Below are 57,671 nucleotides of genomic sequence, written 5' to 3'. Positions count from 1 at the left end.
CCTTGATGGTAAAATTATTCAGCCCTATATAGATTTTGAATATGAGCTTTCTTTTTATTTCATTAATAATGAATTTCAGTATGCTTTGTATGCTCCTGACAAACATAAAAGATGGGAATTAATGCCTTATGAACCTCAATCTTTAGAGTTGGATTTTGCTAGCAAGTTTATTGAATGGAATAATATGAAATGCGGCATTCAAAGAGTAGATGCGTGTAAATTAAAGGATGGAAGTTTATTATTGGTCGAATTGGAGGATTTGAACCCGTACTTATCCATTGATTTACTATCAGAAGACAAAAAGCATTTCTTTATTGATAATTTCGTTAAAGCATTAACTGCTTTAAAAGCATAATTTAATGAATTAAAAATGTCAGAAATAGATTCTTTTTCAGTTAAAATAAATCCTAATACTAAATTTATTTTCTCTACTTCAGGAAGTGCTAATTCCATCCAAAAACATAATTCTGCTTTGCAGAAATTAGGTTTAGATTTGATGTATTTCAATTTTTCTGACCCAATCACTCCAATGCAATATGCTGAATTATTAAAATCACCCATTTCAAGAGGAGGTGCAGTAACTGGAAAGGATGGTCTTAAATCTACAATTATTCCTTTTTTGGATGAAGTAGAACCCATTGCTAAAAAAACATTAGCAGTCAATACTGTAATCAATCAAGGGGGTAAATTATTGGGCTATAATACAGATGCCGAGGGTTTAAAAGCAGCTCTATCTGAAGGAATAAATAATTCTAATCACACCATAAAAACTGCCGTGATTTATGGAAATGGAGGAGTATCTGGAGTGGCTTATCATGTTTTGAAAGAATTAGGGATAAAAGCTGTAATCACAGGAAGAAATCGGGAAAAAGTAAATAGTAAAAAGAGAGATTTGGAAATAGAAGATGATGACTTTAATGGGCCGTATGATCTTTTAGTGGATGCTACACCTATATCATCTCAAGCTGATTTTTTGAAAGCAGAGGGTTTTAAAGAATTAATCACGCATTGCAAAATGGTATTTAGTCACAATATGCCGGAGAAGGATAATAAACAAAATCATCTTCAAAAGTATTGCCTCGAGCATAATTTGGAGTTTATCCCTGGTAGTGAGATGTATAAAGCTCAGTTAATAAGACAATATAAATTGTTCATAGGAGACATTTCTACCGAGCAAATACTAGAAAATTGGAATCTGGAAGCTATTTGACTTATTGAAGCATTATTATTTCACAACGCGGAGTAAATTAGAATTACTATTTTTGTGAGCCATCAAAAAACTGAAAATGGATTTACTATCGAAAAACATTGAGTCATACCTAGCTAAAGAAGGGAAAACAATTGAGGATTTCCTGAAAGCATACAATATATACAGAGTTGACGAAATAAAACTGAGTGATTTGAAGCTGTTTTGTGTTGAAAACAGCCTTGATTTCACCAATATGTTGACTCGCCCCATGTTTGTAGATAAATCTAAATTGAAAAATATAAAGCTGTTGATTTTAGATGTGGATGGAGTGATGACGGATACGGGGATGTATTTTTCAGAAAACGGAGATCAATTTAAAAAATACAATGCAAAGGATGGTATGGCCATAAAAGCACTACCCAAATTTGGAATTCAAACTGGAATTATTTCATCGGCTGTAAAAGTCAAAATGGTTAAAGCCAGAGCCGATATGCTGAATATAAAGAATGTTTATGTTGGTGGCGATCCTAAAATTGAGGTGCTATCGGCTTGGTGTGAAAAAATGGATATTGACTTTTCAGAAGTGGCTATAATCGGAGATGATATAAATGACTTAGCCGTTATGAATGCGGTTGGTTTTTCATCTTGTCCTGCAGATGCCGTATTGAAAGTGAAAGAAACCGTTGATTTAGTTTTAAATACTAAGGGGGGAAGAGGTTGTGTAAGAGAGTTTATTGATTTTTATTTATTAGATAAACCAGTTGAGTAGAAAAGGTGTGATATTTAATCACACCCAAGTATTTTATTATTTAAAACTTGCCTCTAGTGAAATTGGTACTGCACTTAGTGCTTTAGAAATTGGACATCCTTTTTTAGCATCTTCAGCCATTTTTAGGAAGTCATCTTCTGACATTCCACTAACGGATCCTTTAACCGTTAATTTTATTTCTTTTATAGCAAAACCTTCACCTTCTTTGTCTAAAACAACTTCTGCATTTGCATCAATTTCATCTGGTGTATGGCCTGCTTGTGATATGGCTACACTTAAAGCCATAGCATAGCATCCAGAGTGCGCTGCGGCAATAAGTTCTTCCGGATTTGTTCCCAACTTTCCATCTTCATTTTCAAACCTACTCTTGAATGAATAAGGAGTGTTATCAAAGAATTTGTTTGAACTATTTAAATGACCTTCACCTTCAGTTCCAGTACCTTTCCAATTTGCATTTACTTTTCTTTTAATAGCCATAGTCTTTTTTTTGGTTTCTATATAGTCAACTGCTGCAAGGATGAGATGTTACGATTTAATTGAATTCAACTTTTTCTATATTCTTTCCATTCTATCTTAAATCCACTAATTTTGCATTTTAATTTCAAAAAAGGTGAATATGAATCGGCAGCAGAGAGTTAATGCATTTAAAGTATTAGGTGAAAAACTAAGAAGTTTAAGTGAAGCGGAATTAGACGAATGGTATTTTAGAGCAACGGCTCATAACAATTGGTTTACTCGCGAAAATGTAAAGCATGCTGTAGAAGCAATTGCTGAAATGTTAAAGGCTGAAAGTCTGGAAAAGTGGACAAAAGATTATCAATTAGAAGATTCTAATGATAAAACCGTAGCAATTATAATGGCTGGAAATATCCCTTTAGTAGGCTTCCATGACTTTCTATCTGTATTAATTGCAGGTCATAAGGTAATTGCAAAAATTAGTTCACAAGATCCATATCTCATAAGAGAAATCACCTCACTTCTTATTGATATAGAACCTGATTTTGAATCGAAAATTGAATTAACTCAGGATACTGTAGGAGGCTTTGATGCAGTAATTGCTACTGGTAGTAATAATTCTGCTCGTTACTTTGAGCAGTATTTTGGTAAATATCCTAACATAATCAGAAAGAATAGATCATCCGTAGCTGTTTTGACGGGTAATGAAACTAAAGAGGAAATTAAGTCTTTAGGGAAAGATATCTTTCAATATTATGGCTTAGGATGTAGAAATGTCAGCAAAATATTTGCACCGGAAGGATATGATTTTTCACCCTTCATTGAAGCACTTGATGAATTTAAATGGGTTTCTGATCATCATAAATGGGTGAATAATTATGATTATAATAAATCAATTTATTTAGTAAATGAAGAACCACATTTAGATTCAGGTTTTTTTCTCATGAAGGAAGATGAATCTCTTGTTTCGCCTATTTCAGTTATATTTTATGAGTTTTATAAAGATCAAGATGAACTTCAGAATAAAATAAAATCAAACCAAGAGAGAATTCAATGTGTGGTTGAAAAAGAAGGAGAGATTCCTCCAGGAAGAGCTCAATTGCCAGAGCTGTGGGATTATGCTGATGGAGTTGATACACTTAAGTTTTTAACTGAGTTATAATTTTCTCTGACTTTAGCATAAAACTAGTCCAAATTATTTACTGGATTTGTTCCTTATATTCTAGAAATGTATTTTCGAGAAAAACTCGAAATGTCATTTTCAAAGCAATATATTAAGCTAGTTGATCGCTTCTTACCATCACCTTTTGTCATAGCTCTTTTATTAAGCGCTATTACTTTTTTCCTTGCTTTGTTTTTCACAGGAGGAGAGGGTGAAAACGTATTTCAGCAATCACAAAACATATTAGGTTTCTGGCAAAAAGGCTTTTGGGAATTACTTGCCTTTACCATGCAAATGGTTTTGATTTTATTGCTGGGACATACGCTTGCTTTAACTCCTTTCTTTTCTAATATCATAAAAAAAATAGCATCCGTACCTTCTAATACTTCTCAAGCAGCTTTTTTAATAAGTTTTTTTACCATAGTCATGAGTTTTTTGAATTGGGGTCTATGCTTAATTTTTGGTGCAATTTTAAGCCGAAAAATTGGAGAGAACTTTAATGCAGAAAATAAAAATTTCAATTATGGAATCTTAGGTGCTGCAGGTTATTCTGGCATGATGGTCTGGCATGGTGGATTATCGGCTTCTGCTCCATTAAAAGTGGCAGAGATAGGGCATTTTTTAGTCGATAAAATTGGAGTTATAAGTATATCTGAGACTCTGTTTTCTAGCATGAATATTGTAATTAGTATTGTGCTATTGATTTTCATACCAGGTCTTTTTTATTTCTTAGGCCGAATTTTTAGTTCAAATACTGATTATAGTAAGCTGCTAAAACCTTCCAATAAGGAAGAAGCTGAAATAGATAATTCAGCTAGTGAAAATAAGGCATGGATTGCCTATTTATTATCGGGTATAATGGTATTAAGTGCCTCTTTCTATGCTTTTGATAAATGGAATACAAATGAATCAATAGTGGATTTAAATTTCATCAATTTTCTATTATTAAGTTTTGGTATCTTATTACATGGAAGCTTAGCAAAGTTTATGAGAGCAGTTAATTCTGGAATCATGGGCGTAAGTGGAATTGTTATTCAATTTCCTATATACTCCGGAATTATGGGAATTATGAAATACTCAGGTTTAGTGATTCTAATTTCTGATTTCTTCGTCTCCATCTCAACAGCGACAAGTTTCCCTATTTTAACTTTCTTTAGTGCTGGCTTAGTTAACTTTTTTGTCCCATCTGGAGGAGGGCAATGGGCGGTGCAAGGGCCTATTGTGGTAGAAGCAGCAAATGCATTAAATATTCCTATCTACAAAATTATCATGGCTTTAGCTTATGGTGATCAAATAACCAATATGTTGCAACCCTTTTGGGCCTTACCCTTATTAGGAATTACGCAATTGAAAGCTAAAGACATATTACCTTACAGCTTTTTCGCTTTAATATTTGGGGCTGTAATATTTATAATAGGCTTATTAATCTTTTAATGATTTAAATACGATTTATCATTGTATTTAATCAATTGGAACATACTAGCAGTATGCCTAATATGATAAAGAGCAAGATTTGAGTGTTCAAAAATATCCATGTTTGACAAAGGGTAATTGAATAATTGAGCCAATAATATTCTCATAGCTCGACCGTGCATGCAAATCAAAACCTTCTTTTCATCCTGTTTTTGCATGATGTAATTTATGGCCTCTAACTGCCTCATAGCTACTTGATCAGGCGATTCTCCACCTTCAACAGGTAGTGAAGTTTCACCTTGACTCCATTTTTCTAAAATGCTGTGGTAATATTTATTTTCCTCTGGCGTAAAAGGTTGGCCCTCTCGGGTTCCCCAACTGATTTCATTTAGTCCTTCAAGTTTCTCAAATTCTAATCCTTTCTCAATAAATTTTCGAGTTGATTCTTCTGTTCTTTTTAGCTGTGAAATGTATAATTTATCAAACGGGAAATCACCGTAGGCTTTAAAGAATTCCTCAGCTTGTCTTCTTCCATTTTCATTTAAAGAAGCATTAACACCGCTACCTTGCACTATGCCTTTTAAGTTATAATCTGTCTGACCGTGGCGAACTATATATAAATCTTTAACCATATCTTATTAAGAAAGAGAAATCAATTTTAAGTTTTATTGTTTAAAATTGAATATGTATCCGTAATTTTCGGCTCGAAATTACAAAATCAAAGAAGCGAAATTGCTATGGATAGAAAATTTCTTCATAAACCTTCTGTTGAGGAGTTAAATAAATTAGGTAAAAATACAATTTCAGAAGTATTAGGCATGAGTTTTACTGAGGTAGGGGATAACTATCTGATTGCTAAAATGCCAGTTGATCACCGTACCCATCAGCCTTATGGTTTACTTCATGGTGGGGCTTCGGTTGTTTTGGCTGAAACCCTCGGAAGTGTAGCTGCTATGCTTATGGTAGATCAAGAAAAGTATTATTGCGTAGGTTTAGATATTAACGCAAATCACATAAGAGGGATTAAAGAGGGATGGGTATATGGCAAGACAACTCCTGTTCATGTGGGTAAAACAACTCAGGTTTGGCAGATAGAAATCACCAATGAGCGTGAACAAATGATATGCATAAGTCGTATTACAATGGCAGTAGTTAAAAAGTAGCGTTGGATAATTTTACTAAAGAAATAGAAAATATAAAAATTAATACTGAAACTGCTATTGATCAGTTTCTAGCTTTTGCCCAAAAGAATAATGCAGCTGTTGCGATTTACAGACTGCCTAATGATTCTAGATTGCAAATAATATGTGATTTGGAAGGTGGTTCTATAGTAGAAGACTTTAATTTAGATGATTTATCCACTGGATTTTTGCTACATCCTTTTCAGGAAGGTGAAAAAAGTATAGTTCATTTTAATGCTGAAATTTTAGCAGAAATTAACATTCAGTCAAATCATAAAAATCATTCAAAATCCGAAATTAAATGGAATAATACTCCTGATGAGAGTTTAGTAAAGGAGATATTTGAAAATTCTGAGAAGTTTAATTTTTCATTGCTCCAACATAATGGTATTTCAGATTCTATTTCTTCTGAAGGCTACATATCAATGGTCGAAAATGCTATTAAAGAAATAAAGAACAATACATTCTATAAAGTTGTCCCAGCAAAGACTAAGAATATAGAATATAATAATTCTATTGATTTAGGTAAGGCATTTTTGAAGGCAGCTCACAAATATCCTAATGCATTCGTTAGTTTGACCTTTTCAGAAAATACTGGTTTATGGTTTGGCGCTAGCCCTGAAACCTTAATAGAGGAAAAGAAAGGCGATTATTTTAAAACAATGGCTTTAGCGGGAACCCAAGCTATTGAAGATAAAAGTATAGCAGAAACTACCTGGACCCAAAAAGAAATTGAAGAGCAAGCTTATGTTTCGCGTTACATAATCAACTGCTTTAAGAAAATCAGGTTGAGAGATTTTGATGAATTGGGACCGAAGACCGTTCAGGCCGGTAATCTTTTACATTTAAAAACCACATTTAAGGTAGATACCAAATCAGTTCATTTTCCAGAGCTGGGATCTGTTATGTTAAAGCTGTTGCACCCAACTTCAGCAGTTTGTGGAATGCCTAAAGATACTTCGTTGAAATTTATATTGGAAAAGGAAAAGCATGACAGAGCGTATTTTAGTGGGTTTCTTGGACCAATTCATTTAAATGAAATGAGTCATCTTTTTGTGAATTTAAGATGCTGCCAGATCGATAATGAAAAAGTAACTTTTTATGCTGGTGCTGGGATTACTGAAGACTCAAAGCCAGAGAAAGAGTGGCATGAAACCGAAATGAAATGTAAAGTATTATCTGCAGTAGTATTCGGTAAATAAAATTTATTGAACTTATTTTTATTAAATCCGTAACTTATCCTTATTTTTAATGCATTAATCGAGTATTAATTTAAGTTAATCGAACCAAAGAATAATGAGTGGGAAAGCAAGCGGAAAAATCAATCCATTAATTAGCCAAACATTTTCAACCTTATTAAGCTGCCAACAAAAGATGTCATATGAAATTTCCAGGGAAATGAAATCCTATGGAATTACTCGTCAGCAATATGAGGTTTTAAAAATACTAGATGAGAATTCTGATGATTCAATGAATTTGAATAAAGTAAAAAGTCATCTGAGAGAAAATGTTCCTGATATTTCAAGAATTGTCCAAAGACTTGTTGAAAAGAAACTAATAAATAGGGAAAGATTATCTTCTGATAAGAGAAATTCTTCTATATCAATAAATGCTGAAGGAATTAAAGCCTTAAAGGAAATTGAGCCTGTAATTAAAGACAAAATGGATCAATTTTTTGGTGTTTTAACTTCTGATGAACTAAATGAATTAGCACGAATCATTTCAAAAGTTAACCAAACAAAGAGTTAAGGATTAAAGTTGAATTCAAATGAATTCGTTACTTGATTTCACTTCGAAAGGCATATATTGTCCTAGGGGAGACTTTTATATAGATCCTTGGTATCCAGTTAAAAATGCAGTGATTACCCACGCGCATGCTGATCATTCTAGATTTGGTCATCAATATTATTTAGCTCATCATGATTCTGAATATGTTATGCGTCAAAGGCTTGGTAATGATATTAGAATTGAAACTATAGATTATAGTCAGGTCATAAATTTTAATGGAGTTAAGCTAAGCTTTCATCCTGCTGGTCATATTCCAGGTTCAGCACAAATCAGATTGGAATATAGGGGTAAAGTAGCTGTAGTATCTGGCGATTATAAATTGGAAGACGATGGTTTATCAACACCATTTGAACCAGTAAAATGTCATGAGTTTGTAACTGAAACCACTTTTGGATTGCCTATTTATCAATGGAGGGATCAGAAAGATATTTTTAATGATATCAACAACTGGTGGAAAGTAAATCAAGAAAAGGGGAAAACCTCAGTAATATTTGCTTATGCATTAGGTAAAGCTCAAAGAATCATGAAAAATGTTGATGCTTCATTGGGTAAAATTTATACCCACGGAGCCGTTGAGAATGCCACCGAAGCTTTGAGGAAAACAGGTTTAGATTTGCCCGAAACCATTAAAATTACCAATGAAATTAATAAGAAAAATTACCAAGGGAATTTGATAATTGCAACACCTGCTTCAATTGGTACTCCATGGATGAAAAAATTGGCTCCTTATAGTACAGGGATAGCTTCTGGTTGGATGATGCTAAGAGGCACAAGAAGAAGGAAAGCAGCCGACAGAGGATTTGTACTTTCTGATCATGCTGACTGGAAAGGTTTATTGCAAGCAGTTAAATTGTCAGAAGCAGAAACAATTTATTCTACCCATGGCTATGCAAATGTTTTTACAAAATATCTCCAAGATCGAGGCTTAAATGCGATCAGTTTAGATTCTCAATTTGAAGGAGAGAGCTTGGATAGTGAGTTGTAATATTTGATTTATAAAAAAAAGGAAGCTAAGTGATTGGCTTCCTTTTCTAAATCTTTTTGCAAGACTTATCTTAATATTGTTTGTGTTCTATCCGGACCTACTGAAACTAAATTAATTGGTACACCCATCTTCTCCTCAATATATTTGATATAATCTTTTAATGCTTTTGGCATATCATCAAAAGAAGAAATATCATCTAAGCTACAATTCCAGCCTTCTAATTCCTCATAAATAGGTTTTACTTCAGAATCAACTATATCATATGGAAATTCTTCAGTAATAGTGCCATCTTCTAATTCATATTGAGTGCAGACTTTTATTTTCTCGAAACCAGACAAAACATCAGCTTTCATCATAAATAATTCGGTTACCCCATTAATCATTACCACATACTTTAATGCAGGGATATCTAACCAACCACATCTTCTTGGTCTTCCAGTGGTAGCACCAAATTCATTACCTACTTTTTGCAGTTCTTTACCATCTTCATCAAAAAGCTCAGTAGGGAAGGGGCCACCGCCTACTCTAGTACAATACGCTTTAAAAATACCATATACTTTTTGAATGCTGTTTGGCGCAACGCCTAAACCTGTACATACTCCAGCGGTCATCGTATTTGAGCTAGTAACGTATGGATAGCTACCAAAATCAACATCTAATAACGATCCTTGAGCACCCTCAGCTAAAACTGATTTCCCAGCTTTTAATTCGTTATTGATTAAATATTCGGTTGAGCTTACGTTAAATGTTTTTAAATACTCAATAGCGTCAAAAAATATTTTCTCAGCTTCCTCTAATTCGTAATCAAATTTATAAAACTCTAAGATGGTTTTGTGTGAATCAACAAGCTTCTGATATTTCTCTTTGAAATTATCATAAAAAATATCACCCACTCTTAACCCAAGACGAGCGATTTTATCCTGATAGGTTGGGCCAATACCCTTTAAAGTAGATCCTATTTTTTCGTTGCCTTTAGATTTTTCGTAGGCCGCATCTAATAATCGATGAGTAGGGAGTATTAATTGAGTTTTATTAGAAATGTAAAGATTCTCTTTAAAATTAATATTGAATGGATCTAGTTTATCAATTTCATTTTTAAAAATCACTGGATCTAATACAACACCGTTCCCGATTACATTTTTGATGGTTTCTCGAAAAATCCCACTTGGAATTTGATGCAAAACATGTTTAATACCATCAAATTCTAAAGTGTGGCCAGCATTCGGTCCTCCTTGAAATCGAGCTACCGTATCGTAGTTGGGTGCTAATACATCTACTACTTTTCCTTTTCCTTCATCTCCCCATTGCAAACCCAGCAAAACATCCATTTTCATTTTCTAATTTTTTAAAATTATGCGGCTTTAGTCTAAAGCCTTGATTAATATGATTTGATATTTATTTAAGAATTGTTCTATTAGTCAATTAAGCTCTTCAAAGCCTCTTCCTTAGAGTCATAAATGGTAAAGATATTATTGAGTTTAGTGATCAATAATAGTTTTTTCACCTGCTCTGATGGATTTAACAACACAACTTCACCTTCTTTATTTCTTAACTTAGTTAAAATAGTAATCAGTACACCAATTCCACTACTATTCATGTATCTGACATTTGAGATATCAATGATACATTTTTTAATCCCTTTATTTATGTTGTCATTGATTAATTCAACCAAACCCGGCCCATTATTTTCTCCGATCAAGTCACCAGATATTTCAAGATTAAGAATATTATCAATTACTTCCTGTTTGAAATCCATTTTATATTATTTTTATAATTATTTTTGATCTTCAGCATTTAATTTCGCCTGACAATCACCACAAATACCGTAGAGGTTTAGAGAGTGGTGCATGATTTTAAAATTCAAAAGATCACCCACCATAGTTTTAATATTTTGAATTCTTGGATCACAAAATTCAACTACTTTATGACATTCAGCACAAATAACATGATCATGTTGTTTATAGCCGTAAGACTTTTCGTATTGTGCCAAATTTCTTCCGAATTGGTGCTTGCTGACAAGATCACATTCCACTAATAAATCTAGTGTATTATAAACCGTAGCACGACTTACTCTATAGTTCTTATTTTTCATACTGATGTAAAGTGATTCTACATCAAAATGACCAGTACGGGTATATATTTCCTCTAGTATAGCATATCTTTCTGGAGTTTTTCTCAAACCTTTGTTTTCTAAATATGCCGTAAATATTTGCTTTACTTCTTTGTAAACCTTCTCGTTCAATGCCATAATTTATTCATCTCCCTTCATGATTGGCAAATATAGGAAATCTACAATTAATCATAGCGGTTCACCTTCACTATCCCACGTACAGCCTTCATTTTTTCAATCAATTGATCTAAATGCTTGGTGCTCTGCACAAATAAATGAATTTTACCTTCAAAAATTCCATCTTTTGTATCAACTGAAATGGATTGCATATTTACTTCTAATTCACTGGAGATAATTTGAGTTACATCACTAATTAATCCCACTCTATCGGTTCCAATGATTTGTAATCCAGCTAAAAATGCAATTTCTTGTTGAGAAGTCCATCGTGCTTTAACCACTCTGTTACCATGATTAGATAACAATTCAGGTGCATTTGGGCAGGATGTTCTATGGATTTTAATACCTTCATTCACCGTTACAAAGCCAAATACTTCGTCTCCAGGAATAGGATTGCAGCATTTGGCGATCACATAATCCACTACATCCATATCTTCTCCAATGAGAAGCATGTCTTCTCCTTTAGCTTTCTTTAATGCCTGCTCAAAAGATTTAGCGTCAGCGGATGAGCGAATCCTTTTATTGTTTTTTCTAGCCCTTTCTTGTTCCTCATCCTGGAACTTCTTGATGTTTTTAGGGTCATGCTTGCCTGTAGCAATTCCATAATAGAGGTCTAATGGTGTTTTTTCATCAAAATAAGCTCTGATTTTATTAATCACTTCATCCGAAGGAGCTATTTTCATCTGCTTTAGCTTTCGGTAAACAATTTCTTTACCTTCTATAGCAGCGGATTTTTTATCTTCCTTTAGAACGTCCTTAATTTTTGCTTTTGCTTTTGAACTTACTGCAAATCTGAGCCAATCTTCACTTGGTTTTTGTTTGTTAGAAGTGAGAATTTCTACTTGATCTCCATTTTTAAGTTCATAGTTTAAAGGAACTAATCTGTTATTCACTTTAGCGCCTAAGCATTTAGCTCCAATTTCTGTATGGATATCAAAAGCAAAATCTAAAGCTGTAGCTCCATTAGGTAAAGTTTTTAATTCCCCTTTGGGTGTAAAAACAAATACTTCATCAGAGAATAGGTTAGACCTGAAATCGTCCAAGAACTCTATTGCATTTGTGTCATTAGATTCTAACATCTCTCTCACTCGGGCAATCCATTGTTCCAATCTTGTTTCTTCAGGTTTAGAATAATAATCTTTATACTTCCAATGGGCAGCGTAGCCTTTTTCTGCAATTTCATCCATTCGGCTAGTACGAATTTGCACTTCTACCCACTGGCCATTATCACTCATCACTGTAGTGTGTAAAGATTCGTAACCATTAGCTTTTGGAGTGGATATCCAATCTCGTAGGCGATCAGGATTCGGTTTGTAAAAATCGGTTACGATTGAATAAACTTCCCAGCAAGCTGCTTTTTCATGTTCCACAGATGCATCAATAATAATTCTAATCGCAAATAAATCATATACCTGTTCAAAGGGGATATTTTGTTTTTTCATTTTATTCCAAATGGAATAAATGGATTTAGGCCTCCCTTTTATGTAATAATCCCATTTAAGTTTACTGAGCTCTCCTTCAATTGGTGCTATAAAATGCTTAATAAATCTTTTTCTGGCAGATTTAGTATTGTTGATTTTGTTTGCTATATCTCTATATACCTCTGATTCAGTATATTTTAGATGAAGATCTTCTAATTCTGATTTAATAGCATATAAACCCAGTCTATGGGCTAAAGGAGCATATAAAAAGATGGTTTCGGAAGCAATTTTGAGCTGTTTGTTTCTTGGCATGCTATCCAAGGTTCTCATATTATGTAACCTATCGGCTAATTTTATCAGGATTACCCTAACATCTTCGGAAAGGGTAAGCAGCATTTTTCTAAAATTTTCTGCTTGTTGAGAGGTTCCATAATCAAAAACGCCAGATATTTTTGTGAGCCCATCAATAATAGGGGCAACCTTTGGACCAAATTCTCTTTCAATATCTTCCAGTTCCCAGTCAGTATCTTCTACTACATCATGTAATAGAGCTGAAATAATGGAAGTAGTCCCTAAGCCGATCTCTTCAACGCAAATTGTTGCCACAGCTATAGGGTGAAGAATATAAGGCTCACCTGATTTTCGCCTCATATCTTTATGAGCTTCCATGGAGGTTGTGAAAGCTTTCTTAATTAATTTAGCATCCCCGTCCTTTAAAAAAGGCTTTGATTTCCTTAATAATTTACGGTATTCTCTGAGAATTAACTTACGTTCCTCTTCTAAATCTATGTTCTGCATATAAGCGGTAAAAAATGATCTTCAAAATAACATATAAAAAAACACATCTGCGACTTGCAGTGAAAAAATATTTCACTACATTTGCACTTCAAATTTATGAATGCGGATGTGGCGAAATTGGTAGACGCACTAGACTTAGGATCTAGCGCCTCACGGCATGGGGGTTCGAGTCCCTCCATCCGCACACTACACAAACCCTTAGTTCCAGTAACAAAGTACAGGAAAGAAGGGTTTTTTTGTATATTGATAACACTATAAAATTTAATTGTTTTGGACATTACACTCAACAAAAAGGACAACACCAACGCTTCAATTAAAATTATATTAAATGAAGCTGATTATCAACCTAATGTTGAACAAAAAATCAAAGAGTACAGGAAAAATGCTAACATAAAAGGATTTCGTCCTGGAAAGGTGCCTGCATCTTATATCAAGAAGTTGTATGGTAAAAGCATTTTGGTTGAAGAAATCAACAGTTTGTTATCAAAATCATTATCTGATTACATCAAAGAAAATGATTTGAAAATTTTAGGTGAGCCAATGCCTAATCAGGAGGATGCTGCTAAAATTGATTGGGATAACCAAAAAGAATTTGAGTTTGAATATACATTAGGCTTGGTAGATGAGTTTGACATCAAATTAGATGACAAATTTAAAATCGAGAAGCATAACATTGAAGTTACTGATAAAGTAATGAAAGAAACCATGGATAACTTAACTAAGCAACATGGTGATACTGAGTCAGTAGATGAAAGCAAAGCAGAAGATACTTTAGAAGGTAAATTAAGCACTGCAGATGGTGAAGTTCAAGAAAGAGTTGTTCTTCCTATTGAGGATATTGAGAAAAAAGCTCAAAAGAAATTTGTAGGCTTAAAGAAAGGTGATGAGGTTAAGTTTGATATTGAAAAAACTATTACTTCTGCGGAAGCTAAATCTAGACTTTTAGGTCAAAATGAAACCGATGCAAATGCAGCAAGCGGTGAATACACTTTAACTGTTTCTGATATTAAAAGAACTAAGCCGGCTGAAATTAATCAGGAATTATTTGATAAAGTGTTCGGTAAGGATGCAGTGAAAGATAAGAAAGAGTTTGATGAAAAAGTAAAAGAAACTATTTCTGAAAACTACGATAGAGAAACCGAAAATCTACTGAACAGAGATTTAGTAGATACATTAGTTGAGAAAACTAAATTTGAATTACCTGATGATTTCTTGAAAAACTGGTTGTTAGTAAGTAACGAAGGTAAAGTAACGCAAGAGCAAATTGATAAGGAGTATGATCTTTATACAAAAGATTTAAGATGGAATCTTATCAAAAATAAAATTGCTGAAGCAAACAAAGATGATATCAAAGTAGAGCATACCGATGTAATGGACTATACTAAGAAAATGATTGCTGAGCAATTTGGAGCCTATGGTATGTCTGACCAATTAGGAGAGAATATGGAGAGCTTTGCTCAAAATTATCTTCAAGGCGAGAATGGTGAAAACTACAGAAAAGTATACGAAGAATTATTGAATAAAAGAGTTTTGGACTTTGTAAAGGACAAAATTTCTATCAAAGATAAAAAAGTAGATTTAGACGGCTTCAAAAAAGCTGTTGATAAGAACTAAAAGCTATTTTTATCGTTAATTTAAAAGTCCTTTCATTAAAGGACTTTTTTTTTAAATTTGTACTTATAACCAAATACTTAAATGATTAATAAAGAGGAATTTAGGAAATTTGCCGTAAAAGGTGAAGGTTTATCAGGTAGCATGGTAGATTCATATGTGCAGCAAGTAGAGAATATGACTCGTGCTGTAATTGAAGAAAGACCAACCAATTTTAGAGAGATTGATGTTTTTTCTCGTCTAATAATGGACCGTATCATCTTTTTAGGAATGCAAGTTGATGATAATATAGCCAATGTAATCACCGCTCAATTATTGTTTTTGCAATCTGTAGATGCCAAAAAAGATATTAGCCTTTACATCAATAGCCCAGGTGGGTCTGTTTATGCTGGTTTAGGTATTTATGATACAATGCATTATATCTCGCCAGATGTAGGAACAATTTGTACTGGATTAGCTGCTAGTATGGGTGCTGTATTATTAGCTGGGGGTGCAGAAAAGAAAAGATCTGCTTTACCTCATGCAAGAATTATGATTCACCAACCGATGAGTGGTATGCAAGGACAGGCTTCTGATATGGAGATTTCTTTGAAACAAACATTATCAGTTAAAGAAGACTTGTACAATATTCTGGCTCAACATAGTGGTAAAACCTACAAACAAATAGAAAAAGATTCTGATAGAGATTTCTGGATGAGAGCTGAAGAGGCTAAGGAATACGGTTTGATTGACGAAGTATTAGTGAGAAAATAATGGCAGAAGACAAAACACAGGTAAGCTGTTCTTTTTGTGGACGTAACAAGAAAGATGTCGATTTGATGATTTCTGGGATTCATGCACATATCTGTGATAAGTGTATCGCTCAGGCTCAGCAAATTCTACAAGAAGAGGTTAAAACTAAGTCTTCATCTAAAGATCCAAAGTTCAATCTTATTCGTCCGATTGAGATGAAAGAACATCTGGATCAATATGTTGTAGGACAAGATGAAGCAAAAAAAGTAATATCAGTTGCAGTATACAATCATTATAAAAGATTGATGCAGAAATCTACTAAAGATGATGTGACCATTGAAAAGTCAAACATTATTATGGTAGGAGAGACGGGTACTGGTAAAACTTATTTAGCGAAAACATTAGCTAAAATTTTACAAGTGCCTTTCTGTATTGCTGATGCTACAGTTTTAACTGAAGCAGGTTACGTAGGTGAAGATGTCGAAAGTATTTTGACTAGACTATTACAATCTGCTGATTACAATGTTGAAGCTGCTCAAAGAGGAATTGTTTACATTGATGAGATTGATAAAATAGCTAGAAAATCTGATAACCCTTCTATTACAAGAGATGTGAGTGGGGAAGGAGTACAGCAAGCGATGCTAAAACTTTTGGAAGGAACTTCAGTAAATGTTCCACCTCAAGGAGGAAGAAAGCATCCTGATCAGAAAATGATTAATGTTGATACTGAAAATATATTATTCATTTGTGGAGGGGCTTTCGATGGAATCAGTAGAAGTATTGCTTCAAGGTTAAACACAACTCCATTAGGTTTTGCTAAATCAGATTCAAATGATGAAGAAATAGATAAGGATAATCTGTTACAATATATCACGGCTCAGGATTTGAAAAATTTTGGTTTAATACCAGAATTGATAGGTAGGTTACCTGTTTTAACTCATCTTGATCCTTTAAGTAAAGATACTTTAAAATCGATTTTAACGAATCCGAAAAACGCATTGGTAAAACAGTATACCAAGCTTTTTGATATGGAAGGTATTAAGTTGGTTTTTGAGGAGTCTGCTTTAGATTATATTGTAGATAAAGCTGTAGAATTCAAATTAGGTGCAAGAGGATTAAGATCAATTTGTGAGGTAATCATGACAGATGCCATGTTTGAATTTGATGGAGAATCATCAGGAACTGATTTAGTAATTGACAAGAAATATGCGGCCTCTAAATTTGAGAAATCAAAATATAAAAATCTTAGGGTAGCTTAATAGATATTAGAGTTTAGAATCTAGATTCTAGACATTATTCATAAACAAAAAGAGGGTCTGCTTATAAATATTTAAAGCAGACCCTCTTTTTTATTTCATGAAGTTAAATCAGCAATTCATTCTCTAGAATCTAGGTTCTAAAATCTAGTGTCTTATTTTATGCTTTCACATTATCCTTCGGTAATCGTTTTTTATCTTTTCCTCTTTCTATATACTCGATAATTTTTCCAGCAATATCAATTCCGGTTGCTTTTTCTATCCCTTCTAATCCTGGAGAAGAATTCACTTCTAGAATTAATGGCCCTCTTGATGATTGAAGCATATCAACGCCAGCAATGGCTAATCCCATAGCTTTTGCCGCTTTAAGTGCCGCAGCTTTTTCTGCTCGACTTAATTTTATAACATTTGCAGATCCACCTCTATGAAGATTAGAACGGAATTCTCCTTCTTTTCCTTGTCTTTTCATTGCGCCCACTACTTCTCCATCCACCACAAAAACACGAATGTCTGCGCCACCTGCTTCTTTGATGAATTCCTGCATGATTACCCTGGCTTTTAATCCTTCAAAAGCTTCAATTACGGATTCGGCAGCTTTACGTGTTTCTGCCAAAACAACTCCTAAGCCTTGAGTTCCCTCTAATAACTTTAATACAACAGGGGCTTTTCCTAAGTGCTCTAGAATATATTCGCCAGCATTTTCAGAACGATTAGTAAAAGCTGTTCTCGGCATATTTAATCCAGATCTTGACAGAATCTGTAAACTTCTCAGTTTATCTCTTGATCGAGTAATGGCTAATGAATCAACCGCACTAAAAGTTTTCATCATTTCAAATTGGCGAACAACCGCGGTACCATAAAAAGTAACAGAAGCCCCAATTCTTGGAATTATAGCATCTATTTTTTCCAGCTTTTTACCATGGTAATAAATAGAGGGTCCGGCTTCATCCATGATGATATCACAATGCATATGGTCAAGCCTTATCGCTTCATGACCTTTTTGTTCAATGGCTTCTAATAATCTTCTAGTAGAATATAAATTTGGGTTTCTTGAAAGTACTGCAATTTTCATTTATATAAATTTTTAACACCCCCAAATTAGTTTAAAAAAGATGTTATCCCTAAAGTAATGACTCAACTTTTGTAAAATCATCATATAATTCTTTATTTATTTCAGCCCAATAAAATTTTTCGTCTTTTAATTTTAATTTATTCAGAATTTGAAAATTTGTTTTAACGATTTTGTGATTTGAGAATTCCTCTAAAATATCAAAACCCTCTGAATTTTCGATTTCTTTAGAACCTGATACAAAATAGACCTTGTCAGTTAAACTATTGCTTTTACCAAACCTCTCATTATTCTTAAAACGTGTGGAAGCCAAATTATAGCGAATATCTTTAAGGTTGGATAACACGGCTAGTGTTGTAGGATAACTTCCTGCTCCTTTACCTTTTAAAAATTGCTCACCTGAAAATTCTGAATTTATAATGACGCCATTGTATTCATTTTCAATATTGTAGAAGTCATGTTTTTTAGAGATAAGCTTCGGCTCTATTTTAGCTTCTATTTTGTTATTAGCTAATAATGCCTCGCCTATCAATTTTATTTTGAGTTGGTGTTTTTTTGCATATTCAATAATATTATTGTCTAATGAAGTTATGCCCTGCATAGGAATATTTTCAGGATGGATATATTGGCCAAAGGCATGATAAATCATTATGGATAATTTAAAGCGAGTGTCTTCACCGCTTACATCAGAGTATGGGTCTGACTCTGCAAAACCAAGTTCTTGTGCTTTATTTAATGAATTATCATATGATTGGCCATCGTCAACCATTTTGGATAAAATGAAATTACAAGTTCCATTTGCTATGGTTTCAATCGATTTTATCTTATCTGATTGAAAATGCTGATCAATAGTTCTAATGATCGGTATACTGCCACAAACAGCGGCTTCGTAAAAGAATTTTACATTATTTTTTTTACTTATATTGAATAGTTCTTCTAAATATAGGGCAACCATTTTCTTATTTGCACTTACCACTGATTTTCCATTTTGAAATGCTTGAGTAACAATTTCAAATGCTTCTTCAGGATCGTTAATAAGTTCTATAATGAGGTCAATTTCGCTGTCCTCAACTATTTCATTTACATTTTGAGTTAACAGCTCTTTTGAAAATTCTATGGTTCTATTCTTATCGATATTTTTTACGGCTATTCTTGTGATTTCTACTCCATAATCTTCATATTTTTTAAGAGCTTGGAATACGCCAGTTCCTACAACTCCAAATCCTATTAATCCCGCTTTAAGCTTTTTCATAGTAATTCTCTTTTAAATTTTTTTCAATGAGTCGAGATATTTTGTTGCCTTCTATTAAAAAGGCATCATGCCCTTTTTTTGAGTTGATAATCTCTAATTTTGCATTGGGTATATGATGCGCCATAAGTTCCTGTTCTTTTAAAGGGAATAAGTTATCGCTATCAATTCCAATACAAAGCGTATTGGTTTTTACTAATGAAAGTATTTGTTCCAAACTTCCATTTCTAGCTGATGCTATATTATGATTATCCATCATTTTTGATAGAATAAAATAGCTGTCGGTACTAAATCTTCCCTTAAACTTCTCGCCCTGATAATTTAAATAGGAGACTATATTCCAATCATCCTGTTCATTTTTACCTTTTTGATTAAGTTCAAAATCATCATAAGATCGGTAACTTAGCATAGCAATTTTCCTTGCAATTGCAATTGCCTCATTTTTTGAAATCGAATTGTTGGCTCCCAATGAAATGGCTTGCCGTTGCAATTCATTAAATGCTATTCCCCAAGAAGAGTGTTTTGCATTTGATGCAATCAAAACCTGATTTTGAATAATTTCAGGTTCTATCAGGCTCCATTCTAATGCTTGCTGCCCACCTAATGAACCACCAATTAAAATGTCAATATTTGTAATATTTAAGAATTTTCTTAAATCAATAAATGCTTTTATAACATCTCTATTGGAAATTTCTGGAAATCCATCTCCGTATTTTTTATTTGTATCTGGATTTATTGACTCTGGGCCAGTGCTTCCGTAGCATGAACCCAATATGTTGGCACAAATTACAGTGTGTCTTTTTGGATCAATAAAGCCGCCATTTTCAAAATATAAAGAAGGCCACCATGATTTAACAGTGGCACTTCCTGTGAAGGCATGACAAATCCATATTATTTCTTTTTGGTTAGAAATTTCACCTTCTATTTCATAATATAGGCTTGCCTGGTGTAAAACTTCACCATTTTGCAGAACAAACTTTTCTGGTAATTTATGTTGTGGCATAACTTAATTCATGAATTTTTTGAAAAGCTTGAGTAAAATCAGCGATAATATCATCTATATGCTCAATGCCTACAGAAACTCTTAATAATGTAGGAGTAATGCCTGCTGATAATTGTTCTTCATCGGTTAATTGTTGATGAGTTGTTGCAGAGGGTTGAATGATTAATGTTTTTGCATCTCCAACATTAGCTAAATGACTTACTAGTTTAAGATTATCAACAAAGCCTTTTGTTTCTTCTTTATCGCCTTTAATAGTGAAAGATAAAACACCTCCGTAACCATTGTGTAAATATTTTTTAGCTAATGGATATGATTTGCTACTTTCTAAACCTGGATAATTCACTTTTTCCACCAATGGGTGTTTCTCAAGCCAATAGGCTAGTTTTAAAGCATTATCTACAGTTCTCTGAACTCTAAGAGATAAAGTTTCAAGACCCTGAAGCAGTAGGAAACTATTGAATGGACTCAAAGCAGGGCCATAATCCCTTAATCCTTCCACTCTCGCCCGTATAGAAAAAGCAATATTGGGTAAGCCTAAAGGATTATTTTCACCAAAAGTTTCCCAAAAATTAAGTCCGTGATAACCTTCTGAAGGTTCTGAGAATTGTGGGAACTTTCCGTTGCCCCAATTGTAATTTCCACCATCTACGATTACGCCACCGATAGAAGTACCATGGCCACCAATCCATTTAGTAGCAGATTCAACAACTATGTTTGCTCCATGTTCTAATGGTTTAAATAGGTAACCACCAGCTCCAAATGTATTATCTACTATTAAGGGGAGATCATATTTTTTTGCTAGGGCTGAAATGGCTTCAAAATCAGGAATGTTAAAGGTAGGATTGCCTATTGTTTCAAGATAAATTGCTTTAGTATTTTCATCTATCAATTTCTCGTAAGATGATATTTCTTCATATTCAGCAAATCTTGCTTCTATCCCTAATCTTTTAAAAGCAACTTTAAATTGATTATAGGTACCACCATATAAATATTTAGTAGCTATGAAATTATCGCCAGATTCTAAGATGTTATTTAGAGCTATAAATTGTGCAGCCTGTCCAGAGGCTACAGCCACTGCAGCTACACCTCCCTCAAGAGCAGCAATTCTTTTTTCAAATACATCATTGGTTGGGTTCATTATTCTGGAGTAAATATTTCCGAATTCTTTTAAACCAAAAAGATTTGCTCCGTGCTCGGAATCGTTGAAAACAAAGCTAGAAGTTTGGTAAATAGGAACTGCTCTTGCATTTGTACTTTGATCTGCTTCTTGTCCTGCGTGTAATTGTAGTGTTTCGAATTTTTGTGTAGTTGACATAATTATAAAAATTAAAAGATTGAATAAATGATTATATGATAGTTCTAAAATGATCCAATGCGATCAATATAGTTTGATTCGACTGGATTGAATTTGTAATAAGATGAATTTGAGAGAATTAAAATCTATTAAGCGGGTACGCTCAAATTAGAAAGCTTATAATTATCCTTTAAAATTTTGATTTAATCCAAAATGAAAGAATTGCTTTTAGCAACAACAGCACATTCGCATTCGCATGCTGGCCATTGAGATAATAGATGTAAATCTATTAGATAGTAATTGTGAATTTTTGTTTGGAGCCGAATTGGCTTTTCTGAAGTGTTCGCTTAATGCGATTTGTTCTAAGTTGTTCATAATTTATATTTCCCTTTCGGGCAGGATTTGGCACCTTGAATCAGGTTGCCAGAGGGTCACCGAGCCTGTCTCTTACCTCTTCGTTATAAATTTATTTTCGAATTAATGCTTCAAATTTAGAGAAAGCTTTTCGAGATATACAAACTTTTTGAATTAAAAATATTAAATAATTGAAGATAAAGTTTGTATAATTATATAAAGTATAATAAAAATACAATTAATATTTGATTTACACTTCTGATTTATGTTTCAATAGCCCATTCACAATTAACCACTGTGCAACAATGTAAGTACTCATTACCGCAATACCAGCATAAGGAATAGTATGTGAAAAACGATTTATAGCTAAAATTGAATCTGAAATAGTAAATAATGCAGCACCCAAAACAACAAATTGAAAGCTTTCGTTAGTGGTTTGATTTTTTCTATACCACGCAGCAACCACCATACTTGCAATAATTAAAGCATAAAGGGCAATAGGTACTTGGATTACGCTGTCTACATAGGGTAAAATGAGGTATGCCATTAAGCCTAAATAAGCAATGATAATAAATGGAAATGCAGACCATCTGAAGCTAAATGAATCCTTAAAAGTTGCCTTTTTATAAGCAACAATATATACAATATGAGCTGCTAAAAATGCTGAAAGTCCAGCGAAAAAGAAGAGAAAATGCTTAACCGTAAAAAGTAGCATAATATCTCCAATCCAACTAAAAGCTAATGCCAGAGTTACATAACTAACCCATTTTTCATTCCTTCTACCATCCGATTGATCCCAAAAATAGGTTAATAGAGAGATCATAAGAAGAGGTTTTGCAATTTGATGTATAATATCTATCTCAAATTGTAATGAGATAATTTCAAGAATGGCAACAATCCAATAAAAAAGGGCCTTAAATTTCATATGAAAGAGTTTATCGAAAAGTACTTATTATTCATCGATAAAAAAAGTGAATTTATGCAAATGGGGGTATATGTAAGAAATGATTAATTGGCTTTAGATATATAATTATTTCTTTAAGAACTTTTTCAAGCTCTTTTTTGAATCTATGGTAATCATTACATAATAATGCCCACTAGGAATATTTTTTAGGTTGATTTTGTAAAGGCCATCGTCAATTTTTTCAGCTGAGCTATTCATTTTAGTTCCTATGATACTCATGACTTGAATTTCAATTGACTTGTTGATTTTCTGCTCATCTAATTTAAGATATACAAAATCTTCAGCAGGATTTGGGTAAACTTCAGCGTCTTTAAGAATAGTTACAATATCCTTGTTATATTCAACAATATTTTTCGTTTCACCAGCGTTCATTGAGAAAACTGATAGTAAGAAAGTGAACAACAATATATATCTTAACTTATTCATTAAATTTAATTACGTTTCAAATATACTAAAGTTATAGTAAATACTAATTTTCTATCTTTTTAAAAGCACTTTGAAGCTTTTCAATCATTATGCTAGGGGTCATAAAATTTTCACCCTTTTCTTCTTTACTTATATCACCACTTAGGCCGTGCAAATATACTGCCAACTTTGCTGTTTCATAACTATTTTTTATTCTTGGATATATAGCTGCTAAAATTCCACATAACAAATCTCCACTACCTCCTTTAGCCATTCCTGCATTTCCAGTTGGATTAAAACTGATTTTGCCATCAGCATTACAAACAGCTGAAAATTTACCTTTCAATACAACTACAACCTTATGATGCATACAAAATGATTTTAGTTGCATAATGGCTTCAAAATTATTGGAATATTTTCCAACCAACCTTTTAAACTCACCATGGTGGGGTGTTAAAATGGTTCCTTCTGGTAATAGATTTAGTAACTCTCTATTTTCAGCAAGTAGTGTAATTGCATCTGCATCTAATATAAGTTGACCTTGGTAATCTTTTAACAGATTCTCTAAAAGCACTAATGTTTTATGAGCAAATCCTATTGCAGGACCGAAAACAATAACATCCTGTTTGCTGTAATCCAGATAACTTCCTAATACATATTCATTTTCATCTGTAAGGATCAAGGCTTCTGGAATTTGGTTTTGGACGATATCAATGCAATGTGGGCATGTTTGAACAGAAATCAGCCCAATTCCTGAGTGAAGGCAAGCTCTTGCTGCTAGTATTGCAGCTCCCATTCTTGCATAACCACCCGCAATTATGGTAGCTCTTCCTCTGTTACCTTTATGGGCTATCGATTTTAATTTTAACCTATTTTTAATTACTGAATCTACCTCGTAAATTGAGTAATCGCTTAAGCAGTTATTAATATATTCTTTGTCAAGTTTAATGTCCAAAATTTCGAATTCTCCAATGTATTCCTGGTTTTCAGCCATCATGAATGCTAGTTTAGGAACTTGGAAACTCAATGTGTAATCTGCTTTAAAAATTATTTCGGAAGGACTCGCTTTATCAGCAAATAGACCAGAGGGCATATCAATGGCTATTTTATTCGCTTCAAAATTATTAACCTTTTTAATTAAATCAGCAAGCCTTCCTTCAATAGGTCGAGATAATCCGGAGCCAAAAATTGCATCTATTATTATCGATTTTTCACTAATCTGTTCGGGCAGTTCTTCTAAAATTAATACTGTATTTATTTTTTTAAGCCTTTTGAGGTTTTCTTCAAAATCATCTGAACCATTTTTACCTAATGGAAGTATAACCTGTACTTTATAGTCACTTTCAGAAAGTAATCTGGCTACTACTAATCCATCCCCTCCGTTATTTCCTGAGCCTGCCAATACATAAACAGAAAAATCATTGTTGAATCTTTCAGTAATCCATGTAAAAAGCTCGTAGCTTGCTCTCTCCATTAGATCAATACTTTTTATTGGTTCATTTTCAATAGTGTATTGATCAGCTTCTCTAATTTGTTGAATATTTAAAATCTTCATTCAAATAACTTTCAGTCTTTATCCTAAAATTTAGTTCTTTTTTAAGAATTTTGCTTCTTTACTACACTTTTTACTACAATATTTCACGCTTTCCCAATTCTTTTCCCACTTCTTTCTCCATACAAAAGGTCGATTACAAACGGGACATGTTTTAGAAGGTAGGTCACGCTTCTTTGTCATTTTGGTCATCAATTGGTCTTTTTTTAATTCTAATTCATAAAATGAAATATTGTTTACTTTCCATTTATTAAAGTTCTTATCAAACAAGCATGAAATTACTTTGTGAATGAAGGCATTTCTTCTATTTTTGCAGAAACTTTAAACAGAGCATAATGAGCGTTTTAGTCAATAAAGATTCTAAAGTAATTGTACAAGGTTTCACGGGTTCAGAAGGTACTTTCCATGCTGAACAAATGATAGAATATGGCACTAATGTGGTAGGAGGGGTTACTCCAGGAAAAGGAGGACAAACACATTTGGGTAAACCAGTTTTTAATACAGTTGAAGATGCTGTAAAAGAAGCAGGAGCAAACGTATCCATCATATTTGTTCCACCTGCATTTGCTGCTGACGCAATTATGGAAGCTGCTGATGCTGGAATTAAAGTAATCATTACGATTACTGAAGGTATTCCAGTAAAAGACATGATGAAAGCAAAAACCTATATTCAAGATAAGGATTTAACTTTAATTGGCCCTAACTGTCCGGGTGTTATTACTCCGGGTGAGGCTAAAGTTGGTATTATGCCTGGTTTTGTTTTCAAAAAAGGAAGAGTAGGTATTGTATCTAAATCAGGTACTTTAACTTATGAAGCAGCTGATCAAATTGTGAAAGCTGGATTAGGTATTTCTACTGCTATCGGTATTGGTGGTGATCCAATCATTGGTACCCCAACTAAAGAGGCGGTAAAAATGTTGATGGAAGATGATGAAACGGATGCTATTGTGATGATAGGTGAGATTGGCGGAAACTATGAAGCAGAAGCAGCTAGATGGATCAAAGAAAATGGCAATAAAAAGCCTGTAGTTGGATTTATAGCTGGTAAAACAGCACCAGCAGGAAGAAGAATGGGCCACGCAGGCGCTATAATTGGCGGAAAAGACGATACTGCTGAAGCAAAAATGAAGATTATGGACGAATGTGGAATCCACGTTGTTCAGTCACCAGCTGATATAGGTGAAACCATGAAAAAAGCTTTATCTTAATTAGGAGATAACTAATAATATTTAATTGTAGGCTGTTTTAGTTTTTTATACTGAAACAGCCTTTTTTATTTTTAGCTAGATATGACCAATAACGATATTTTAAAAAGACTTCGCTTCACTTTTGATTTCAGTGATCAGGAAATGATTTCAATATTTGATCAGGCAGATTATAAGGTGACACGATCACTGGTAACCGACTGGTTAAAAGCAGAGGATCATGAAGAATATAAGGATATTCATGATGATCAATTAGCAACTTTCTTAAATGGCTTAATCAATAAAAATAGAGGTAAAAAGGAAGGTGTTCAACCCACAGCAGAAAAAGTATTAGAGAATAATGAAATTTTAAAGAAGCTGAAAATAGCTCTTTCTTTAAAAACAGAAGATATAGTGGATATTTTTAATTTAGCTGAAAAACCAATCAGTCCACATGAGATAACTGCCTTTTTAAGAAATCCAAAGCAAAAACAATATCGACCTTTTCAAGAGCAATATTTGAGAAATTTTTTAAATGGGCTACAGATAAAATACCGAAAGAAGTAGCTTCAAGTAATTTTATTTTAATATAGTTATATGGCTTAAATTGAAATAAGATTAAACCATTAATTTTAGAAGGGAAAGGCTTAAATGATAAGTACAGAAAATAAGCGGGATCTAGACCTTTATTTCACCAAGTCCGATTCTAAGCTTTCGATTACTTTCTTGATATTGCCCGATATAGTAACTAGCCACTTCATTTGATCTGATATTAAGCGCGTAGACTGCAATCTTTTTCTTAACTGGGGGTCAATTGGCTTTGTTTTCTTAAATGCTAACTCCTGATTTCGAATAGATACTAAGCTTTCAAATCTTTCTTCTAAATGCTGATGTGCAAGCTCTAATTCGTCTTCAGAAATAGAGCCTGTTTGGTCTTTTTTAAGTAAACGCTGTATAGCCTGTTTAAGATTGAGGTCTATAGTTTTAATTATAAATTCAAAGTCTTTTGAAACTTCATTCTCTTTATGATTAATTAAATAGGTTCCTAAGGAGGCCATTGCAGCAAGGAGTGTTTGATTTATACTAACAATCTCATTTATTTTGCCCACATGATGTTGCTGGGATTTGGGTTCTTGGCTTAATCGCTGAAATGCTGCATTTAAATTCCCCATTTCTAAAAAGGCTTCCTTTCTAGCTAGTTTATAATCAGTAAGGCCACTGTTTTCATGATAATACCGATCAATTTGGGCGAGATATTTTCTATTAGCTCTTAATACTTTTAATATGGTGTTTTGTATACTTTCTGATTCCCATGTAGGCCATAGTAATGTACCGGCTCCAAATGCAATAGCTGCTCCTATTATTGTATCTACCACTCTATATTGTATAACCTCAAATGCGTCTGGATTTATGAGAGTGTAAATAAAAACGATACTGGTTGTAATAAAAACGGAGGCGGTTTTGTAGTTTTTTTGGATAAAGCTAAGTGCAAGAGTTAGTGAAACAATTGCCAAAAAGGCAAATAAATAAGTGTTTTGATTGATTAAAACTATGATGCTTGCAATTGATGCTCCAATTAATGTGCCGTATAATCGATGTTTTGATCTTTCTTTGGTAAGGGTATAACCGGGCCTCATTATTACCACAATCGTTAATAATATCCAATAAGTATTTTGTAGTGAAAATAAAGTCCCGATTGTGTACGCTAAAAGCATAGCAATAGTGAGACGAGCGCTGTGCTTTAAAATAGGTGACTTGAAACTAAAATTCTCACTTAGGATATTAAGATCGTAATCTTGCTGAGTGATAAACTGCTTTCCCTCTTTACTTCTAATTCCAATATTTTTTCGGTTTTCGAGATCATAAAATACCCTTTCAATGGAATCAATTTTTTGAATTTGGTTTTCTTCATATTCAAGTAAATTTCTAAGCAAAAGAGCACCCTCTCTAGCTTCTGGTAATCCAATATCGTTTTTATAAGTTTGAATAGTTTTTTCACATAATTGGATCAGGATGTTAAAGTCTATTTTATGCGAGAGTTTTTTGTTTTCTAACATCGCAATAGCCATTTGATCCAATCTATCTGATAATTGAAATACTAAATCTATAAATGGGCGAACATAATGAGGTTTTTCTAGAAATAGACTATTTATTTTTTCATAATTAGCTGGGTTTGCCATTGAGAGTTCTAGAATGTCAATTAATTCAATGAAGATCAATAATTGTTTTCTCTTATAATTTGAAAACCCAGAGCTCTGCCTTTCGGTCAATAAAAGTTCTCGCAGAGTTTCGTGAGTGGCGTTTATAGTGGTTTGCAGCTCAAATAACTCTTTTTTTAATTCTTCAGCCTTGCCTTCTCCTATAGCTAAATTTCCCCTGATTCGAATGTATTGAGCTGTAAACTGTAGGCATGAACTAAGTTCTTTATTGATTTGACGTTTTTGCAGTAATGGATGGAATATAGCCGATAAAAATAAATACCAAAAGCCTCCAATTGCAATGAATAGTCCTTGAATTAAGATTTCTTGACCAACTTGCGGATGTGCAAAGCTTAATACGATCGCTAATAAGCCTGAAAAAGAAATTAAGGAAGCTCTAAAACCATATACCGAAATAAAGGATATTCCGAAAATAAGAAGTGACATTGTTGGTACCAACAAATAAGGGTTTGGAGCTACATAGGTAATGGCGATGGTGGTTAATACTGCAATTAATGTAGCAATTAAAATTCCAATGCTTTTATGTTTTCGGCTACCGGGAACATCACTTCCTGAAGTAAGAAAAACACCTATGGATACGCTAAGTAGATAGGAGATTTGGTCAATTTGGATTCCAATTATTAAGGGTAATACTATACCAAAAGTGACTATTATAGATTTTAGGAAATCAGGGCTTTTAAGAAAATTTAGAAGCTGTTGGTAGTAGTTTTTTATCATAGAATAGTAATACACCTTTATTATACTCTAATCATAGTAATCAGTTTGGAAATTAATGTTTTAAGAATCATTTTTTTGTAATTCAATTACTCATTTCTTAAAGATGTTGCTTAAATGACTTTTAGTTTTAAAGTTAATTTCAAAATCTTTTGTGTAGAACTTTTTTAAATTACTCACTCATTAAATTAATGAATTCAAATTATTTTGTTCGGTAAACTTATTGTCTCTAAATTTGTTGTTATACTAACTAAATTAGCGAAGAGCTTAAATTTTTTCAGTTATGGCAATAATGATAACAGACGAGTGTATTAATTGTGGCGCATGCGAACCAGAGTGCCCTAATACAGCTATATATGAAGGTGGAGTAGAATGGAATTGGTCTGGTGGTACTTCTTTATCAGGCAAAGCGAAGTTAATAGATGGATCTGAGGTTGATGCAGATGAAATGCAAGAACCGATTTCAGATGAATTTTACTATATCGTAACAGGGAAATGCACAGAGTGCACTGGGTTTCATGAAGAACCACAATGTGCTGCCGTTTGTCCTGTTGATTGCTGTGTAGACGATCCAGATAATGAAGAAACTGACGGGGAGTTAATGGCCAAGAAAGAGTGGATGCATAAGGAATAGTAATTTTTGAACTTAAAATATTTAAACCCGCAAGCTTTAAACCCTTGCGGGTTTTTTATTTTATGTAATTCAATAAGTATCGGCTTTAGAAAGAGAATACAATAGGTTTTTACGATAAAAAAGCAACTGATCACGCTTAGCGGAGTGGAATTCTGAAAAGTGGAAGAGGGGATAGGGTTGTTGCGGTTTGAATAGCCCGTTTGTTTGCGGCTCCCTAAAGACACAGTCATTTCACAAATTAAGAAATAGCTAACCGTGTTCTAATTATAGTCTTTTTGTTATAAACTACCATTTTCATTCTTGTAGGATATTAATTACATTTATTACATCAGTTCAATTACAACCAAAACCTTAAGCTCAGCTTTATTTTTTGAATTGTAATGACTTACATAATAGATATTTTATCACCTAAAGTTGCATATCAACAACTGTTGTAAGCACCTATATGAATACAATAAAAAATCCGTTAGATTAGTGCCAATAATATATAAACGCAATAATAGCGTTTGCACAATTGTTAGCCTCAATAGATCTTCGAATGAACATTTCATTTAAAGCAAATAGTTTTGACAAAGTTTTGGGTGCGGAACTTTCTATTCGTGAGAGAATGCAGATCAAAGTGTATGGACTGGGCCACTTAAACATAACAAGTGGACCAGAGGAGTTGATTACTGAAATTAGAAAGCATAACCCTTCCAGAATTCATTTAGATCAAAGACCCAACGGACTTGTAGGACGTTTGGGAGATAAGTTGACTTTTTCTGTGCAATACGATAAAATCGACCAAATAGAGATCATCAAGGAGCCTGACAACATCGAACCGTTTCCTTTTACTCCTTTTTGGTTTCTTTACAACATTGGCCTTCCAATAAAGTATGCGAGATGGACAAGGATCAGAGGTGATACTTATCACGCAGGAGAACTTACAGGAATTATTAAACTCAAAGATAATCAGCGTATTGAATTCAATTTAGATGGAAATATGTTTGAGGCTGTTAAAACATTCTTTTCTTCTAAGTTTTTATCAAGCTTCTCAGAGATTAAAGAAATAGATACTGAGGCTAACACTATGTAAAAACCATGCGCTTAAGCAGTTTCCGGCAAGCAAAGTAGTTGATTCCCGCAATTTTTAGCAGGCAGAGCAAAAAGTAAATTCATGCAGTTTCAGTCACATCAACTAGGCTATTGATAGCAAAATAAAAATTGCTATCTTCATCGCCTTAATTAATAGTGGCGCACGGATTTTTACACGCGCCCGTTAGGGACAATCCGCTCTATAGCTAAGCCATTGACTCCGAAAGCTAACGGAAGAGCAGAAAAATTTAGTGAATTAATAAAAATCAACAAATGATAATGTATTGGTCAGAATTACAATGAAAAGAATTTTACCATTATTAGCCGCTTTATTGCTGTCCACGTTCTTTACATTGGGACAAGAGCTATCTGGTGCTTGGAAAGTAGATTATATTCGTTCAATGGAAGAAGTTTATTCGATTGACAGCCCTGCTGATTCTGTTGAAAAAATGGAATCATTTTCTATTGTTTCAGGAATAGTTGAGTTCTCTGATAAAACTGTAAAATTTCATAATTTTAAAGAAAAGCCTAATAAAACAAGAGTTAAAAAGGGAGGGATTTTTAAGCTTAAAGGAGAAAAAATTAAAATAGAATCAATTAATAAAGATAGTATCATTTTAAGACCTATTGAGGATAAAGAAACCTATATTGTACTAAAACCTTTTAGCTCCGAGGATATTGAATTGAGTGCTAGAGATTTTGAAAATACTGAATGGCAAGTAAAGTCTGAATTAGGTTCACTTTCATCTTTAAAATTTCACTTTTCTGATTCAAGTACTCTAACTTTAATTTATCAGGGTGAAGAATACGGTTATGCAAATTATGGTGACTGGAAATTGGCTAATAGCGAGAATTACTATGTTCTGTATATCGCTGATAGAGAATCTTTAAAGGAATATTTCTTTAATTTAAAATCTGAAGCTAAAGGTCGCATTGTAGCTGAAGTTTCAGTCCAAGAGTGGTCAGACTTTCCAAAAGCGACTATTGTCACTTTAGAAAATAATGGACTATTAACATTAAAAGAATTTCAGAAAAAAGAATATGAATTAATTGGGAAATGGTCATTTTCAAGATTTTCAAATAATATAAATGCTCTGCATATTGATTCAATCTTAAACCTCAATTTCTCTATAGAATTCAAGGATAATGGACAGTATGTTTCAAATAATAAGATAACCCTTGTAAAAAATAAAAATAGAATTGATTTCACAAACAATGAACAAGGCACTTGGAGATTAGCAAAAAACGGATCCTATGTAATAATTAAATCAAATGATGGTTGGGAAGAATATCTGTCAATATATTCCTTGAACTTAAATAATTTAAGCCTTGATTTAAACTATAGATATGATGAAAGAGCAAGATTTGCTGCACGAATAGATTTTGAAAAAGAAAGTCCCTAACACTACATATAGCTTATGGCGGCTTCAGGGGTAAAAGAAAATTTTGTACATTTAAATAGCAATAGTGCGGGCAGACAAGAAGGCACTTTAAAAACCGCCACAAAGCCATATGCTTAGCGTTGGCAGCAAGCAAAATAAATGGCGAATAATCACGACATAGAAACATATTCCAAATTAGGTGAAGGGATAAACTTTTACTTGAGTGAATCATTTCACTATTTAAATGAAGTCTTGATTTATGAGTATGCCTCAATTATATTTTCTAAATACATTGACAAAATTGACCCGACAGAAGCAGACAGGAAACTAATTGAAAATCTTAGCTTGCCTGACAATCCAGTTGAACTCTTACAAACTGATAGCATCGAAGCAATCTCTGACGAAACAGCATCTCAAATGGCTGCTTCATGGGAAACCGCACAGCAAAAGGCTCGCTTAGGCCAACACAGTTTTGGACATCAACACGAAATAAACTCTATTGAAATCTTAGGGCACTTAAACAATTTCGGCTTTTTCATAGAAACATTAGTTAACAGGCATTTACTCTTTTTAAATCATATAAACGAAATAGACAATTTAAGCTATTCACGAATATCGACTGCTAGGATTATTGACCGCTTGATATACATATTCAAGGATGATTTAAAACTGAATAAAGTTCAAATCAATGAAATCGTAAATCTCTTTTCATTGAGAAACAAAACTGTACACTACACGCCCGATAATGCGAAGGCTTTGAAGCCAAAACTGTCTGAACTACTCAAAATATGGAAACAAACGAAGAAAGTAGTTGAAATGCTTGAGAAAAAGGAGAAGTTTAGCGAAGACAACTTTTCTGAACTTTTAGAACAAAATATTAATAAAATAATTCAACGTTGGAAATAGCAGCAATCTGAAAAACGAGCATTATGGCAATAGTTTCTTTCTTATTTGGTTCAGGCTTTTCGATTCCTGAAGGACTCCCAGGAGTACGGCAATTAAATCAAAGAATGGGCAAAATCGATGAAAGTGAAATTCTAATTCATACTGACCAGCATGCGATGTTCCTAAACGGTCAAGATGACCCCAACAGATGGAGCAGATGGGATGAACGACAATTTCTTCAAGAGTTCTTGGAGTTTTACAATAATGATGTTTTAAAAGATGACCAAGAATTTCACTACGAAACATTTTATGATTTCTATTCAGGTTATCTAAGAGAAAAAGAAAATAAGGATTTAATTGAAGGCTTTTACAAGGCTTTTAATGATAAGCACTTCAAAGGGAAAGATGGGCAGAGAGATTGTTACAATAGAGTTTCTGATTTTAATCGCAGTTTTAATCAACTTTTAGGGTCGCAATTACACAGCTTAAAATACTTTGAAGATGTTAGCACATTAAACTACCCACCGTACGATTCATTTTGGAGCCTATTAAGAGAGTTACTCAAGGTAAATGACCTGAAAGTTCATACTCTAAATCATGACTTATTCTTTGATTGGATTGGTAGACATCATTCGGATTTATGGCAAGAATTTTCTGATGGATTCGAGCTTGAAGGTTCTCCTTTTTATGGAACTGTCAGCTATGACTTTCCTCATGGCGACAAAAAAGTACATAAAACATATAAAGTCAAATTGGAGCGATTTACAGATAAGTTCGACACTAAACTCTGTCTGTATAAATTGCATGGGAGCGTATTTAATACGGTAATTTATAGACAGAACCATGAAAGAGTTAGAATTAAGTCAAACTATGCAGTAAGAGACTATCATGAAGAAGTATTTAACGAAGAAAAGAAGAAATTTGAGTTTCAACACCTGTGGGATGATGTGTCTCCAGATTTTCTTAGTGGTACCACAGAGAAAACTAAGAGATACATTGAAGATGACCATTACATCAAACTCTTTAAGCACTTTGAATCGAACCTAAAGGAATCTTCTCTGCTAATCGTTGTTGGCTATGGATTTCAAGACCCTGGAATAAATGACTATTTGATTAATAATTTCTTAGAAGCAGGAAAGAAAATGATAGTTATCGATCCTTATAAACCTAAGTCGGATATCCTCGATAAGTACAACTGTGACTATGTAGCTCAAGGTGTTACAAAAATTCCTTACCAAGATTACTTGAAATTGATTCCGAAAGAACTACTAAAATAGAAGCCATCTGCTAACAGAACCTAATAATATGAGACTATTCAAAATATTAAAATCAATCTTCTCATCTCCTCAGAAAAATGTCTCTGTCCCACAACAAGTGGCGACTTCAAACGAGTTTAGCATAGAAAAACGAGCACTGCATGAAGCTGCTCATGGAATTGTTTGGTATTTATTTAAAGATTATTGGATAGTCAATAGACTTACAATCAATCCTGACGGTCTTCCAGACAAGAGTATGAACGGTGCCTTGCATATATCAGCAAATTTCAATGTAAAAACAGAAACTAATATTCAGAGAGCTAATGAAATTGCAGCAATTGCCTTGGCAGGCATGATTGGACAGAACATTGAAATCATCCTACAAAGAGACATGATTACTCTCGAAATCATAAATGCTCAGCATTTTAAAGACATATTAGACACAACGGGTTGTGGTGGCGATTTTGAAATTGTAATGAAATATTTAAAGTATTTATCTCAGGAATTTAAAACGAGTGATTATAACTTTTTAAAGTTCAAAATTATGGACTTAATAAGCATTTTTCAAGAACACAATTTCGTTCAACGAATTCATAAAGAATTATCACAACTTCTGATTGACGAAGGGTCTATTGATGGCAAAGATTTAATTGATTTTTTGGAAAATAAAAACTTTCAAGACTATATTGAAGATGAAAACTTGGACATCAATTTTTTTCATAATCGATAAAATAAAAAAGCCAGCTGCCAACAAAACCTATAAGCAATAGCGCCCTTCGGGACACTACTGCTCATAGCCAAACCGTTAGCTGTAAATGGACTTGCAACAAAAATGGGACAGGATAATAATCTAATTTATATATTGCTTGCTGTGGGTTTTATCCTTTTAGGTATTGGAATACAACGATATCTTAAGAAAACAGGTCTCAGCGATATGCAAAGAGTGTTAGGGACAACTGTGTATTGGCTCAAACTTCAGTCTTATTTTTTAATTATCATGGGTAGCTTATCATTGTTAGCATTTCTTTTTGGTTTCTTGATCAGTCTGTGAAGGTGAAATATAACTACAGCTAACACTTTATAAACCCCATTTGCTCACCACGATGTAAAGAGTTTATTGCTAAATAGCCCGTAATTTATGCTTGCTTTTCATAGCTGGCAAGTAAAGATGTTGCTTTGATCGAGTATAGTGCTTAATTATTCTAAGATTTTGCAATTAGTAAAGTTTATCAGTTTGTGGAGAAAGCATAAATTACTACTTTCAGTATTTCACAGACCAGTATAGCAAACGGGTTTCCTACTCGAAATGGTTCCATTTAATAAAAAGCAATAGGATTACTTGATATATACTTTTGGAGGTATTAATTTTTGATTCCTAAATTTCAACCAAGCTATATAAGAATGTCCAAAGAAAACTTTGAAGCCTTAAAAGACAAAATAGAGCGCCTATCGCCCAGTGAAGTAAAAATACCCAATATGCCTGTAGATGTTTTTTTACAGGAAGCCTACAATTTATATCAATGGAGCAAAGCAGATCAGGGGAAATTAATCAAAATAGGAATAAAGGATTTCCAGGAGTTTGAAGCCCGGATAGGGGCATTAAGTTATGTGCAATCCCAATGGGTGAATAATCGATATCAGAAAGGGCCTTACAGGCAGGAGTGGGATGAAAAAAGTAAAAAAGCCGAGGATTTAAAAAACGAACTGGAAAATGCTTTTCGCTTTGCCTTTCGCAAACGAGCTGACTTATTAAAAAACTTGCAAGAAATAGCTAAAGGCAGCCATAATTCAGATTTAATACAGGATTTAAGCGATTTATCTGCTCTCGGAAAAGCGAATTTACCCTTATTGGAAGCTATAAATTTTGAAGGAAGTAAACTAGATCAAGCAGAAAATGAAGCTTCAGCATTAAGTAGTCTGTTGGCTAAAGTTAAGAAGGAAAAAAAAAGAGAAGGCTGAGCTTAAAGTCTGTAGGGATAAAACCTATACCTATTTAAAAGAATTAGTAGATGAAGTAGCCCAAGCAGGTAAATATCTTTTTAGGAATAAAGAAGCGAAACGTAAAGGCTATTTCAGTAGATATTTGAATAAGCGATAAGCTCTAAATATACGTCCTGAAGTTCAGGAATGAAAAATATAAGTCAGGGTAGAATAAAATTACTCAGGGAATACTTTTTCCTAATCAGAAAACTGTAATTTAAGTCAGGAAGAAATAAAATAGGGCAGGAGTTAAGAAATAAACTCAGGACAAAATATTATTTGGATTTATAGTGTACTGTAATCAAAAAACTATTAAAAATTCATCTTCTCAAGCTATTGACTCACTATTGTGTTTTATTATAAATCCGATATATTTACAGTTATACCCATTACCAAAACGTTAAGCTCAGCTTTATTTTTTAAATTGTAATAACTGTCATAATAGATATAAAGTCACCAGGGGTAACTATATTCAATTGTTAGGTGCAATTAAGGATGATGAAAGTCACTGATAAAGAAGATAGATTTTGGTTTTTCCTTGAGAACGGAACAGACTTTTACATTGATGTGCACTGCAATGTATCAGCATTCGGATTCTCAATGCTAATAAAGTTGAATAAAGAAGAAGCAGAGAATTATAGAAAATCAGGTTATGAATTTTTAAAAGAGTTAGCTCGCGATATTCAATATTATTCTCAATCCAAATATAAAGACCGGCACGAATTAGGCGAAATTGGAAAGATTGCACATAATGCAATAATGACTTTTAATAAAAATTCAGACTCAGGTAATTAGTATGAGAGATTACATTTTCGAAAGTATCAAGAAAGGAATAAAACTAGAAAATGGTCACTTTATTGAATGGGGGACCGAATTGAGTGAACTCATTAAACTTTCAAATAATCACTATCAAGACGATAGCTATATATCATTGCAATTCGGTGAATTTAAATTATTTGAAAATATAGATCTAAATATTTCAACCTCAAAATTAAGTAAAGATGGTACAACGCTGACTAGTGTGGGAACTGGAATAAGAGATAAAAAAGAAGTTAAATCACTTATTGATAAGCTAATTCATTTATTAGGTAAACCTGACGAATTTTATGACGGAGATTATGGCATATTCACACATTGGGAAAACAACAATAATAGAATTGAAATAATTACGAGAGACCATCATGGAGGATCATGGTGTGAATTTCATATAAAGACTAAAAAAGCACCTAACATTTTGTAAAAATGCATTAAAACGCATTTTACACTACTCGTTGGCAACAGCAACCATCTTTGCAATTGATTCGTATTTGGTGTATATTTACATCAAATAAAGAATTATGGCACGTCAAAGTATTTCAATTACCGAACCAAATGACAAGTGGCTAAAAGCTCAGGTCGATAGTCAAGAATATTCAAGTAAGAGTGAATTAGTTAACGACTTAATCCGACAAGCAAGAAACCAACAAAGGCAAATCGATTGGGTTAGGGCAAAACTTGAAAAAGCTGAGAAAAGTGGTTTTACAGATGCAACTAAAGAACAGATTTTAGCACAATCTAAGTCTGATTTGAATGGCTAATTACAGACTTAGTAATGAAGCCAAAAATGACCTCATCAGAATACATCAATACGGAGTTAAAAGATTTGGCGAGCAACAAGCCGACAAGTATTTCAATACATTCTTTGATTACTTTGACATGATAGCAGAGCGGCCGTTTTCATACGAGTCTGTCGACTATATTAAAGAAGGATATAGACGTTGTGTCTGCGGGGTAGACAGCATCTATTTTAGAGTAAAGGACGAGCTTGTTGAGATTTTGGCAATCATTGGACGACAAGATGCCACTGAAATACTAGGATAAAGTTACCAACACAATCTATAAAACATGCACTTAAGCAGTTTCGAGTAAGCTCAGTAGTTAATTCGTGCAATTTTTGGCATACGAGCAAAAAGATAAGTCAACCAGTTTCCGTCACTTCCAGATAGCTATTGATAGCAAAATAAAAATTGCTAACTTTATTGCCTTAATAAAATGTCGCGCACAGATTTTTACACAAGCCCGTTAAGCTTAATTTCTGCAAAATGTGAATCTGAGCATTCTAAATATAAATCAACTTCATCTTCTTATCCCTATTAAAAAGTAGTAACTTTGTAATTACAATAAATAGAAGAGATTATGGAGGTTTCAGTTGTACAGATAGGTAATTCTAAAGGCATCAGATTTAGTAAGACTATTTTGGAGAAATATAATATTAAGGATAAGGTGGATTTGATTTTAGAAAAAGGGTAGATTATTATAAAACCCATTTCAAAACCTCGAAAAGGGTGGGAAAAAGCATTTAAGGAAATGTCTGAGAATAAGGATGATAATTTACTATTTGATGATGTGTTCGAGGATGAAAATCTAATCGAATGGAAATAAATCAGTACGAAATCGTTTTAGTCAATTTGAATCCTACAATTGGAAGTAAAATTCAGAAAACCAGACCCTGCATAGTGATCTCCCCAAATGAGATGAATAAATATCTGAGGACGATCGTGATTGCCCCTATGACAACAAGCTCAAAAAATTATCCCACTCGAGTAGAAGTAAAACACGACAACAAAATAGGCTGGGTTGTGCTCGATCAGATTCGGACTATAGATAAGCAAAGAATAATTAAACCTTTAGGAAGATTATCAAAACCCGAAATCAAAGAAATTAAAAGCATTATAAAGGAAATATTTGTGGATTAACAACTAAGTCTAAGGTTACCTATAAAAGTATTTGCTTATTGTTTCTATTGATTGAGCTTGTAATTTGACTTTGCTATTTTGTGTTTCGTCAGCTATGTGTGGCAAAGGCATTTTAGCCCGACATTATAAACTTCCATTTTCTTTCTTGTAGGATTTTAATTACATTTATTGCATCAGTTCATCTACAACCAAAACCTTAAGCTCAGCTTTTTTTTTGAATTCTAATGACTTACATAATAGATATTTTATCACCTAAAGTTGCATATAAACAACTGTTGTAAGCACCTATATGAATACAATAAAAAATCCGTTAGATTAGTGCCAATAATATATAAACGCAATAATAGCGTTTGCACAATTGTTGCCAACAATTTGAATGAAAAACATAAATCCAAATAGAATTAAATTTTATCAATTCTTAAATGATGACCTTTCGTTGGAATCATTTGAAAAGTGGATTTATGAAAATAAGGAACTCGAAAACACAATCCCAGAAGACCATTATAACGACTTGTTAGCGTTCAATTTCAAAAGTCGAGAAGTAAAAAAGTACATAAAATCAGTTGTCAAAAAGCATTTCGACTGGAGGGAATACGAAAAGTGGAGAACAGTAGAACTATTAAAAAAAATAAAATCCGGTAAAGTTGAAATTGTATTAGCTACAAGAAAATTGAGAAAATTATATCTTGAACAAGAATTGGAAATTAAAAGACCATTTCTGTCAATTGGACTTGCAATAGGGTATGAAAGTGAACTCGACAATTGTCCAATAGAATCAGAATACAATCAATGGAATTCGGATGCTTTGAAAAAGCAACTTGAACCAGTAGAATGGTATCGAAAACAGATTTTAGAAGACGTTGATTCGGAACTTAACGAATTACTAAAACCTGAATTAAAAACGATTGACCTCGGGCATATTGAAAATATCAAGCACCTGCACGACACTTTTGCCGAACGATTATATTTTCCTGAATTTTATGGAAATAATTGGGACGCATTTTGGGATTCAATAACTGGAATTGTAGAAATGCCCAATGTTTTGACATTGACTAATTGGGATAAATTTGAAAACACGTTTGAGAAAGAATCAAAAATATTGAAAGAAATAATAGCGGATTACAACAATCAAAACGCTGAAAAATTAATAAAAACTGTTGGCAACAATGGGTATAAAACATAGGGCGGAATGTGATTTCCGCAAGTTTTGGGTTTCTAGTAAAGTTCGTTTCGGGCGGACAGGAAAGTACTTCGAAATGCCCTACGTTTCATACCCGAGACCGTTGTAGGGCATTATGAACAAGAATGACATGAAATATCAGAATGCAGTTGATAAGGTAGCTAAGGACTTTTCTTTGAAGACAATAAATGAGTTGATTTCAATGCCTAATTATGGTATTATAGAAAGCTTTGACAAAGTAAAAGTTGGATATTCAAAGTGGGAAAAAGATTCTGATATTTTACATATCCATATTCTAGCAGAACGAATTATATTCCCGTTTCCTAGATTATACAGAAAATACCATGCAGGAATAGCAATTGAAAACGATTTAATACGATTACTCACAGACAAAGAACTAGGAGAATACGACTAAAACAACAATGAAGTACAAGAATTACAAATCAGCAATACACAATTTCACACACTCATTCATAAGCATTGACTTTATGAAAAGTGGACGACTTGCAGTAAATGTACTTATTGATTTATACAACTTGAATACGGAAACAAAGATAACTTTCGACTTCATTAGCAGTGCAATTCAACCAACAGAAGCAGTAAGTAAAGAGAGCAAGCAATTACTAAATGACTATTTGGATTGGTTGCCCGGACATTTTGAATCACACAATTGCGACTTAAGCAGATTGGAAAAATTAGAAATAACTATTTGGACTGACTTTGAGAAAGCCTTTTCACCAGTAGGAATGAATAATGCTATCGAATTTACAGTAAATGCTTTGACTAAATGGAAAGCGGAAGGACGAGAAGAACAAATAATTGAAATCTCACAAACCGAGTTGATTAAGAAAAACTTTTTAAAGTTGAGAATTCCTGAAATGTAGAGTATATGAAAAAGATTCTCACGATAAAGAACATATTAATCACGATTGGAATTATACTTTTTGATTTAGCTGTTTACATATTTTTTGTAATGATGCTTATGAGTTATGATGACTTATATGATGAGAGTAAAGGTGAATATTGGAGTTTAGAAAGCATGACCATTGGGCAAAAGGCAAGTTCTATTGGGATTAATATTTGGCATGTGATTAACCTGATAGTAATTGGATACGTGATTTTTAGAGTGATAAAAATAATAAGGAAAAACGCCCTACAACAATAAATATAGGTCATTTGGCAGTTAGTACTAAATTTAAACATGAGTACAATTAATAAAATATATAGCGGCTTGATAATTTGGAGCTTTGAAATGCCAAACGCCCCATATTCTCAACGTTACCCACAATAGACTTTCATGGCGAAGAAAAACAGTCAAGCAGAATTTGTAAAATGGTTTGGTCCACTCTTAGACGCACTGAGAGAACTAGGAGACTCAGGAAAACCACGAGAGGTATCTAACAAAATTGCCGAAACTCTGAACTTATCGGATGAAGTACTTGATGAAACTTTGAAGTCAGGCGGTAATAAATTTCACAATCAAGTTGCATGGGCTCGCCAATATCTGGTGTGGGAAGGCTTATTGGACTCCTCTAAGCACGGGACTTGGAAATTAACTGATAAAGGCAAAGAATCAACACTAACAGAGCACGAAGCAAGAGATGTTTTTCTAAAGTGGGTCGATTTTCATAGAAAAGCACGAGAAGAAAAGGGACGATCACAGGTCATCAAAGATCAGGAAGGAAATACTCCAGAAGAATATGAAAAGGAATCATCACCTGAACTTCTTGAAGTATTACAAAAACTAAGTCCATCTGGTTTTGAAAAGGTTTGCCGTGAGTTATTACGAGAACATGGATTTGAGAACGTAGTGGTTACGGGTGCTTCACATGATGGAGGAATTGATGGTTATGGAACACTTGAAATTAACCCGTTTGTTAGTTTCAAAGTCCTTTTTCAATGTAAGAGATACAAAGGAACAGTATCAAGAGCTCAAGTTGGTGATTTCAGAAATGCAATGATCGGAAGAGCCGAAAAGGGCATCATCTTAACAACTGGAACGTTTTCAAATGACTCAATCAAAGAAGCCAATCGTGATGGGGCACCTCAAATTGAACTAGTAGATGGGCAAAAGCTGATAGAGATGTTTGAGAAGGTCGAACTTGGGGTATCACCACGAACTGTTTATGAGGTCAACCTTCATTATTTCAAATCATTCATGGATTAAAGTTTCCCTTTATTGAAACTTTTTCTAACTTTGTCTTGTATTATATAATGTTGATTTAGTGGAGAAAAAGTTTGAGATCAAGTTATTGGAAGAGGCATTCGAATTTATCAAAAGCCAAAATGATAAAGTTCAGGATAAAATATTCTACAATATTCGTAAAGCTCAAATCTTGAATGATCCCAAGCTTTTCAAAAAGCTAAATCAAAACATTTGGGAATTCCGAACCAAATATGCAGGACTTCAATATCGGATTCTTGCCTTTTGGGATAAGGAGAATAATGAAATGACACTGGTTTGTGGCACACATGGATTTGTCAAGAAAACAGACAAAGTAAGCCCTCAAGAAATTGAAAAGGCCGAACAGATCAGAGCGGAATACTTTGAACGAAAAAAGAAACGAAAATGAAATCATACACATTAGATGAAGCCCAGGATTTACTAATCGGTAAGATTGGAACCCCTCGCAGAGATCAATATGAATTTGAACTCAAACTTGAACTCATTGGAGATATGATCAAGACTGCTCGAAAGGAACGTCACCTAACGCAAGAACAGCTTGGCGAGCTAATTGGTGTTCGGAAATCTCAAATTTCTAAACTTGAAAACAATGCCAAAAATGTAACTATCGAAACTATATTGAAGGTATTTGAGGCATTGAAAGCTAAGGTCAACTTTAAAGTTGAACTCCTTAACAACGAACTAAATATCGCATAAAATGTGGGTAACAAAATGTAAGAAATCATAGCCACACTATACCAACGCACAATCCAAAGCTACGATTCTTACATAGGCGTTGTGTGCCATTTGAAAACATGAGACTGTTCATATTAACATTATTAATTACCACTTTTTTGACGGCTTGTTCGAATGAACAAAACAGCCAGTCAAATAATGAAACTGCTATGCCCGAACTACCGACTTTCAGATACAATCCTAATCCGGAGAAACTTGGGATAATTAAAAAGGAAAAGACAACATGTCCAATTTGCAACCAAAAAAGAAACTACGTTTATGAAGGACCTTTCTACTCAGTAGACGAAGTTGAAGGAATTTGTCCTTGGTGCATCAAGGACGGTTCAGCAGCCAAAAAATATGACGGGGAATTTCAAGACGCTGCATCTTGCGACCCTGTTGATAAACAAGAATACTTGATTGAGCTGACAACAAAAACTCCAGGATATTCAGGATGGCAGCAAGAAAGATGGCTAAGTCATTGCGGTGATTTTTGCGCTTTAAAGGCTTATGTTGGTTGGGCAGAAATAAAGGACTTAAAGGAAGAACTCTCAGACGACCTAAACGAAATCAAAACTGACTACAACTTGACACAAGAAGAATTAGAAAAATACTTAGTCAATAATGGCAGTATGCAAGGTTATTTGTTCCAGTGTCTACATTGCAAAAAGCACCGAGTGACAATTGATTTGGACTAAAATGAAAATAAAAAACGGCACACAACAGCACCTAAGAAAACATGGGGGGGCGGTGGTTTCTGCAAGCATGGTTTTTCATAGTTATATTTGCTGTAAACTGATAGTGAAAAGCTTCGAAAAGCCCCACGTCTCTTAGCTGCGACACGTTGTGTGCCATTTTAGAAGACCGTTACTACAATAAAATGATTCAAAAATGAATAGACTTTCATTCAATATAATTCCAAGTCCAGAATCAAATGACCATCAAGTTAGGATTTTGATTGATAACGAAGATTGGTTGCATGATGATTATTTGGGTATTGACCCGCCAAGATTTTTCCAACAAGAAACATTTTTAAGCGGTGATTTATTGGTCGGCAGATGTGATTGCGGAGTCGAAGGCTGTGGAGATTTGATTGTAAATGTTCATTCAGACAAAGACAAAATGATTTGGACAAACAATGACGGATTAAAGCTGCAATTTGATAAGACAGAATACTCAAAAGTAATCGAATTCTCAAAAACTGATTTCAAATGGGAAGATATTAATCGTAGAGTTGAAAGGTTAATGACCAATATTTTCAATGCCTCGCAGACTATTGATGGATTGACTTTTGATTGGGCATCTTGTAGGATTGAGAATAAAAGAGTTAATTTATCATATAGCAAAAAGGGATTACCAGAAGATTTTAAGCAAGAGATATTAAAATTCGCTTGGGACGGGAAATCAGAAAGTAACGCAATTGACAATGCTGAAAAATTTTTACAGACTAATAAAAGATTGAAAAGATAAACGGCACACAACAATGTGTATAATTCATAAGGGTTACAGAGGTTTTCGAGCGTTATCACCCGCATCAATTTTGGGTGGTAACTTGATAGGTTTGAATTCCGCAATCCCTTACGAAATCATACACTTAACGTTGTAAGCCATTAGAAGAAAGCCCGAACAGTAACAAAAATGTTAAGACAGGAATTACAATCATATTTTGACAGAGTCTATCCCTACTCAAAAATTGAAACTGAACATACACTCGGTGGACAAGTTCATATTCGGTTTGAACTTGGAGACGACAAGGAAAATGGCACAATCGAAAGAGTGAATCATTCAACAGAAAGGGCTTTGACTGTTTTCAATGAAACATTCAATGACTCCTCACACGAAATTTTCGTTTTGATTTACGAGTATCAAGGAGACAATATTTACAATGCTTCAAATGACTATTTGCACAGCCTATTTCCTTCCGATAAATTCAAGAAATTTTACAACCAGCTTGAAGTGGTAAATACTCGTTTCTTTACAACAGATGAAAATGGAAATGACGTTTTAGAAAAAGATGAAGTACGGATAATTATTGGAAAACTTCCTGTCAAAGAAATTGCAGTCAAGAAGATTCTAAATGGAATCGCAAATACTGAAATGGGCTTTGATCCTAGTATTGACCAAAGAGTATTTTTTTTCAATCCGATTACAGACAAAGCCTTTCAAATGTATGACGACAGGGGCTGTTATGTTTGGAGTGATATAGCTGATAAAATACGAGACATTTTTAAAAAACGAAATGACTGGATTGTTGAATATCACAGACCTGAAATTGAAGAATATTTTAAAAAATAAAAACGGCTTACAACATGGCATATAGCTTATGGCGGATGGACGGCTATCAGCAAGGCTTTTGCTTCGTTGCCAGCTTTAGTTTCGGTGGACAAGAAAGTGCTTCGAAACCGCCACAAGCCATATGCAAACCGTTGTGCTTCATGCGAAAAAAACTCCGATGACTAAGATTTAATGTTTCTGTTACTGCTCATATTAGCCTTTCTTTTGATAATCGGAATCCCGATTGGACTTTCCTATTTTATTTATCGTTTCATAAAAAAGAGAGATTACGACAAGCGACTAAGACTGATTGCTCTGACCCCAGTTCTGATAATGACATACCTGATTTATTCAGCACTTTATCCAAGCGAAGACTTTTATCGAACAGACTTTACCGAAGTAACAGGAATTAAATTACCAGAGCATGTTGAATTTAAGTACAAGTCTGCCACTTATCCCGACCACTTTGGAGACTACACTTCAATTTCTATTATCAATGTTGGAAGAGACTTTTACAACAACCTACCCAAAGCCTTGACTGAAAAAGGACTTAAAAAAAACGGACAGAAAATACACACAAAGGAATTCGACAAAGCACTAGAACACACAGACAATTTGGAAATTGAAAGTGAATTTACATTGGAAGAAGGTGGCGGAGTTTATTACTATGTAGGCTTCTTGACGGACAATGAAACGATAATTGTAAAAAGACTAAGTTGGTAAAAGAAAAAAGCACGAAAGCACAACATCGGCTATAGCAAATGCGGGTTGATTGCTTAAAAATGAAGATATTACAACTAAATAAAATCACGGTAGGCGGACAAGAAAGCGGTTTCAAAATCCCGCACTACGCATAGCCAAACGTTCAATAAGTGTAAAGTCAGAATTATATCAATGACCCTCAAGCGTTTCAAAAGCTTGAGGGTTTTATTTTACATTCCTTCTAAAAGCAATAATCGGCTGTCTTCTTTAAATTTTATTCTTCCATCCTTTACAATTGATTTTTCAGATGTATAATGGTTACGGACTTCTTGTCCCTCTTTAAAAATTGCAGGGGCTTCAATGTCTTTAATATTTTCTTCCATCACCACATAAATAGCATCATTGTAATTCTCATTTTCAAGTGTTCTAACAAAACTGTAAGGATCATCCGAAATTTTTTGATGTATTCCTGCCCCTACAGAAGGATGCTTTTTTCTAAACTGCCCTAATATTTGCCAGTGCTTATGGATTTCTTGAATGCTGTAGCCTTCTCTTTTGGAATTAGCCCCCAATTCGTCCCAATTCATGAATGATCTTAATTTGGCATCACCTTCTGCTTCTGCATTGAGTAAACGAGCAGTTTCATCTCCATAGTAAATTTGTGCTGCTCCAGGTGTTAATAATAAATAGTTAGCGGTATTATAAACCTCATTTCTATCAGCGTCATATGGATTACCATCATCATGAGAGGACAGGTAATTTAAAACTGATTTGTTTTTCAGTTCTCCTTGATTCAGGATTTCTGAATATTTTGTAAAGATTTCATCTGGATGCTTTTCCTTAAGCTCCCATTTTAAACAGAAATTAATCAAACTATGGAAGCCCTCATCAAAGAAATTAATGGCCGTATCACCATCATAAGTAAATTCTAAACCATCATAAATTGAATAGTTATAAATTTCACCTACCATGTAAAAATCTAAATCATCTAATTTCTCTTCAGGGTTTTCACCTTTCCATTTTCTTAATGCTTTTAAGGCTTCAGCATATAATTCACCCCAAATTCCTGCTTCTGTATGTTTAACCGTATCTACTCTAAAGCCATCTACACCAAACTCTCTTATGTAATCCGTTATCCATTTAATCAGGTAATATTTTGGAGCTCGTGGGTATCCTGTTCTTTCAAAGAACTCATCCAATTCTGCTAATTCTTTTTCAAGTCGTCCTTCTTTTTCCCATTTATCTAGTAAATGCTGAGGTAATTCAACTTCTTCCTCTGATTCGGTTAAAATATCGGGTAAATTATCAACCAAAGTGCATTTTACAGTGCTTTCCCAATCCTGATAGGTACAATTCGGATCAGTTCTTACCCATCCTTTCCATATTGGATCTTGCTCCGTTACCGGTCCTGTGTGATTCATAACTACATCCAGCACAATTCTAATTCCATTTTCATGAGCCGTTTTAACTAGTTCTGCTAATTCATCCATGGTTCCAAAGTTTGGGTCTAATGTGGTCCAATCTTTTGCCCAATAGCCGTGGAAGCCATAGCTTTTTCCTGTGCCCTCATCTACAGAACCATGAATCTGTTCAACCATCGGATTAATCCAAATAGCGTTCACACCTAAGTCATTGAAGTAGCCTTCTTTAATTTTTTGAGTAATTCCTTTTATATCACCTCCCATAAAACTTCTTAAGGGAGCTCCATCCTGCTTCCTGCCAAAATTCATATCATTTGTGGAATCAGCATTATTAAAACGGTCAGCTAATAGAAAATAAACAGTTGCATTCTCCCACATAAAAGGGGCTTTCTCATTTGATTGGTTGTCTTCTGTTTGCGGTGCTGAACAGCCTGTTAATAGTATAAATAATAAAAGGAGGTGAGTGATTTTCATGTATCTTCTGTGTTTTATCAAATTCAAAATAAAAAAGGGTAGCATTGTAGTGCTACCCTTAAGTATAATAGATTTTCTATTGATTAGCTTACTCCAGGAATCTGTTGAAATTCAACAGCTGGTTCACCATTTTTAAATGCTTTTCTAGGCTTTAAATTTAGAGTCTGGAATAATTCAGCGTCTTCATTTACTTCAGGATTTGGAGTAGTTAATAACTTATCTCCTGCGAAGATTGAATTTGCTCCAGCCATAAAGCAAAGAGCTTGCTCTTCCTGATTCATTCTTACTCTACCAGCAGATAATCTGACCATTGCCTTTGGCATTGTAATTCTTGCAGTAGCAATCATTCTGATCATTTCCCAAACGGAAACTTTAGGCTGCTTTTCCAAAGGGGTTCCTTCTACTGGAACCAATGCATTTACTGGCACTGATTCAGGATGCTCTTCCATCGTTGCAAGAGTATGAAGCATTCCCACTCTATCTTTATGTTGCTCGCCTAAACCAATAATACCACCAGAGCATACTGAAATTTTAGCTTTTCTCACATTATCGATAGTATCTAATCTATCATCATAAGTTCTAGTACTGATAATGTCATCATAATGCTCTTCAGAAGTATCTAAGTTATGGTTATAAGCATAAAGCCCAGCATCTTTTAATTTCTGAGCTTGAGATTCAGTAAGCATACCCAAAGTACAACAAACTTCCATATCTAACTCATTAATGCCTTTCACCATTTCTAAGACTCTATCGAAATCACGGTTGTCTCTTACCTCTCTCCATGCAGCCCCCATGCAGAATCTTGTACTTCCATTTTCTTTGGCAATTCTAGCACTTTCTAATACCTGTTCAGTAGGTAATAGCTTATGTACTTTAACATCAGTATGGTAACGTGCAGCCTGTGGGCAATACGCACAATCCTCAGGACATCCACCTGTTTTTACACTTAATAATGTACAAACTTGAACTTCTGAAGGGTCATTAAACTCTCTATGTACAGTAGCTGCTTTATAGATAAGTTCTAAAATGGGTTGATTATATATTTTTTCTATTTCTTCTTTCGTCCAGTCGTTCCTAATCTCTGTCATATTAGTTTTTTTAAATTAAATCAGCCTCTCTGATACTTATTTTATGTAAAAAAAGGAGCAATTTATTTGATTTCCAAATCAAATGGCATTCTTGTTTGCAATCCTTTATTTTCCATAACATATTCTAATTCTTCAACATATTGTGCCATTTCACCATAGGTGTATTTTTTATGGAGTAGCTTGGCTGAAGTTCCCATTTCTTCTAAAAGTTGCTGTATAAATGGTTTTTTCTCTGGATAATAAACTTTCATATAATCACCCTCTTCTAAACCAGCAGATTGAGCAGCGATGTTAACGGCTTCATCAAATCCTCCTAAAACGTCCACTAAGCCTTTATCTTTTGCTTCAATTCCAGACCAAACTCGTCCTGAAGCTACAGCCAATAAATCATCAATATCCATATTTCTTCCTTCCGCTGCTTTAGAAGTGAAATCCTCATATCCTTCTTCTACCATGTTTTGAATGATTTGCTTTTCTGCATCATTAAGGCTTCTACTTACAGTATATAAATCCGAATATTCACCGGTGCTTACTCTGTCGAAAGTAATTCCCAACTTGCTATCCATGAATTTTGATAAATCAGGTATGATAGAGAATATACCAATTGAACCGGTAATAGTATTAGGTTGAGCCACTATGGTATCGCAAGCCATTGCCATATAGTATCCCCCTGAGGCTGCTACACTTGACATTGAAGCTATAATAGGTTTCACCTCTTTTGCTAATTTAACTTCTCTCCACATCACATCAGAAGCTAAAGCACTTCCACCCGGGCTGTTTATTCTTAATACTATTGCTTTGATCTTATCATCAAGTCTAGCTTTTCTAATTTCTTTTGCGATTACATCAGAACCAATAGAGCCTTCTCCACCTTTCCCTGACACAATGTTTCCTTCTGCAACAATAACTGCAATTCGATTAGAATTATATTTATCCGCAACGAATGACTTGCTGTATTTTTTTACTGAGATAACGGGGATTTTAGCATCTTCTTCTAATCCTGCTATTTCTCTCATTTTAGTTAAAACTTCATCATAGTAACCTAATTTAGTTACCAGTTTATAATCCAAGGCATCTTCTGTGGTTCTTACTTTATATTCATCAGAAATTACTCTTAATTCGGTTGGATCAATTCCTCTTGATTCAGCTATATTTTTAATGAATACACCATAAACAGAATTCAATAATTCATTCATCTGCTTTTTACTGGCTTCACTCATATCCTTTCTTAAGAAAGGCTCAACCGCACTTTTGAAAGTACCTACTCTGAAAATCTGAGGTTCAATATTTAACTTTTCAAAAGTTCCTTTAAAGAAGGTGACTTCAGAAACAAGTCCATTCATTTCTAGCATTCCCGCAGGATTTAATATGATGTCATCCGCTACAGATACCAGATAGTAGCCTGTTTCTGAATAAATTTCTGAGTAAGCTAAAATCGGTTTTCCAGACTCTTTAAAGTCAATTAAAGCATTTCTGATTTCTTCAACTTGAGCAAAACCTGCCATTACGGAAGGAGCGTCCAAATAAATGCCCTTAATTTTATCATCATTTTTAGCATGTTCAATTGATTCTAAAATATCTGTTAAGCTAATGGGAGATGGTTCGTTTGCTAAAGTTTGGCTTAATTCAGCAAATGGGTCATCAGATGTCATTTCTACTATCGGTCTATTCAGATTCAGTTCTAGAAATGAATTTTCAGATACCTTTATTTCATTATCTTGAGAGGCGATTCCTGCAAATAAAAAGAAAAAGCCAAAAAAGAAGACCAGTAGTGCTAGTAAGCTAGCAAAGAAAATTTTAAAGAAACTTTTCATAAAAATTAATAAAGATTGATAATCGATTAAATTTTTCTGCAACGCTAATTGAGTTAATATTGCAGCTAATTACAAATTAGCTACAAACTAAAGTAATTTGAAAGAATAATTCTATTGATGGCATAACTTAATTATGGAAGGGATATACTTATTACTTGGAAGCAATCTTGGTGACAGGGCTAAAATTTTAATGGATGCAATAGAATTATTAAGAAAGAATAACATCAAAGTAATTCAGCAATCGTCCGTATATGAAACCGCAGCCTGGGGAAAAACAGACCAGCAATCCTTTTTGAATCAAGTGGTTCTGGTTGAATCAGATAAGCAGCCTAAACAACTTTTAGATCTGTTGCTCAGGATTGAATTGGATCTAGGTAGAGTTAGGAAAGAAAAATGGGGAGAAAGGCTGATTGATATTGATATCCTTTATTATAATTCTGAAGTTGTGAAGGAGGATGATTTAATCATACCCCATCCAGGTATTCCTGATAGAAAATTCACTTTAATCCCTTTAGCAGAATTAAGCCCTGATGGAATCCATCCTGTATTGAAAATGACACAATCAGAATTACTTTCAAATTGTGATGATGATTTGGATGTATCTCCTTTTAAAGATTAAAATTTTGTCTTTTGGCTTATTTTATTTAGATTATCCTTAATATTACACTATAACCCAAATTATTATAAAGCTATGAAAATTTTCAAAATAGTGCTCAGCCTAGCATTAGTTTCATTTATGTACGCATGTGGTGGTTCTGAATCAAATTCAGAAGAAAGCGAAAAAGCAGTGATGGAACAAGAAGAAAAGATTGCAACAGAGGTGGAAGCATCATCGGAAGAAGTAAAAAAGGAAGCAGAGGAAACAGAGACAGAAGTTGATAAATTATTAGAAGACATTTAAACCCTATAATCATGAAAACTAATTTAAAAATATCAGCAATTTGTTTTACTACAATTCTATTTCTATTCGGTACACAAAATCTCTTATTAGCACAAGGAAATTCACAAAATGGAAAAGAGAAAAAGGTAAAAAAGGAGATGGCTAAAGATAAAACTGCAAAAGAAATTAGTGAAGAGGTAGAAAAGGAGTTAGAAAGCCAAGATCAGATGGATGCAGAGCATGAAGAAATGCATAAATCTGATAAGCATATGGATGGTAAACCTTTAAAAAGAAAGAAAAATTCTGATAAAGTTGAAAAGCACGGTGCAATGAAAGGGCATATGGAAGGTAGTGAGTTTGGTCATATGCGATCTGCGGAAGCTAAAGAAAAAATGATGCATACTCATGAAAATATGATGGCTGCACAAGCCGCAATTAAAAGGTCCGAGGAGAAAATTGCTGCTGCAAAAGAAAGGTTAATGAAAGCTGAGAAAGAAGGAAAATATTCCGATGAAGAAAAGGAAGATAAGAAAAATAAAATAAGAATGGCTGAGGAAAAAGTGGCAGAAGCTAAGGAAAAACTAAAAGCTAAGCACAATACCATTCATGATAAAATGCAAAAAACTAAAAAACCTGAGAAAGAAGAAGTAGAAGAGGCAGAAGAAGTTGAAGTAGAAGAATAAATATCAGTAAGAATATTTTAGTAGGACTAATAGGATTTAATTATTAGTCCTATTTTTTTTGAATTGCAATGGGTAATTGGGGTATAAAGAATTGAATGTTAAGCTCGGATAGTTTTAAAATATTAAAACGTCTTTCTCATCTGGATTTTAAATTTACATAGTAAATCTTGCATCCTTTAAATTTAGGAATGTCAAAACTTCAATTCAATCCCTAATCCTGTAGTAGTGAGTGCCAAATTTAGTTCTGTTCGACTGCTTTTTTCTCCTATAAGTTTGCGCTCATTATACAATTCGATGGCTTCATCTGCTTTTCTATTAGCTTTTTTCTTTATTGGAACTGCAATAGCGATTAGGCTTACACCTGTGATAAGTAATGGAATAGTAATCTCAGGACTTGGATCAATAACGGATGGTAAGAAACTTCCAGCACCGATTGCCGCAATGATTTCTGAGGTGAATGCTAATCTTCGAGATGCTTTCATTCTTTTATGAGCAGCTTCATAAGGCTTCATCTTCTTTAAAACTTGCCTTTCAGATACTTCTTCACCTAGAATATAATAACGATTAAGAACAAGATTTCCTTTACGTTCTATTAAAGGAGAATCATTTTGACTAAATCCCATACTCGAGCTTATAAGCAAAATTAGAAAGAGTAGTTTGTACATTGGTTGATACATTTTCGGTTCAACCAAATATATAAAAAAAGTCTATAGCCTGAAAGCTTCAATCAAGTCTACCAACATTTCCATCTGTTCTTTAGAATGTGTTGGAAAGTTAGCAATTCTTACTTGTTCGTTTTTATAAGGACCATAACCCGTTCCGATATGCATTTTTTTATTTTTCAAATACTCTATAAGCTGTTTACTTTCAAAATCAGTTTTGACCACTTTTACAGTTTTAGACCTATGAAGGTCATTTTCAACAAAATGATGCATTTGTGGGTGTGATTCTATTACTTGATTGAGAATAGCTGATTTATAATCTATTTCTCTTCTTATTGGTAAAATTCCTTTCTCAAGCATATCATTCGCCACTTTTGATAAGGTATAAATGCCTAATATATTAGGAGTTTCTGCAGTTTGATATACTTTTGCTTTCTCAACCATATCGGGTAACCTATGATACGATCCTATAACATTGCCTTTCTCAACCATATTATTAGCCTTTTCAAGACATCTATTATTTACAATCCAAATGCCTAATCCTGCAGGCAAACCGAAAGCTTTTTGTACAGAAAAGTATAAGGTATCAATATTTTTAAAATTAATTGGAATAACTGGAACTCCAGATACACCATCAATGGCAATTAATTTATCAGGATATTTTTCTCTTAATGCATTTATGGTTTCTAAAGGAAAACTAGCACCTGTTGAAGATTCATTTAGGCAAATTGTTATAATTTCTGCTGAATCAGGAACATCAATTGCATCAAATGCTGGAACTGTACCTTCTTCAACAATAAGCTCATGAGCTTTTCTACCTAGTTGAGTCGATATTTTGGCAAATCTTTGAGAGAAAGCTCCCATACTAATATGATAACTTTCTTCTTCCACACAATTTTCAATGATGCGCTCCCAAGCTTCATTTGCGGAAGAAGTAATCAGGATATGATAGTCGTCTGGAATGTCCATTAACTCTCTTAAGTTTTGTTGACATTCTTTATAAATATCTTTAAACCATTGTCCTCTATGCGAGGTACTGCATACTCCAGTTTTTATGGCGTTTTTGATATGCTCTTCAGCTGTAAAGTATAATGCAGTAGGGCCTGGGGTAAAATATAATTCAAACATTTGCAGTTTCTAAGCTTATTTTAGATTTTTCTTTATAATCTGATAGTGTGATACTAAAAAACAATATTGCCGGAATCACCATAGCAATAGCGCAAAATAGGTACATCTGAGATAGGGAAAAAATTTCAGCTACATTTCCTAATGCAAACGCTCCTAAACCAATCCCTAAATCAATTGAAGAGAAAAAAGTACTAGTAGCAACTCCTCTTTTTTCAGGCTTAACCATATTGATCACCATGGTTTGTAAGGTTGGCATCACTATTCCATTCCCCAAACCTAATACAAATCCTGCAATAAGGAAGGCAGTTTCATCTTTGCTTTGAGATAGTAAGATAAGCCCCGATATTGTACCAATAAAACTTAATAACATTACGAAAGCAGGCCCTTTTTTGTCCATCATTTTTCCCGTTAAAGGCCTAATAATGCTTACACCAATGGCATAAATCAAGAAAAATAAACCTGTACTTTCAATTGATAATTCTTTAGCAAAAAGTGTAATAAATGACATAATACCCGCAAAAGGAAAAGCCAGCATTAACATGATCATAGATACTTTTAAAACTCGAGGTTCAAATACATTTTCAAAGCTTAACTTATTTTTTCTATTGCTAATTTTAGGGTGATTAACAAAGAATGAAAGGATTACAGCAATTGAACATAAAATTCCTGAAGTATAGAATAATAGTTGATAGTCAGAAGTATATTCTAATATTTTTAAACCTATTAGCGGACCAATTGCCATACTAAGCGTCATGGATAATCCAAATATCCCAATACCTTCCCCACGTCTGCTATTAGGCACTAAATCAGAGGTGATAGTTCCGCCTCCGGTTGTTACAAAGCCCCAGAAACCACCATTTAATAATCTTAAAAACAAAAGGAAAATAAATGAAGTTGCTAAACCATAGGCAGCCATTATTAGGGCATAACAAAACATAGCAATTAAGAATAAATTTCTTCTGCCATATTTATCAAAAGCATATCCGCTTATGGGTCTTACTATCAGTGCAGATAAGGCATAAATACCAATTATATAGCCTACTTTATCCGCATTTTCTCCCAAAACATCTGTAACAAAAGTAGGGAGGGTAGGCAAGAGAAAATAGAAAGAAACTGCCATTAATAAATAACTAAAACAGTGTAATAAAAAATCTTTTGTAAATAATGGCTCTTTAGACATAGCTATTTTATTAAAATGCAAATTTAATGTAGTTACATTTAAATAGATAAGAATAACTCATTTATTAGAGGATAGGTTTTACTTATGAATTATTCGCTAGCTTTTCTATTAGAGTGGGAATGTCTTTACTATGACAATCATGATATATAGAATTATTGATTGCTACATTTGGACCAAGCTTACAATAATCCATGCATTTAGTCTTGACTAGTCTAGTGTTTTTTATTGATGAGTCCTTAATTGTTTTTTTTAAATCTGATTTTAATACTTCACAGTCTTTCTTTTTACAATCTTTTCCTGTGCAGATAAATATAAGATTTTGCTTTTTCTTTGCTTCCTTCAAGACTTTGATAGCATTTAGTGTTAGCTAGTATATCGATTACATTCCAAAAGAGTTGTCTAGTATCTTAATCCGATTCAAGAAGATTTTCTTCAGTTACTTTATTAATCAATTCAATTGAATTTTTAACATCAAGCTTTTGCATTAAGTTAGCTCGGTGAGTATCCACTGTTCTATTGCTAATGAATAATTCTTCAGCAATTTGGTTACTGGTATATCCTTTCATAATGAGTTTTACAACTTCTAATTCTCTTTTTGTTAGGCTTATTTTAGGCTGAGCTAATTGTTTCTTTTTCCTTTTGAGACTGGTGATATAATTATTGACCATTACATCTCTTACATCCTTACTGTAAAAGCTTATGCCTTCCATTACTTTTTTAACACCATCAATAAGCTCTTCTTGATCAGCACCTTTATGAATGTATCCATTAACACCTGCTTCCATGCAAGAATTGATGTACTGTTCATCCAAATACATGCTCAGCATTATTACTTTTGGCTTATGCTCAGTTGTTAGTATTTCCGGAGCGGCTTCCAAGCCATTTTTATCAGGCATTGAGATATCTAATAATACTAAATCTGGTTTTAGCTCCTTATTTTTTTGAATGGCTTCAGAACCCGTTTTTGCCTCGGCAATAACTTCAAAGTCTTTTTCGGATTCTAAAAACATTTTTATTCCATTTCGTACTAATTGATGATCATCTGCAAGTAATATTTTAAGCATAAGATTTAGTTTTTAATGTGAATGATGATATTGGTTCCGAATTTTGCATTACTATCAATATCAATTTCGCCTTCCATAGATTTTACACGGTCAATCATATTTAATAAACCATGACTTTTATTCAAATTATCTTTAGAGTTAATTTGATTTGCATCAAAGCCTATTCCGTCATCTTCAATGGTTAAGTGAATCCCTTTTTCTCTACGGTAAAGTTGTATGGACACATTTTTAGCCTGAGCGTGCTTGTAAATATTATTTAAGGCTTCTTGTACAATGCGAAAAAGATTAATCTTTTTATCATCTAAATCACCTTCTTCTAAATTATTGGAAAATTGAACATGCAAGGAGAGTGAATTGTATTCTTCGCATATATTTTCCAAACTAGTTTTTAAATCAAAAATCTGGAGTTTAGAAGGCATTAAATTTTCAGATATTTTATGAGATTCCTCAATTGAAGCGTTAATTAATTCTATCAATTTACTTTTTGCATCTGGATTGTCAATAAGTGTTTTTATATTCATTTTAATTACATTAAGCATTTGACCTAAGCCATCATGTAATTCTCTACTGACTCTAACTCTCTCTTTTTCAGCGCCCTCAATTTGAGCAGCCAATTTTAGACTTTTCTCGGCTTTCTCTTTTAATAGTTTATCATAACTTTCCCTTGCATCATTGAAAACAACTAAAAACTGCTCTGTTTCTTCATTATAGAATTTAGCATTTGTGAGTGTAATATTATTAATGGGTAACTTTTTATCATTAAAGATCAGGAATAAAATATCTTGATTAATCAATTCATTTTTTAACTGATCATTTAATTTAGTAATTGATAATGGTTCCTCATTTTGATCAAGTACTTTTAGATCATTCCCAATTTTTAATTTTAAGATTTCGTCATGTTCAATTCCCAATAGTTGGGTCATGAATTCATTAGCATATTTTATATTGAAATTTGAATCAATTACAATCAAGCAACTTTTTATATTACCTAAAATAGTGGAGAGTAATTTTTGTGATTCCTTTTTTTGCAGATCAGCCTCATGCTTATAGAGACTAAGCTCAACATTGCTTAATAATTCAGATTCTGCAAATGGTTTACTTAGAAATGTTGTAGGAAAAGTTAATTTAGCCCTATCAATTGTTTTTTTATCATTTAAGGCTGTAAGATAAATAACGGGAACATCCTTAATTTTATTTATTTCAATAGAAGTTTCAATCCCA

64 protein-coding genes, 1 tRNA gene and 1 riboswitch (2 of these 66 only partly in view) are annotated in these 57,671 nt (G+C 33.5%); of the genes, 41 read left to right on the top strand and 24 right to left on the bottom strand.

Translation table 11 applies throughout. From position 1 onward, the window contains the following. The 3 genes from QYS48_RS01265 to QYS48_RS01255 all read left to right on the top strand — a co-directional run. Positions 1–355: the end of a hypothetical protein gene (locus QYS48_RS01265; protein WP_308357200.1), read on the top strand. It extends 464 nt beyond the left edge of the window; only the last 355 of its 819 coding nucleotides appear in the window; its start codon lies off the left edge, out of view; its stop codon occupies positions 353–355. 15 nt (positions 356–370) lie between these two features. Then, the gene (locus tag QYS48_RS01260) at positions 371–1,210 is read left to right on the top strand and encodes a shikimate dehydrogenase (protein ID WP_308357199.1); all 840 of its coding nucleotides are present in this window, start codon (positions 371–373) and stop codon (positions 1,208–1,210) included. Between the two features lie 76 nt (positions 1,211–1,286). Further along, the gene (locus tag QYS48_RS01255; RefSeq protein ID WP_308357198.1) at positions 1,287–1,958 is read left to right on the top strand and encodes an HAD family hydrolase; all 672 of its coding nucleotides are present in this window, start codon (positions 1,287–1,289) and stop codon (positions 1,956–1,958) included. 36 nt (positions 1,959–1,994) lie between these two features. On the opposite strand, the gene QYS48_RS01250 is transcribed toward QYS48_RS01255, so the two are convergent. Further along, positions 1,995–2,435 (bottom strand): OsmC family protein, encoded by a 441-nt coding sequence (locus QYS48_RS01250; protein ID WP_308357197.1) that lies wholly within the window; start codon positions 2,433–2,435, stop codon positions 1,995–1,997. A gap of 139 nt (positions 2,436–2,574) precedes the next feature. Here QYS48_RS01250 and QYS48_RS01245 point away from each other — a divergent pair, with 139 nt between their 5' ends. Further along, complete coding sequence (locus tag QYS48_RS01245) at positions 2,575–3,576, top strand: acyl-CoA reductase (RefSeq protein WP_308357196.1); 1,002 nt, start codon at positions 2,575–2,577, stop codon at positions 3,574–3,576. A 90-nt stretch (positions 3,577–3,666) separates the two neighbouring features. Further along, on the top strand, positions 3,667–5,010 hold the full coding sequence (locus QYS48_RS01240) for a TIGR00366 family protein (RefSeq protein WP_308357195.1): 1,344 nt from the start codon (positions 3,667–3,669) through the stop codon (positions 5,008–5,010). Here the strand turns inward: QYS48_RS01240 and QYS48_RS01235 are convergent. Further along, a complete protein-coding gene (locus tag QYS48_RS01235) occupies positions 5,007–5,621 on the bottom strand; it encodes a histidine phosphatase family protein (RefSeq protein WP_308357194.1) in 615 nt (204 codons plus the stop codon). The two genes, QYS48_RS01240 and QYS48_RS01235, sit on opposite strands and share 4 nt — an antisense overlap. A gap of 105 nt (positions 5,622–5,726) precedes the next feature. Between QYS48_RS01235 and QYS48_RS01230 the strand changes: the two genes are divergently transcribed. The 4 genes from QYS48_RS01230 to QYS48_RS01215 all read left to right on the top strand — a co-directional run bounded on the left by QYS48_RS01230 (position 5,727) and on the right by QYS48_RS01215 (position 8,943). Next, positions 5,727–6,152 carry a hotdog fold thioesterase gene (locus QYS48_RS01230; RefSeq protein WP_302104185.1) on the top strand — a complete coding sequence of 142 codons (426 nt, stop codon included), beginning with the start codon at positions 5,727–5,729 and terminating at the stop codon, positions 6,150–6,152. Between the two features lie 2 nt (positions 6,153–6,154). Further along, a complete protein-coding gene (locus QYS48_RS01225) occupies positions 6,155–7,372 on the top strand; it encodes a chorismate-binding protein (protein WP_308357193.1) in 1,218 nt (405 codons plus the stop codon). A gap of 94 nt (positions 7,373–7,466) precedes the next feature. After that, positions 7,467–7,919 carry a MarR family transcriptional regulator gene (locus tag QYS48_RS01220; protein ID WP_308357192.1) on the top strand — a complete coding sequence of 151 codons (453 nt, stop codon included), beginning with the start codon at positions 7,467–7,469 and terminating at the stop codon, positions 7,917–7,919. A gap of 19 nt (positions 7,920–7,938) precedes the next feature. Further along, entirely contained in the window at positions 7,939–8,943 is a 1,005-nt protein-coding gene (locus tag QYS48_RS01215) for a ligase-associated DNA damage response exonuclease (RefSeq protein ID WP_308357191.1), read from the top strand. 65 nt (positions 8,944–9,008) lie between these two features. Here QYS48_RS01215 and QYS48_RS01210 read toward each other — a convergent pair whose 3' ends face one another. The 4 genes from QYS48_RS01210 to QYS48_RS01195 all read right to left on the bottom strand — a co-directional run bounded on the left by QYS48_RS01210 (position 9,009) and on the right by QYS48_RS01195 (position 13,449). After that, complete coding sequence (locus tag QYS48_RS01210; RefSeq protein WP_308357190.1) at positions 9,009–10,277, bottom strand: adenylosuccinate synthase; 1,269 nt, start codon at positions 10,275–10,277, stop codon at positions 9,009–9,011. Positions 10,278–10,357: 80 nt separating this feature from the next. Continuing rightward, positions 10,358–10,699, bottom strand: a complete 342-nt coding sequence (locus tag QYS48_RS01205; RefSeq protein WP_308357189.1) for an STAS domain-containing protein — start codon at positions 10,697–10,699, stop codon at positions 10,358–10,360. An 18-nt stretch (positions 10,700–10,717) separates the two neighbouring features. Beyond that, positions 10,718–11,191 carry a transcriptional repressor gene (locus QYS48_RS01200; protein WP_308357188.1) on the bottom strand — a complete coding sequence of 158 codons (474 nt, stop codon included), beginning with the start codon at positions 11,189–11,191 and terminating at the stop codon, positions 10,718–10,720. 47 nt (positions 11,192–11,238) lie between these two features. Beyond that, a complete protein-coding gene (locus QYS48_RS01195) occupies positions 11,239–13,449 on the bottom strand; it encodes a bifunctional (p)ppGpp synthetase/guanosine-3',5'-bis(diphosphate) 3'-pyrophosphohydrolase (RefSeq protein WP_308357187.1) in 2,211 nt (736 codons plus the stop codon). 102 nt (positions 13,450–13,551) lie between these two features. Here QYS48_RS01195 and QYS48_RS01190 point away from each other — a divergent pair. The 4 genes from QYS48_RS01190 (at position 13,552) to clpX (ending at position 17,051) form a co-directional block, all read left to right on the top strand. Beyond that, positions 13,552–13,633: transfer RNA gene (locus QYS48_RS01190), tRNA-Leu, on the top strand. 86 nt (positions 13,634–13,719) lie between these two features. Beyond that, entirely contained in the window at positions 13,720–15,063 is a 1,344-nt protein-coding gene (gene tig / locus QYS48_RS01185; RefSeq protein WP_308357186.1) for a trigger factor, read from the top strand. An 81-nt stretch (positions 15,064–15,144) separates the two neighbouring features. Then, a complete protein-coding gene (locus QYS48_RS01180; protein WP_308357185.1) occupies positions 15,145–15,813 on the top strand; it encodes an ATP-dependent Clp protease proteolytic subunit in 669 nt (222 codons plus the stop codon). Further along, positions 15,813–17,051, top strand: a complete 1,239-nt coding sequence (gene clpX, locus QYS48_RS01175; protein WP_308357184.1) for an ATP-dependent Clp protease ATP-binding subunit ClpX — start codon at positions 15,813–15,815, stop codon at positions 17,049–17,051. The genes QYS48_RS01180 and clpX overlap by 1 nt, the downstream gene beginning before the upstream one ends. A 157-nt stretch (positions 17,052–17,208) precedes the next feature. Here the strand turns inward: clpX and rimK are convergent, their stop codons facing one another. From rimK to QYS48_RS01135, 8 genes are all read right to left on the bottom strand, one after another. Further along, a complete protein-coding gene (rimK, locus tag QYS48_RS01170) occupies positions 17,209–18,120 on the bottom strand; it encodes a 30S ribosomal protein S6--L-glutamate ligase (RefSeq protein ID WP_308357183.1) in 912 nt (303 codons plus the stop codon). Between the two features lie 49 nt (positions 18,121–18,169). Next, complete coding sequence (locus tag QYS48_RS01165; protein WP_302099726.1) at positions 18,170–19,369, bottom strand: homoserine dehydrogenase; 1,200 nt, start codon at positions 19,367–19,369, stop codon at positions 18,170–18,172. Beyond that, a complete protein-coding gene (gene metX, locus QYS48_RS01160) occupies positions 19,356–20,369 on the bottom strand; it encodes a homoserine O-acetyltransferase (protein WP_308357182.1) in 1,014 nt (337 codons plus the stop codon). The genes QYS48_RS01165 and metX overlap by 14 nt, the downstream gene beginning before the upstream one ends. Then, complete coding sequence (locus QYS48_RS01155) at positions 20,356–21,684, bottom strand: O-acetylhomoserine aminocarboxypropyltransferase/cysteine synthase family protein (RefSeq protein WP_302099729.1); 1,329 nt, start codon at positions 21,682–21,684, stop codon at positions 20,356–20,358. Before QYS48_RS01155 ends, metX begins: the two co-directional genes overlap by 14 nt. A gap of 354 nt (positions 21,685–22,038) precedes the next feature. Further along, a riboswitch (SAM riboswitch) is annotated at positions 22,039–22,130 on the bottom strand. Positions 22,131–22,267: 137 nt separating this feature from the next. Further along, a complete protein-coding gene (locus QYS48_RS01150; protein WP_308357181.1) occupies positions 22,268–22,942 on the bottom strand; it encodes a lysoplasmalogenase in 675 nt (224 codons plus the stop codon). 105 nt (positions 22,943–23,047) lie between these two features. Continuing rightward, the gene (locus tag QYS48_RS01145; RefSeq protein ID WP_302099731.1) at positions 23,048–23,407 is read right to left on the bottom strand and encodes a T9SS type A sorting domain-containing protein; all 360 of its coding nucleotides are present in this window, start codon (positions 23,405–23,407) and stop codon (positions 23,048–23,050) included. A gap of 43 nt (positions 23,408–23,450) precedes the next feature. After that, entirely contained in the window at positions 23,451–24,941 is a 1,491-nt protein-coding gene (locus QYS48_RS01140; protein ID WP_308357180.1) for an NAD(P)H-hydrate dehydratase, read from the bottom strand. A gap of 30 nt (positions 24,942–24,971) precedes the next feature. After that, a complete protein-coding gene (locus tag QYS48_RS01135; protein WP_302104188.1) occupies positions 24,972–25,130 on the bottom strand; it encodes a DUF2256 domain-containing protein in 159 nt (52 codons plus the stop codon). A gap of 143 nt (positions 25,131–25,273) precedes the next feature. On the opposite strand from QYS48_RS01135, the gene sucD reads away from it, so the two are divergent. Both sucD and QYS48_RS01125 read left to right on the top strand, forming a co-directional pair. Next, positions 25,274–26,146 (top strand): succinate--CoA ligase subunit alpha, encoded by an 873-nt coding sequence (gene sucD, locus QYS48_RS01130; RefSeq protein ID WP_302099732.1) that lies wholly within the window; start codon positions 25,274–25,276, stop codon positions 26,144–26,146. Between the two features lie 81 nt (positions 26,147–26,227). Beyond that, the gene (locus tag QYS48_RS01125) at positions 26,228–26,689 is read left to right on the top strand and encodes a DUF1456 family protein (RefSeq protein ID WP_308357179.1); all 462 of its coding nucleotides are present in this window, start codon (positions 26,228–26,230) and stop codon (positions 26,687–26,689) included. 119 nt (positions 26,690–26,808) lie between these two features. Here the strand turns inward: QYS48_RS01125 and QYS48_RS01120 are convergent, their stop codons facing one another. Then, the gene (locus QYS48_RS01120) at positions 26,809–29,058 is read right to left on the bottom strand and encodes an FUSC family membrane protein (RefSeq protein ID WP_308357178.1); all 2,250 of its coding nucleotides are present in this window, start codon (positions 29,056–29,058) and stop codon (positions 26,809–26,811) included. Between the two features lie 280 nt (positions 29,059–29,338). Here QYS48_RS01120 and QYS48_RS01115 point away from each other — a divergent pair, with 280 nt between their 5' ends. The 23 genes from QYS48_RS01115 (at position 29,339) to QYS48_RS01005 (ending at position 46,077) form a co-directional block, all read left to right on the top strand. Next, a complete protein-coding gene (locus QYS48_RS01115) occupies positions 29,339–29,689 on the top strand; it encodes a 4Fe-4S binding protein (RefSeq protein WP_308357177.1) in 351 nt (116 codons plus the stop codon). 538 nt (positions 29,690–30,227) lie between these two features. Continuing rightward, on the top strand, positions 30,228–30,764 hold the full coding sequence (locus QYS48_RS01110; RefSeq protein WP_308357176.1) for a hypothetical protein: 537 nt from the start codon (positions 30,228–30,230) through the stop codon (positions 30,762–30,764). A 298-nt stretch (positions 30,765–31,062) separates the two neighbouring features. Further along, positions 31,063–32,166, top strand: coding sequence for a hypothetical protein (locus tag QYS48_RS01105; protein WP_308357175.1), 1,104 nt, complete (start codon positions 31,063–31,065; stop codon positions 32,164–32,166). Between the two features lie 138 nt (positions 32,167–32,304). Further along, positions 32,305–33,051 carry a hypothetical protein gene (locus QYS48_RS01100; RefSeq protein ID WP_308357174.1) on the top strand — a complete coding sequence of 249 codons (747 nt, stop codon included), beginning with the start codon at positions 32,305–32,307 and terminating at the stop codon, positions 33,049–33,051. Between the two features lie 23 nt (positions 33,052–33,074). Continuing rightward, positions 33,075–34,307, top strand: coding sequence for an SIR2 family protein (locus tag QYS48_RS01095; RefSeq protein ID WP_308357173.1), 1,233 nt, complete (start codon positions 33,075–33,077; stop codon positions 34,305–34,307). A gap of 28 nt (positions 34,308–34,335) precedes the next feature. After that, the gene (locus QYS48_RS01090) at positions 34,336–35,016 is read left to right on the top strand and encodes a hypothetical protein (RefSeq protein ID WP_302099742.1); all 681 of its coding nucleotides are present in this window, start codon (positions 34,336–34,338) and stop codon (positions 35,014–35,016) included. 671 nt (positions 35,017–35,687) lie between these two features. Next, complete coding sequence (locus QYS48_RS01085; RefSeq protein ID WP_302099743.1) at positions 35,688–36,245, top strand: hypothetical protein; 558 nt, start codon at positions 35,688–35,690, stop codon at positions 36,243–36,245. A gap of 516 nt (positions 36,246–36,761) precedes the next feature. Beyond that, a complete protein-coding gene (locus QYS48_RS01080; RefSeq protein ID WP_302099745.1) occupies positions 36,762–37,061 on the top strand; it encodes a hypothetical protein in 300 nt (99 codons plus the stop codon). Position 37,062: 1 nt separating this feature from the next. After that, entirely contained in the window at positions 37,063–37,506 is a 444-nt protein-coding gene (locus QYS48_RS01075) for a hypothetical protein (protein WP_308357172.1), read from the top strand. A 97-nt stretch (positions 37,507–37,603) separates the two neighbouring features. Beyond that, positions 37,604–37,843 carry a type II toxin-antitoxin system ParD family antitoxin gene (locus QYS48_RS01070; RefSeq protein WP_302099747.1) on the top strand — a complete coding sequence of 80 codons (240 nt, stop codon included), beginning with the start codon at positions 37,604–37,606 and terminating at the stop codon, positions 37,841–37,843. Beyond that, entirely contained in the window at positions 37,836–38,126 is a 291-nt protein-coding gene (locus tag QYS48_RS01065) for a type II toxin-antitoxin system RelE/ParE family toxin (protein ID WP_308357171.1), read from the top strand. Before QYS48_RS01070 ends, QYS48_RS01065 begins: the two co-directional genes overlap by 8 nt. A gap of 551 nt (positions 38,127–38,677) precedes the next feature. Further along, a complete protein-coding gene (locus tag QYS48_RS01060; protein WP_308357170.1) occupies positions 38,678–39,001 on the top strand; it encodes a type II toxin-antitoxin system PemK/MazF family toxin in 324 nt (107 codons plus the stop codon). A gap of 376 nt (positions 39,002–39,377) precedes the next feature. Continuing rightward, positions 39,378–40,184 carry a barstar family protein gene (locus tag QYS48_RS01055; protein WP_308357169.1) on the top strand — a complete coding sequence of 269 codons (807 nt, stop codon included), beginning with the start codon at positions 39,378–39,380 and terminating at the stop codon, positions 40,182–40,184. Positions 40,185–40,311: 127 nt separating this feature from the next. Further along, positions 40,312–40,596, top strand: a complete 285-nt coding sequence (locus tag QYS48_RS01050; protein ID WP_308357168.1) for a hypothetical protein — start codon at positions 40,312–40,314, stop codon at positions 40,594–40,596. Between the two features lie 7 nt (positions 40,597–40,603). Then, positions 40,604–41,065 carry a hypothetical protein gene (locus tag QYS48_RS01045; RefSeq protein WP_308357167.1) on the top strand — a complete coding sequence of 154 codons (462 nt, stop codon included), beginning with the start codon at positions 40,604–40,606 and terminating at the stop codon, positions 41,063–41,065. A gap of 5 nt (positions 41,066–41,070) precedes the next feature. Next, entirely contained in the window at positions 41,071–41,346 is a 276-nt protein-coding gene (locus tag QYS48_RS01040) for a hypothetical protein (protein WP_308357166.1), read from the top strand. 132 nt (positions 41,347–41,478) lie between these two features. After that, positions 41,479–42,348, top strand: a complete 870-nt coding sequence (locus QYS48_RS01035) for a restriction endonuclease (RefSeq protein ID WP_308357165.1) — start codon at positions 41,479–41,481, stop codon at positions 42,346–42,348. A 58-nt stretch (positions 42,349–42,406) separates the two neighbouring features. Next, complete coding sequence (locus QYS48_RS01030; protein WP_308357164.1) at positions 42,407–42,754, top strand: type II toxin-antitoxin system RelE/ParE family toxin; 348 nt, start codon at positions 42,407–42,409, stop codon at positions 42,752–42,754. Then, positions 42,751–43,062 carry a helix-turn-helix transcriptional regulator gene (locus QYS48_RS01025; RefSeq protein ID WP_308357163.1) on the top strand — a complete coding sequence of 104 codons (312 nt, stop codon included), beginning with the start codon at positions 42,751–42,753 and terminating at the stop codon, positions 43,060–43,062. The genes QYS48_RS01030 and QYS48_RS01025 overlap by 4 nt, the downstream gene beginning before the upstream one ends. Positions 43,063–43,160: 98 nt before the next feature. Then, positions 43,161–43,778 carry a CbrC family protein gene (locus QYS48_RS01020; protein WP_308357162.1) on the top strand — a complete coding sequence of 206 codons (618 nt, stop codon included), beginning with the start codon at positions 43,161–43,163 and terminating at the stop codon, positions 43,776–43,778. Positions 43,779–43,971: 193 nt separating this feature from the next. Continuing rightward, complete coding sequence (locus tag QYS48_RS01015) at positions 43,972–44,550, top strand: hypothetical protein (protein WP_308357161.1); 579 nt, start codon at positions 43,972–43,974, stop codon at positions 44,548–44,550. Positions 44,551–44,718: 168 nt separating this feature from the next. Continuing rightward, on the top strand, positions 44,719–45,375 hold the full coding sequence (locus tag QYS48_RS01010; protein ID WP_308357160.1) for a DUF3885 domain-containing protein: 657 nt from the start codon (positions 44,719–44,721) through the stop codon (positions 45,373–45,375). A gap of 312 nt (positions 45,376–45,687) precedes the next feature. Next, positions 45,688–46,077, top strand: a complete 390-nt coding sequence (locus tag QYS48_RS01005) for a hypothetical protein (RefSeq protein WP_308357159.1) — start codon at positions 45,688–45,690, stop codon at positions 46,075–46,077. A gap of 209 nt (positions 46,078–46,286) precedes the next feature. Here QYS48_RS01005 and QYS48_RS01000 read toward each other — a convergent pair whose 3' ends face one another. From QYS48_RS01000 to sppA, 3 genes are all read right to left on the bottom strand, one after another. After that, complete coding sequence (locus QYS48_RS01000; protein ID WP_308357158.1) at positions 46,287–47,951, bottom strand: alpha-amylase family glycosyl hydrolase; 1,665 nt, start codon at positions 47,949–47,951, stop codon at positions 46,287–46,289. 83 nt (positions 47,952–48,034) lie between these two features. Continuing rightward, positions 48,035–49,039, bottom strand: coding sequence for a biotin synthase BioB (gene bioB, locus QYS48_RS00995; RefSeq protein ID WP_308357157.1), 1,005 nt, complete (start codon positions 49,037–49,039; stop codon positions 48,035–48,037). A 62-nt stretch (positions 49,040–49,101) separates the two neighbouring features. Next, positions 49,102–50,853 (bottom strand): signal peptide peptidase SppA, encoded by a 1,752-nt coding sequence (gene sppA, locus QYS48_RS00990; RefSeq protein WP_308357156.1) that lies wholly within the window; start codon positions 50,851–50,853, stop codon positions 49,102–49,104. Between the two features lie 133 nt (positions 50,854–50,986). On the opposite strand from sppA, the gene folK reads away from it, so the two are divergent. The 3 genes from folK to QYS48_RS00975 all read left to right on the top strand — a co-directional run bounded on the left by folK (position 50,987) and on the right by QYS48_RS00975 (position 52,416). Beyond that, the gene (gene folK, locus QYS48_RS00985; RefSeq protein WP_308357155.1) at positions 50,987–51,472 is read left to right on the top strand and encodes a 2-amino-4-hydroxy-6-hydroxymethyldihydropteridine diphosphokinase; all 486 of its coding nucleotides are present in this window, start codon (positions 50,987–50,989) and stop codon (positions 51,470–51,472) included. Positions 51,473–51,544: 72 nt separating this feature from the next. Further along, positions 51,545–51,754, top strand: coding sequence for a hypothetical protein (locus QYS48_RS00980; protein WP_302099772.1), 210 nt, complete (start codon positions 51,545–51,547; stop codon positions 51,752–51,754). 11 nt (positions 51,755–51,765) lie between these two features. Continuing rightward, entirely contained in the window at positions 51,766–52,416 is a 651-nt protein-coding gene (locus QYS48_RS00975) for a hypothetical protein (RefSeq protein ID WP_308357154.1), read from the top strand. 191 nt (positions 52,417–52,607) lie between these two features. Here QYS48_RS00975 and QYS48_RS00970 read toward each other — a convergent pair whose 3' ends face one another. The 6 genes from QYS48_RS00970 to QYS48_RS00950 form a co-directional block, all read right to left on the bottom strand. Continuing rightward, positions 52,608–53,039, bottom strand: a complete 432-nt coding sequence (locus tag QYS48_RS00970) for a hypothetical protein (RefSeq protein WP_308357153.1) — start codon at positions 53,037–53,039, stop codon at positions 52,608–52,610. Between the two features lie 84 nt (positions 53,040–53,123). Beyond that, entirely contained in the window at positions 53,124–54,206 is a 1,083-nt protein-coding gene (locus QYS48_RS00965) for an aminotransferase class V-fold PLP-dependent enzyme (protein ID WP_308357152.1), read from the bottom strand. Then, a complete protein-coding gene (locus tag QYS48_RS00960; protein ID WP_308357151.1) occupies positions 54,199–55,386 on the bottom strand; it encodes an MFS transporter in 1,188 nt (395 codons plus the stop codon). The genes QYS48_RS00965 and QYS48_RS00960 overlap by 8 nt, the downstream gene beginning before the upstream one ends. 82 nt (positions 55,387–55,468) lie before the next feature. Next, positions 55,469–55,729, bottom strand: coding sequence for a (2Fe-2S) ferredoxin domain-containing protein (locus tag QYS48_RS17090; RefSeq protein ID WP_369592737.1), 261 nt, complete (start codon positions 55,727–55,729; stop codon positions 55,469–55,471). Positions 55,730–55,793: 64 nt separating this feature from the next. Then, on the bottom strand, positions 55,794–56,450 hold the full coding sequence (locus QYS48_RS00955; RefSeq protein WP_308357150.1) for a response regulator transcription factor: 657 nt from the start codon (positions 56,448–56,450) through the stop codon (positions 55,794–55,796). A 5-nt stretch (positions 56,451–56,455) separates the two neighbouring features. Further along, positions 56,456–57,671: the 3' portion of a response regulator gene (locus tag QYS48_RS00950; protein WP_308357149.1), read on the bottom strand. Its footprint extends 185 nt past the window's final position; the window shows 1,216 of its 1,401 coding nt (coding positions 186–1,401); the start codon falls outside the window, past its right edge; its stop codon occupies positions 56,456–56,458.

The sequence above is a fragment of the Marivirga arenosa genome (assembly GCF_030503895.2).
Taxonomy (GTDB): Bacteria; Bacteroidota; Bacteroidia; order Cytophagales; family Cyclobacteriaceae; genus Marivirga; species Marivirga arenosa.
The sequence above is the reverse complement of the archived record's forward strand: the minus strand, read 5'-3'. Positions and strand labels throughout refer to the sequence as shown.

Bases quoted from the DNA above. Each gene is read 5' to 3' on its own strand.
- QYS48_RS01220 (WP_308357192.1), top strand. From the start codon at position 7,467: ATGAGTGGGAAAGCAAGCGGAAAAATCAATCCATTAATTAGCCAAACA.
- QYS48_RS01200 (WP_308357188.1), bottom strand. From the start codon at position 11,191: ATGGCATTGAACGAGAAGGTTTACAAAGAAGTAAAGCAAATATTTACG.
- QYS48_RS01165 (WP_302099726.1), bottom strand. From the start codon at position 19,369: ATGAAAAAGCTTAAAGCGGGATTAATAGGATTTGGAGTTGTAGGAACT.
- QYS48_RS01035 (WP_308357165.1), top strand. From the start codon at position 41,479: ATGGCGAAGAAAAACAGTCAAGCAGAATTTGTAAAATGGTTTGGTCCA.
- QYS48_RS01110 (WP_308357176.1), top strand. From the start codon at position 30,228: ATGAACATTTCATTTAAAGCAAATAGTTTTGACAAAGTTTTGGGTGCG.
- QYS48_RS01000 (WP_308357158.1), bottom strand. From the start codon at position 47,951: ATGAAAATCACTCACCTCCTTTTATTATTTATACTATTAACAGGCTGT.
- QYS48_RS01045 (WP_308357167.1), top strand. From the start codon at position 40,604: ATGAAGTACAAGAATTACAAATCAGCAATACACAATTTCACACACTCA.
- QYS48_RS01095 (WP_308357173.1), top strand. From the start codon at position 33,075: ATGGCAATAGTTTCTTTCTTATTTGGTTCAGGCTTTTCGATTCCTGAA.
- QYS48_RS01205 (WP_308357189.1), bottom strand. From the start codon at position 10,699: ATGGATTTCAAACAGGAAGTAATTGATAATATTCTTAATCTTGAAATA.
- QYS48_RS01020 (WP_308357162.1), top strand. From the start codon at position 43,161: ATGAGACTGTTCATATTAACATTATTAATTACCACTTTTTTGACGGCT.
- QYS48_RS01155 (WP_302099729.1), bottom strand. From the start codon at position 21,684: ATGTCAACTACACAAAAATTCGAAACACTACAATTACACGCAGGACAA.
- QYS48_RS01080 (WP_302099745.1), top strand. From the start codon at position 36,762: ATGATGAAAGTCACTGATAAAGAAGATAGATTTTGGTTTTTCCTTGAG.
- QYS48_RS01065 (WP_308357171.1), top strand. From the start codon at position 37,836: ATGGCTAATTACAGACTTAGTAATGAAGCCAAAAATGACCTCATCAGA.
- QYS48_RS01105 (WP_308357175.1), top strand. From the start codon at position 31,063: ATGAAAAGAATTTTACCATTATTAGCCGCTTTATTGCTGTCCACGTTC.
- QYS48_RS01250 (WP_308357197.1), bottom strand. From the start codon at position 2,435: ATGGCTATTAAAAGAAAAGTAAATGCAAATTGGAAAGGTACTGGAACT.
- metX (WP_308357182.1), bottom strand. From the start codon at position 20,369: ATGCCACAACATAAATTACCAGAAAAGTTTGTTCTGCAAAATGGTGAA.
- QYS48_RS01195 (WP_308357187.1), bottom strand. From the start codon at position 13,449: ATGCAGAACATAGATTTAGAAGAGGAACGTAAGTTAATTCTCAGAGAA.
- QYS48_RS01040 (WP_308357166.1), top strand. From the start codon at position 41,071: ATGAAAAAGATTCTCACGATAAAGAACATATTAATCACGATTGGAATT.
- QYS48_RS01255 (WP_308357198.1), top strand. From the start codon at position 1,287: ATGGATTTACTATCGAAAAACATTGAGTCATACCTAGCTAAAGAAGGG.
- sppA (WP_308357156.1), bottom strand. From the start codon at position 50,853: ATGAAAAGTTTCTTTAAAATTTTCTTTGCTAGCTTACTAGCACTACTG.
- QYS48_RS01210 (WP_308357190.1), bottom strand. From the start codon at position 10,277: ATGAAAATGGATGTTTTGCTGGGTTTGCAATGGGGAGATGAAGGAAAA.
- QYS48_RS00980 (WP_302099772.1), top strand. From the start codon at position 51,545: ATGAAAATTTTCAAAATAGTGCTCAGCCTAGCATTAGTTTCATTTATG.
- QYS48_RS01240 (WP_308357195.1), top strand. From the start codon at position 3,667: ATGTCATTTTCAAAGCAATATATTAAGCTAGTTGATCGCTTCTTACCA.
- QYS48_RS01125 (WP_308357179.1), top strand. From the start codon at position 26,228: ATGACCAATAACGATATTTTAAAAAGACTTCGCTTCACTTTTGATTTC.
- QYS48_RS01015 (WP_308357161.1), top strand. From the start codon at position 43,972: ATGAATAGACTTTCATTCAATATAATTCCAAGTCCAGAATCAAATGAC.
- QYS48_RS01115 (WP_308357177.1), top strand. From the start codon at position 29,339: ATGGCAATAATGATAACAGACGAGTGTATTAATTGTGGCGCATGCGAA.
- QYS48_RS00955 (WP_308357150.1), bottom strand. From the start codon at position 56,450: ATGCTTAAAATATTACTTGCAGATGATCATCAATTAGTACGAAATGGA.
- QYS48_RS01140 (WP_308357180.1), bottom strand. From the start codon at position 24,941: ATGAAGATTTTAAATATTCAACAAATTAGAGAAGCTGATCAATACACT.
- clpX (WP_308357184.1), top strand. From the start codon at position 15,813: ATGGCAGAAGACAAAACACAGGTAAGCTGTTCTTTTTGTGGACGTAAC.
- QYS48_RS01120 (WP_308357178.1), bottom strand. From the start codon at position 29,058: ATGATAAAAAACTACTACCAACAGCTTCTAAATTTTCTTAAAAGCCCT.
- QYS48_RS01245 (WP_308357196.1), top strand. From the start codon at position 2,575: ATGAATCGGCAGCAGAGAGTTAATGCATTTAAAGTATTAGGTGAAAAA.
- QYS48_RS00960 (WP_308357151.1), bottom strand. From the start codon at position 55,386: ATGTCTAAAGAGCCATTATTTACAAAAGATTTTTTATTACACTGTTTT.
- QYS48_RS01025 (WP_308357163.1), top strand. From the start codon at position 42,751: ATGAAATCATACACATTAGATGAAGCCCAGGATTTACTAATCGGTAAG.
- QYS48_RS01230 (WP_302104185.1), top strand. From the start codon at position 5,727: ATGGATAGAAAATTTCTTCATAAACCTTCTGTTGAGGAGTTAAATAAA.
- QYS48_RS00970 (WP_308357153.1), bottom strand. From the start codon at position 53,039: ATGGGATTTAGTCAAAATGATTCTCCTTTAATAGAACGTAAAGGAAAT.
- QYS48_RS00975 (WP_308357154.1), top strand. From the start codon at position 51,766: ATGAAAACTAATTTAAAAATATCAGCAATTTGTTTTACTACAATTCTA.
- QYS48_RS01005 (WP_308357159.1), top strand. From the start codon at position 45,688: ATGACATACCTGATTTATTCAGCACTTTATCCAAGCGAAGACTTTTAT.
- QYS48_RS01135 (WP_302104188.1), bottom strand. From the start codon at position 25,130: ATGACCAAAATGACAAAGAAGCGTGACCTACCTTCTAAAACATGTCCC.
- rimK (WP_308357183.1), bottom strand. From the start codon at position 18,120: ATGAAAATTGCAGTACTTTCAAGAAACCCAAATTTATATTCTACTAGA.
- QYS48_RS01090 (WP_302099742.1), top strand. From the start codon at position 34,336: ATGAGACTATTCAAAATATTAAAATCAATCTTCTCATCTCCTCAGAAA.
- QYS48_RS01085 (WP_302099743.1), top strand. From the start codon at position 35,688: ATGTCCAAAGAAAACTTTGAAGCCTTAAAAGACAAAATAGAGCGCCTA.
- QYS48_RS01100 (WP_308357174.1), top strand. From the start codon at position 32,305: ATGGCGAATAATCACGACATAGAAACATATTCCAAATTAGGTGAAGGG.
- QYS48_RS01060 (WP_308357170.1), top strand. From the start codon at position 38,678: ATGGAAATAAATCAGTACGAAATCGTTTTAGTCAATTTGAATCCTACA.
- QYS48_RS01010 (WP_308357160.1), top strand. From the start codon at position 44,719: ATGTTAAGACAGGAATTACAATCATATTTTGACAGAGTCTATCCCTAC.
- QYS48_RS01050 (WP_308357168.1), top strand. From the start codon at position 40,312: ATGAAATATCAGAATGCAGTTGATAAGGTAGCTAAGGACTTTTCTTTG.
- QYS48_RS01215 (WP_308357191.1), top strand. From the start codon at position 7,939: ATGAATTCGTTACTTGATTTCACTTCGAAAGGCATATATTGTCCTAGG.
- sucD (WP_302099732.1), top strand. From the start codon at position 25,274: ATGAGCGTTTTAGTCAATAAAGATTCTAAAGTAATTGTACAAGGTTTC.
- QYS48_RS01055 (WP_308357169.1), top strand. From the start codon at position 39,378: ATGAAAAACATAAATCCAAATAGAATTAAATTTTATCAATTCTTAAAT.
- QYS48_RS01145 (WP_302099731.1), bottom strand. From the start codon at position 23,407: ATGAATAAGTTAAGATATATATTGTTGTTCACTTTCTTACTATCAGTT.
- QYS48_RS01180 (WP_308357185.1), top strand. From the start codon at position 15,145: ATGATTAATAAAGAGGAATTTAGGAAATTTGCCGTAAAAGGTGAAGGT.
- QYS48_RS01260 (WP_308357199.1), top strand. From the start codon at position 371: ATGTCAGAAATAGATTCTTTTTCAGTTAAAATAAATCCTAATACTAAA.
- QYS48_RS01070 (WP_302099747.1), top strand. From the start codon at position 37,604: ATGGCACGTCAAAGTATTTCAATTACCGAACCAAATGACAAGTGGCTA.
- folK (WP_308357155.1), top strand. From the start codon at position 50,987: ATGGAAGGGATATACTTATTACTTGGAAGCAATCTTGGTGACAGGGCT.
- QYS48_RS01075 (WP_308357172.1), top strand. From the start codon at position 37,063: ATGAGAGATTACATTTTCGAAAGTATCAAGAAAGGAATAAAACTAGAA.
- QYS48_RS01150 (WP_308357181.1), bottom strand. From the start codon at position 22,942: ATGAAATTTAAGGCCCTTTTTTATTGGATTGTTGCCATTCTTGAAATT.
- QYS48_RS00965 (WP_308357152.1), bottom strand. From the start codon at position 54,206: ATGTTTGAATTATATTTTACCCCAGGCCCTACTGCATTATACTTTACA.
- QYS48_RS01235 (WP_308357194.1), bottom strand. From the start codon at position 5,621: ATGGTTAAAGATTTATATATAGTTCGCCACGGTCAGACAGATTATAAC.
- bioB (WP_308357157.1), bottom strand. From the start codon at position 49,039: ATGACAGAGATTAGGAACGACTGGACGAAAGAAGAAATAGAAAAAATA.